Annotated in this window: 52 protein-coding genes and 1 other RNA gene (2 of these 53 cut by a window edge); 14 read left to right on the forward strand and 39 right to left on the reverse strand. The window is 63.5% G+C overall.

Features of this window, described 5'->3' with window-relative positions:
• The 20 genes from ligA to mraZ form a co-directional block, all read right to left on the reverse strand.
• Positions 1 to 1,252 carry the 5' portion of an NAD-dependent DNA ligase LigA gene (gene ligA, locus FJ443_RS15290; RefSeq protein WP_140521206.1) on the reverse strand. It extends 953 nt beyond the left edge of the window, so 1,252 of the gene's 2,205 nt are visible here — the first part of the coding sequence; its start codon is at positions 1,250 to 1,252; its stop codon lies off the left edge, out of view.
• A 210-nt stretch (positions 1,253 to 1,462) separates the two neighbouring features.
• Complete coding sequence (recN, locus tag FJ443_RS15295) at positions 1,463 to 3,136, reverse strand: DNA repair protein RecN (RefSeq protein WP_140516585.1); 1,674 nt, start codon at positions 3,134 to 3,136, stop codon at positions 1,463 to 1,465.
• 13 nt (positions 3,137 to 3,149) lie between these two features.
• Entirely contained in the window at positions 3,150 to 4,019 is an 870-nt protein-coding gene (locus FJ443_RS15300; RefSeq protein ID WP_140495233.1) for an outer membrane protein assembly factor BamD, read from the reverse strand.
• Positions 4,020 to 4,281: 262 nt separating this feature from the next.
• Positions 4,282 to 5,232: a UDP-3-O-acyl-N-acetylglucosamine deacetylase gene (gene lpxC, locus FJ443_RS15305; RefSeq protein WP_140521209.1), complete on the reverse strand. Its 951-nt coding sequence runs from the start codon at positions 5,230 to 5,232 to the stop codon at positions 4,282 to 4,284.
• Positions 5,233 to 5,514: 282 nt separating this feature from the next.
• The gene (gene ftsZ, locus FJ443_RS15310) at positions 5,515 to 7,197 is read right to left on the reverse strand and encodes a cell division protein FtsZ (RefSeq protein ID WP_140580006.1); all 1,683 of its coding nucleotides are present in this window, start codon (positions 7,195 to 7,197) and stop codon (positions 5,515 to 5,517) included.
• A 66-nt stretch (positions 7,198 to 7,263) separates the two neighbouring features.
• A complete protein-coding gene (ftsA, locus tag FJ443_RS15315; protein WP_140495227.1) occupies positions 7,264 to 8,571 on the reverse strand; it encodes a cell division protein FtsA in 1,308 nt (435 codons plus the stop codon).
• Positions 8,568 to 9,509, reverse strand: coding sequence for a cell division protein FtsQ/DivIB (locus FJ443_RS15320; RefSeq protein ID WP_140648706.1), 942 nt, complete (start codon positions 9,507 to 9,509; stop codon positions 8,568 to 8,570). Before FJ443_RS15320 ends, ftsA begins: the two co-directional genes overlap by 4 nt.
• Positions 9,497 to 10,423, reverse strand: coding sequence for a D-alanine--D-alanine ligase (locus FJ443_RS15325; RefSeq protein ID WP_140516593.1), 927 nt, complete (start codon positions 10,421 to 10,423; stop codon positions 9,497 to 9,499). Before FJ443_RS15325 ends, FJ443_RS15320 begins: the two co-directional genes overlap by 13 nt.
• Positions 10,424 to 10,725: 302 nt before the next feature.
• Positions 10,726 to 11,691 (reverse strand): UDP-N-acetylmuramate dehydrogenase, encoded by a 966-nt coding sequence (murB, locus tag FJ443_RS15330; RefSeq protein WP_140664729.1) that lies wholly within the window; start codon positions 11,689 to 11,691, stop codon positions 10,726 to 10,728.
• A complete protein-coding gene (gene murC, locus FJ443_RS15335) occupies positions 11,688 to 13,088 on the reverse strand; it encodes a UDP-N-acetylmuramate--L-alanine ligase (RefSeq protein WP_140495219.1) in 1,401 nt (466 codons plus the stop codon). Before murC ends, murB begins: the two co-directional genes overlap by 4 nt.
• The gene (murG, locus tag FJ443_RS15340; protein ID WP_140664731.1) at positions 13,085 to 14,212 is read right to left on the reverse strand and encodes an undecaprenyldiphospho-muramoylpentapeptide beta-N-acetylglucosaminyltransferase; all 1,128 of its coding nucleotides are present in this window, start codon (positions 14,210 to 14,212) and stop codon (positions 13,085 to 13,087) included. Before murG ends, murC begins: the two co-directional genes overlap by 4 nt.
• A 1-nt stretch (position 14,213) precedes the next feature.
• A complete protein-coding gene (gene ftsW / locus FJ443_RS15345) occupies positions 14,214 to 15,365 on the reverse strand; it encodes a putative lipid II flippase FtsW (RefSeq protein WP_140648704.1) in 1,152 nt (383 codons plus the stop codon).
• Positions 15,365 to 16,765 carry a UDP-N-acetylmuramoyl-L-alanine--D-glutamate ligase gene (gene murD / locus FJ443_RS15350; RefSeq protein WP_140495213.1) on the reverse strand — a complete coding sequence of 467 codons (1,401 nt, stop codon included), beginning with the start codon at positions 16,763 to 16,765 and terminating at the stop codon, positions 15,365 to 15,367. Before murD ends, ftsW begins: the two co-directional genes overlap by 1 nt.
• Positions 16,766 to 16,774: 9 nt before the next feature.
• Positions 16,775 to 17,857: a phospho-N-acetylmuramoyl-pentapeptide-transferase gene (gene mraY / locus FJ443_RS15355; protein WP_140495211.1), complete on the reverse strand. Its 1,083-nt coding sequence runs from the start codon at positions 17,855 to 17,857 to the stop codon at positions 16,775 to 16,777.
• 24 nt (positions 17,858 to 17,881) lie between these two features.
• Positions 17,882 to 19,363: a UDP-N-acetylmuramoylalanyl-D-glutamyl-2,6-diaminopimelate--D-alanyl-D-alanine ligase gene (locus FJ443_RS15360; protein WP_140521214.1), complete on the reverse strand. Its 1,482-nt coding sequence runs from the start codon at positions 19,361 to 19,363 to the stop codon at positions 17,882 to 17,884.
• Positions 19,360 to 20,814 carry a UDP-N-acetylmuramoyl-L-alanyl-D-glutamate--2,6-diaminopimelate ligase gene (locus FJ443_RS15365; RefSeq protein ID WP_140521215.1) on the reverse strand — a complete coding sequence of 485 codons (1,455 nt, stop codon included), beginning with the start codon at positions 20,812 to 20,814 and terminating at the stop codon, positions 19,360 to 19,362. Before FJ443_RS15365 ends, FJ443_RS15360 begins: the two co-directional genes overlap by 4 nt.
• A 54-nt stretch (positions 20,815 to 20,868) precedes the next feature.
• Entirely contained in the window at positions 20,869 to 22,578 is a 1,710-nt protein-coding gene (locus FJ443_RS15370) for a penicillin-binding protein 2 (RefSeq protein ID WP_140495205.1), read from the reverse strand.
• Positions 22,575 to 22,970, reverse strand: coding sequence for a hypothetical protein (locus FJ443_RS15375; RefSeq protein WP_140495202.1), 396 nt, complete (start codon positions 22,968 to 22,970; stop codon positions 22,575 to 22,577). The genes FJ443_RS15370 and FJ443_RS15375 overlap by 4 nt, the downstream gene beginning before the upstream one ends.
• A gap of 4 nt (positions 22,971 to 22,974) precedes the next feature.
• Positions 22,975 to 24,006, reverse strand: coding sequence for a 16S rRNA (cytosine(1402)-N(4))-methyltransferase RsmH (gene rsmH, locus FJ443_RS15380; protein ID WP_140521216.1), 1,032 nt, complete (start codon positions 24,004 to 24,006; stop codon positions 22,975 to 22,977).
• Positions 24,003 to 24,461, reverse strand: coding sequence for a division/cell wall cluster transcriptional repressor MraZ (gene mraZ, locus FJ443_RS15385; RefSeq protein ID WP_140495198.1), 459 nt, complete (start codon positions 24,459 to 24,461; stop codon positions 24,003 to 24,005). The genes rsmH and mraZ overlap by 4 nt, the downstream gene beginning before the upstream one ends.
• 408 nt (positions 24,462 to 24,869) lie before the next feature.
• Between mraZ and FJ443_RS15390 the strand changes: the two genes are divergently transcribed.
• Positions 24,870 to 25,985: a cystathionine gamma-lyase gene (locus FJ443_RS15390; protein ID WP_140516714.1), complete on the forward strand. Its 1,116-nt coding sequence runs from the start codon at positions 24,870 to 24,872 to the stop codon at positions 25,983 to 25,985.
• An 8-nt stretch (positions 25,986 to 25,993) separates the two neighbouring features.
• Here FJ443_RS15390 and FJ443_RS15395 read toward each other — a convergent pair whose 3' ends face one another.
• The 7 genes from FJ443_RS15395 to FJ443_RS15425 form a co-directional block, all read right to left on the reverse strand.
• Positions 25,994 to 26,296, reverse strand: coding sequence for a type II toxin-antitoxin system RelE/ParE family toxin (locus FJ443_RS15395; protein WP_140521217.1), 303 nt, complete (start codon positions 26,294 to 26,296; stop codon positions 25,994 to 25,996).
• Positions 26,293 to 26,568 (reverse strand): type II toxin-antitoxin system ParD family antitoxin, encoded by a 276-nt coding sequence (locus FJ443_RS15400; protein ID WP_140495192.1) that lies wholly within the window; start codon positions 26,566 to 26,568, stop codon positions 26,293 to 26,295. Before FJ443_RS15400 ends, FJ443_RS15395 begins: the two co-directional genes overlap by 4 nt.
• A 172-nt stretch (positions 26,569 to 26,740) precedes the next feature.
• Positions 26,741 to 27,150: RNase P RNA component class A (gene rnpB, locus FJ443_RS15405), an RNA gene on the reverse strand.
• 65 nt (positions 27,151 to 27,215) lie between these two features.
• Entirely contained in the window at positions 27,216 to 27,932 is a 717-nt protein-coding gene (locus FJ443_RS15410; RefSeq protein WP_140516614.1) for a transglycosylase SLT domain-containing protein, read from the reverse strand.
• Between the two features lie 211 nt (positions 27,933 to 28,143).
• Complete coding sequence (locus tag FJ443_RS15415; RefSeq protein ID WP_140664734.1) at positions 28,144 to 28,899, reverse strand: N-acetylmuramoyl-L-alanine amidase; 756 nt, start codon at positions 28,897 to 28,899, stop codon at positions 28,144 to 28,146.
• Positions 28,896 to 29,615, reverse strand: a complete 720-nt coding sequence (locus FJ443_RS15420) for a DnaJ family molecular chaperone (RefSeq protein ID WP_140495186.1) — start codon at positions 29,613 to 29,615, stop codon at positions 28,896 to 28,898. The genes FJ443_RS15415 and FJ443_RS15420 overlap by 4 nt, the downstream gene beginning before the upstream one ends.
• Positions 29,616 to 29,770: 155 nt before the next feature.
• A complete protein-coding gene (locus FJ443_RS15425; RefSeq protein ID WP_140495184.1) occupies positions 29,771 to 29,980 on the reverse strand; it encodes a hypothetical protein in 210 nt (69 codons plus the stop codon).
• Positions 29,981 to 30,215: 235 nt separating this feature from the next.
• Between FJ443_RS15425 and FJ443_RS15430 the strand changes: the two genes are divergently transcribed.
• Both FJ443_RS15430 and FJ443_RS15435 read left to right on the forward strand, forming a co-directional pair.
• Complete coding sequence (locus tag FJ443_RS15430; protein ID WP_246675912.1) at positions 30,216 to 31,463, forward strand: DUF3419 family protein; 1,248 nt, start codon at positions 30,216 to 30,218, stop codon at positions 31,461 to 31,463.
• A complete protein-coding gene (locus tag FJ443_RS15435; protein WP_140557525.1) occupies positions 31,460 to 32,125 on the forward strand; it encodes a class I SAM-dependent methyltransferase in 666 nt (221 codons plus the stop codon). Before FJ443_RS15430 ends, FJ443_RS15435 begins: the two co-directional genes overlap by 4 nt.
• Before the next feature lie 4 nt (positions 32,126 to 32,129).
• Here FJ443_RS15435 and FJ443_RS15440 read toward each other — a convergent pair whose 3' ends face one another.
• Complete coding sequence (locus FJ443_RS15440) at positions 32,130 to 33,509, reverse strand: serine hydrolase (RefSeq protein ID WP_140557523.1); 1,380 nt, start codon at positions 33,507 to 33,509, stop codon at positions 32,130 to 32,132.
• Positions 33,510 to 33,825: 316 nt separating this feature from the next.
• Between FJ443_RS15440 and FJ443_RS15445 the strand changes: the two genes are divergently transcribed.
• Complete coding sequence (locus FJ443_RS15445) at positions 33,826 to 34,620, forward strand: GH25 family lysozyme (protein WP_140664737.1); 795 nt, start codon at positions 33,826 to 33,828, stop codon at positions 34,618 to 34,620.
• Between the two features lie 185 nt (positions 34,621 to 34,805).
• Positions 34,806 to 35,984, forward strand: a complete 1,179-nt coding sequence (locus tag FJ443_RS15450; RefSeq protein WP_140516624.1) for a lytic murein transglycosylase — start codon at positions 34,806 to 34,808, stop codon at positions 35,982 to 35,984.
• Positions 35,985 to 36,064: 80 nt separating this feature from the next.
• Here the strand turns inward: FJ443_RS15450 and FJ443_RS15455 are convergent, their stop codons facing one another.
• Positions 36,065 to 37,285 (reverse strand): alanine racemase, encoded by a 1,221-nt coding sequence (locus FJ443_RS15455; protein ID WP_140516626.1) that lies wholly within the window; start codon positions 37,283 to 37,285, stop codon positions 36,065 to 36,067.
• Positions 37,286 to 37,493: 208 nt separating this feature from the next.
• On the opposite strand from FJ443_RS15455, the gene FJ443_RS15460 reads away from it, so the two are divergent.
• Positions 37,494 to 38,423 (forward strand): DMT family transporter, encoded by a 930-nt coding sequence (locus FJ443_RS15460; protein WP_140521220.1) that lies wholly within the window; start codon positions 37,494 to 37,496, stop codon positions 38,421 to 38,423.
• Between the two features lie 372 nt (positions 38,424 to 38,795).
• Here the strand turns inward: FJ443_RS15460 and metF are convergent, their stop codons facing one another.
• Complete coding sequence (metF, locus tag FJ443_RS15465) at positions 38,796 to 39,713, reverse strand: methylenetetrahydrofolate reductase [NAD(P)H] (protein ID WP_140521221.1); 918 nt, start codon at positions 39,711 to 39,713, stop codon at positions 38,796 to 38,798.
• Positions 39,713 to 40,735 (reverse strand): metalloregulator ArsR/SmtB family transcription factor, encoded by a 1,023-nt coding sequence (locus tag FJ443_RS15470; protein WP_140567399.1) that lies wholly within the window; start codon positions 40,733 to 40,735, stop codon positions 39,713 to 39,715. The genes metF and FJ443_RS15470 overlap by 1 nt, the downstream gene beginning before the upstream one ends.
• Before the next feature lie 179 nt (positions 40,736 to 40,914).
• Between FJ443_RS15470 and tsaA the strand changes: the two genes are divergently transcribed.
• The 4 genes from tsaA (at position 40,915) to FJ443_RS15490 (ending at position 43,813) form a co-directional block, all read left to right on the forward strand.
• Positions 40,915 to 41,436 (forward strand): tRNA (N6-threonylcarbamoyladenosine(37)-N6)-methyltransferase TrmO, encoded by a 522-nt coding sequence (tsaA, locus tag FJ443_RS15475; RefSeq protein ID WP_140664740.1) that lies wholly within the window; start codon positions 40,915 to 40,917, stop codon positions 41,434 to 41,436.
• Positions 41,436 to 41,750, forward strand: coding sequence for a DUF2293 domain-containing protein (locus FJ443_RS15480; RefSeq protein WP_140495859.1), 315 nt, complete (start codon positions 41,436 to 41,438; stop codon positions 41,748 to 41,750). Before tsaA ends, FJ443_RS15480 begins: the two co-directional genes overlap by 1 nt.
• A gap of 131 nt (positions 41,751 to 41,881) precedes the next feature.
• Positions 41,882 to 42,838, forward strand: coding sequence for an aminotransferase class IV (locus tag FJ443_RS15485; RefSeq protein ID WP_140559513.1), 957 nt, complete (start codon positions 41,882 to 41,884; stop codon positions 42,836 to 42,838).
• A 135-nt stretch (positions 42,839 to 42,973) separates the two neighbouring features.
• Positions 42,974 to 43,813 carry an SDR family oxidoreductase gene (locus FJ443_RS15490; RefSeq protein WP_140559512.1) on the forward strand — a complete coding sequence of 280 codons (840 nt, stop codon included), beginning with the start codon at positions 42,974 to 42,976 and terminating at the stop codon, positions 43,811 to 43,813.
• 45 nt (positions 43,814 to 43,858) lie between these two features.
• Here the strand turns inward: FJ443_RS15490 and FJ443_RS15495 are convergent, their stop codons facing one another.
• Positions 43,859 to 44,485, reverse strand: a complete 627-nt coding sequence (locus FJ443_RS15495) for an MOSC domain-containing protein (RefSeq protein WP_140664766.1) — start codon at positions 44,483 to 44,485, stop codon at positions 43,859 to 43,861.
• Between the two features lie 180 nt (positions 44,486 to 44,665).
• Between FJ443_RS15495 and FJ443_RS15500 the strand changes: the two genes are divergently transcribed.
• The gene (locus FJ443_RS15500; RefSeq protein WP_140557515.1) at positions 44,666 to 45,232 is read left to right on the forward strand and encodes an isoprenylcysteine carboxylmethyltransferase family protein; all 567 of its coding nucleotides are present in this window, start codon (positions 44,666 to 44,668) and stop codon (positions 45,230 to 45,232) included.
• A gap of 15 nt (positions 45,233 to 45,247) precedes the next feature.
• On the opposite strand, the gene FJ443_RS15505 is transcribed toward FJ443_RS15500, so the two are convergent.
• The 4 genes from FJ443_RS15505 to FJ443_RS15520 form a co-directional block, all read right to left on the reverse strand.
• Complete coding sequence (locus FJ443_RS15505; RefSeq protein ID WP_140664769.1) at positions 45,248 to 46,369, reverse strand: beta-ketoacyl-ACP synthase III; 1,122 nt, start codon at positions 46,367 to 46,369, stop codon at positions 45,248 to 45,250.
• 220 nt (positions 46,370 to 46,589) lie between these two features.
• A complete protein-coding gene (gene tam, locus FJ443_RS15510; protein ID WP_140559508.1) occupies positions 46,590 to 47,405 on the reverse strand; it encodes a trans-aconitate 2-methyltransferase in 816 nt (271 codons plus the stop codon).
• 82 nt (positions 47,406 to 47,487) lie between these two features.
• Positions 47,488 to 49,137, reverse strand: a complete 1,650-nt coding sequence (gene ettA / locus FJ443_RS15515; RefSeq protein ID WP_140567404.1) for an energy-dependent translational throttle protein EttA — start codon at positions 49,135 to 49,137, stop codon at positions 47,488 to 47,490.
• Positions 49,138 to 49,310: 173 nt separating this feature from the next.
• Positions 49,311 to 50,318 carry a ribonuclease gene (locus FJ443_RS15520; RefSeq protein ID WP_140664772.1) on the reverse strand — a complete coding sequence of 336 codons (1,008 nt, stop codon included), beginning with the start codon at positions 50,316 to 50,318 and terminating at the stop codon, positions 49,311 to 49,313.
• 187 nt (positions 50,319 to 50,505) lie between these two features.
• Between FJ443_RS15520 and FJ443_RS15525 the strand changes: the two genes are divergently transcribed.
• From FJ443_RS15525 to FJ443_RS15535, 3 genes are all read left to right on the forward strand, one after another.
• Positions 50,506 to 51,438: an alpha/beta hydrolase gene (locus tag FJ443_RS15525; RefSeq protein WP_140567407.1), complete on the forward strand. Its 933-nt coding sequence runs from the start codon at positions 50,506 to 50,508 to the stop codon at positions 51,436 to 51,438.
• An 80-nt stretch (positions 51,439 to 51,518) separates the two neighbouring features.
• Entirely contained in the window at positions 51,519 to 52,691 is a 1,173-nt protein-coding gene (locus tag FJ443_RS15530) for a CaiB/BaiF CoA-transferase family protein (protein WP_140664775.1), read from the forward strand.
• Positions 52,688 to 54,337, forward strand: coding sequence for a thiamine pyrophosphate-binding protein (locus FJ443_RS15535; RefSeq protein ID WP_140630881.1), 1,650 nt, complete (start codon positions 52,688 to 52,690; stop codon positions 54,335 to 54,337). Before FJ443_RS15530 ends, FJ443_RS15535 begins: the two co-directional genes overlap by 4 nt.
• Before the next feature lie 87 nt (positions 54,338 to 54,424).
• Here the strand turns inward: FJ443_RS15535 and FJ443_RS15540 are convergent, their stop codons facing one another.
• The 3 genes from FJ443_RS15540 to FJ443_RS15550 form a co-directional block, all read right to left on the reverse strand.
• A complete protein-coding gene (locus FJ443_RS15540; protein WP_140521232.1) occupies positions 54,425 to 54,874 on the reverse strand; it encodes a CHRD domain-containing protein in 450 nt (149 codons plus the stop codon).
• Between the two features lie 184 nt (positions 54,875 to 55,058).
• Complete coding sequence (locus FJ443_RS15545) at positions 55,059 to 56,030, reverse strand: ABC transporter substrate-binding protein (RefSeq protein ID WP_140521233.1); 972 nt, start codon at positions 56,028 to 56,030, stop codon at positions 55,059 to 55,061.
• A 38-nt stretch (positions 56,031 to 56,068) separates the two neighbouring features.
• On the reverse strand, positions 56,069 to 56,360 hold the end of the coding sequence (locus tag FJ443_RS15550; protein WP_140580026.1) for an ABC transporter permease. 863 nt of this gene lie beyond the right edge of the window; the window shows 292 of its 1,155 coding nt (coding positions 864-1,155); its start codon lies off the right edge, out of view; the stop codon is at positions 56,069 to 56,071.

A 56,360-nucleotide genomic window follows, 5' to 3' on the forward strand; every position in this document is an offset into this window, starting at 1 on the left:
GACGCTTGTCGACGACGACACTGACGATCTGCGGGATGACATCCCCTGCCCGCTGGATCACCACGGTGTCGCCGATGCGCACGTCGATGCCGTCGCGGATCGGCTGGCCGTTGCTGTCGAAACCCTTGATATAGTCTTCGTTGTGCAGCGTGACGTTCTCGACCACGACGCCCCCGACTGTCACTGGCGCAAGCCTCGCCACCGGCGCCAGCGTGCCGGTGCGCCCGACCTGGATGTCGATCTTCTGCACGGTCGTCATCGCTTGTTCGGCCGGAAATTTGTGCGCGATGGCCCAGCGCGGTTCGCCGGTGACAAAGCCCCACCGGCGCTGCAACTCCAGCTGGTCGACCTTGTAGACGACGCCGTCGATGTCGTAGCCCAAGGAAGAACGCTGTTCCTCGATGCGGTGATAATGCGCGATCAGTTCGCCGACCGACCTCGCCCGCACCATCAGCGGGCTGACTTTGAAGCCCCATTCCGCGAATTTCTGCACCGAATCGTATTGTGTCGGAGCGGGGTCGGCTGTCGTGTAGCCCCAGGCATAGGCAAAGAATTTGAGGTTCCGGCTGGCGGTGACCGATGGATCCTTCTGGCGCAGCGACCCAGCCGCCGTATTGCGCGGATTGACATAGTCCTGGCCGCCGGCGGCCGCTGAGCGCTGCTTCAGCGCCTCGAATTCGGCATAGGTCATGTAGACCTCGCCGCGTATCTCGATGATTTCGGGCCAGCCCGAGCCTTTCAGCCTGCCGGGAATATCGGCGATGGTCCTCAGATTGGCGGTGATGTCTTCGCCGACAGCGCCATCGCCGCGCGTTGCGCCCTGCACGAACACGCCGTTCTCGTAACGTAGCGAGGCCGACAGGCCGTCGATCTTCGGTTCGGCCGTGAAGGCGATGTCGAGATCCTTGTCGCGGTCGAAGAAGCGCCGGCCGCGTTCGATGAAATCGGCGACGTCCTCGTCGGTATAGGCCTTGGCGAGGCTGAGCATGGGCACGGCATGGCGCACCTTGGCAAAGCCTTCCGCCGGCGCGGCACCGACCCTGCGCGATGGCGAATCCTCGCGCACCAGGGCGGGAAAGCGCTGCTCGATGGCGAAGTTGCGCCGGGTCAGCGCATCATAGGCGGCGTCGGTGATAACAGGCGCGTCCTCGGTATGGTAGCGGCGGTCGTGCTCCGCGATCTCCTGCGCCAGGCGCTTCAGCTCCGCTTCGGCTTCGCTCTCACTGAGTGAATCGACTGGTCTTTCAGACATCGCACGGCTTCCCTGACCAATGCACGCCGCCCAAATATGGTGCGATTTTGGGGCAACGACATGCGCAAAACAATAACCAAGGCGCGGCGCACTTTGGTTGGGCGCCACTATAAATCAGGATTTGGCAGGAGGGAGCCGGCCTGCGAAAAAATCATTCCTGAACAGCAGGATGCAGCCATATCCTGACTCGCCTTCACGGGAACCGAGCTTTCAGGCAGCCGCCGTATTCTCCCGCAGCAATCTCTCGGCGGCCGCGCGCGCTTCGTCGGTGATGGTGGCGCCGGCCAGCATGCGCGCGATCTCTTCCTGGCGCGCCGCCCGGTCCATTTCGGCGATGCCGGTCGCGACCTTGTCGGTGCTGCCGGATTTGGAGATCAGGAAGTGCGTCGCCGCGCGGGCCGCCACCTGCGGCGCATGGGTGACCGAGAGCACCTGCACGCGCCTGGACAATCTTGCCAGCCGCTGGCCGATGGCATCCGCGACGGCGCCGCCCACCCCTGTGTCGATTTCATCGAAGACCAGCGTTGGCGCCGAGCCCCGGTCGGCCAGCGCCACCTTCAGCGCCAGCAGGAAGCGCGAAAGCTCGCCGCCGGAAGCAACCTTCATCATCGGCCCGGGCCGGGTGCCGGGATTGGTGCGCACCCAGAACTCGATCTGGTCGATGCCCTCTTCCATGCGGCTCTCGGCCTCGCTCTTCATCTCGACGATGAAGGCGGCGCGTTCGAGCTTCAGCGCCGGCAGTTCGGCCATCACCGCCTTGGTCAGCCCGACCGCCGCGGCATGGCGAAGCGAGGACAACTGCGCGGCGGCGATATCATAGGCTTCGCGCGCTGCGGCCGCCTGCTTTTCCAGCCCATGAAGGCGCTCCTCGCCGGCATCGAGATCGGCAAGATCGGCAACCATCGTGTCGCGCAATTGCGCCAAATCATCGACGGCAACGCTGTGCTTGCGCGATGCCGCGCGCAGCGAAAACAACCGCTCTTCCGCCTTTTCCAGCCGCTGTGGATCATATTCGGTGGCGCGCAAAGCCGCCTCGACACCCGACTGCGCCGCGTCGAGCGACAGCATCGCCTCATCCAGCGACTTGACCACTTCGTCGAGCAGCCCGGGGGCCTCGCCGGCCTTGCGCTGCAACCGCCTGAGCAGGCTGGCCAGTTGCGGCAAGGGCGAGGATGGACCCGAAAGCACGTCCTGCGCGTCGTGGATTTCGGAGGCGATCTTCTCGGCCCGCATCATGTGGGCGCGCAAGTCGGCAAGCTCAGTCTCCTCACCCGGCTGCGGATCGAGCTTGGTCAGCTCCGTGACCGCTGCGCGCAGGTAGTCCGCTTCGCGCGCCGCCGCCGCCACCTTGGCACGATGGCGCGAGAGCTCCTGCTCGCAGGCGCGCCAGTGCCGCCAGGCCTCGGCCGTCGACCGGACGGCGCCGAGATGGCCGCCGAAGGCGTCGAGCACGTCGCGATGCGCGCCGGGATCGACAAGGGCGCGTTCGTCATGCTGGCCGTGGATCTCGACCAGCGCGCGGCCGACGTCGCGCATCAGCGTCACGCTGGACGGCTGATCGTTGACGAAGACGCGGGTGCGGCCGTCCACAGTCTGCAAGCGGCGCAGGATGATGTCGCCGTCGTCCTCGATGGCATTCTCGGCAAGCAACGCGCGCACCGGATGGTTGCGCGGCACGTCGAACACGGCAATCACCTGGCCCTGTGCCGCGCCGTGGCGCACCAGGGAAGCGTCACCGCGAGCCCCAAGCGCCAAGGACAGAGCGTCGAGCAGGATGGATTTTCCGGCGCCGGTCTCGCCCGTCAGCACCGAGAGACCGGGCTGGAAGTCGATATCCAGCTTCTCGATCAGGACGATATCGCGGATCGACAGCCTGGAAAGCATCGTTACGCCTGCATCAGGCGCCGGTGATCAGTTTCCCGGCCTTGGATATCCACGAGCCGGCATTCTCGCGCGGCGCAAGCCCGTTGCTCTGCAGGAGCTTGTAGGAATCCTTGTACCATGGGCTGTCGGGATAATTGGTGCCGAGAACGGCGGCAGCGGTCTGCGCCTCCGAAGTCAGGCCCATCGCATAATAGCTCTCGGTCAGGCGCGCCAGCGCCTCCTCGACATGCCGGGTGTTGGAATAATTCTCGACCACATTGCGAAAGCGCTTGACCGCGGCGATGTATTCGCGGCGTTCGAGATAATAGCGGCCGATCTGCATCTCCTTGCCGGCGAGTTGGTCGTTGGCGAAGCGGATCTTTTCCTTGGCGTCATCGACATATTCTGAATTAGGCCAGCGCGTCACGAGATCCTGCATGGTCTGCACGGTCTGGCGCGCTTCCTTCTGATCCTGCGTCACGTCCTTGATCTGGCGGTAGTAGCTAAGGCCGATGATGTACTGCGCATAAGCCGCGTCATCCGTTGACGGATACAGCGTCAGATAACGCTTGGCCGACGAGATCGCTTCGTCGTAGCTGCCCTTGCGATAGTCGGCGAACGCGCCCATCACCATCGATTTGCGGGCCCACTCCGAATAAGGATGCTGGCGGTCGACCGCGTCGAACTTCTTGCTCGCCTCGTCGAGGCGTCCGGCATTCAGATTGGCGAGCCCTTGGTTGTAGAGAACGTCGGCCGGCTCGGTCTGATCGACATAGGTCGACAGGTCGATATCTTTTTCCGACGACATGCAAGCAGACAGGAAGAGCGATGGAACAACCACCGAAAGCGCCAGGAAAACGGACCGCTGCGGCGCTTTCAATTGACCGACTCGCTTGAAGAACATGATTGGATTGCGCCCTTTCGGCGTTATTTCAGTGCCTGTTGCATATCGTTTCCCCAAAACTGGTGCCCACTTCCAGGCGACATGCACTGTCGACGGCAGCAGCCATAAACCATAACCGCCTTGCCCGGCAACGCTATGTCTAGGCAATCGAACATTTTTGTGGCGGCCGGGCCGCGCCGGAGCATCCCTGCGATTTCGCCGGCAAATGATGCATTCATGCAACACTAGTGAGCTGCGATGGCATCCGGAAAGTGGCGGTGACTCAGATCATCCAGGGCGCATAGAGAGGCGCGTTGACGGCGCTCATCTCGGCCGCACGGCCGCGCTCGCGGCGGGTCGTTTCGACGATCTCGAATGCGGTACGGTCCGACAGCACGCGCCGCAAGGCGGCCGCATTCAGCCTATGGCCGCCACGATAGGAGCGGAAGCAGCCGATGAAGCGGGCCCCAGCCAGTGCCAGGTCGCCCATGGCGTCCAGCGTCTTATGGCGTACGAACTCGTTGGGGTAGCGCAAGCCGCCCATGTTGATGACGCGGTTGTCGTCACCGATGACCAGCGAATTCTCAAGCGAGGATCCCAGCGCATAGCCGGCGGCCCACAGCCGCTCGACGTCCTTCATGAAGCCGAAGGTGCGGGCGCGCGCGATGTCGCGGCGGAAAATGTCCGCATTGATGTCGGACGCGAACAGCTGCCGGCCGATCGCCGGGCTTTCGAAATCGATCTCGACCTCGAAGCGAGTGCCGTCATAGGGCCTGAACTCAGCCCAGGAGGCGCCGTTCTCGATGCGGACCGGCTTGACGATCCGGATGTAGCGCCGCTTGACCGACAGCGTTTCGATGCCGGCCTGGTCTATGGCCTCGACGAACGCCATGGCGCTGCCGTCGAGGATAGGGACCTCATGGCCGTCGATCTCGATGATGACATTGTCGATGCCGAGCCCGAACAGCGCCGCCATGATGTGCTCGACCGTGGCGATGTGCTCGCCAGAGGGATCACCGAGCATGGTGCACAGGTCGGTTGCGCCGATCTCGGAAAACAGGGCGCGGAACTCGCGACCTTGCCCGTTCTCACTAAAAAGCTGGAAAACAATGCCGGTGTCGGCATCCGCCGGGAGAAAGCTGATGGAAACTTCCTTGCCGCTGTGAACGCCGGTGCCCGTAAGCGACGCGCGCGCCTTCACTGTCGTCTGATAGTCGTGCAAGACAATCCCCATAAGCCCGAAATGCCTAGGTCCGCTTCTCCAGCCCGAGGGCGCGGCTCTCTTGTAAAAATCGGCAGGCCAGGTCACTTCCCCCGAAATCCCGGCAAACCGACGACGGTAGGCAGCGAAGATAATGTCCCATCAGGGATAGTCCAAATCACGGTTTCTTACTCTCTGTAACCGCAACCGACATATGGATAGCCTCTTAAGTGCTTGAATTTGCATTCTTTTAAACGTTAACAGGCAAGCAATTCCTTGCTTGCCTGTTAACAATTGTTACAGCCCGTTAACCGCTCAGTTGGCTTGGCGACGCAGGAACGCCGGAATTTCCAGCTGGTCGTCCTCCTGAGTCGCCCTGGCCTGCGGCGTCAGGCGGCCTTGGTCGTCGAGCTGGCCGCGACGAGGCGCGTAGAGCTGCGCGTCCTGGCTTGCCAGACGGCGCACTTCCGGTGCGGCCTGACGCAGCTTGGGCTCGCGCGGCTGCGCCGGCTGCAGGCGTGCAGGCTCTTCCTCGCGGCGCGTCAGGCCGTTGGTCAGACGCTTCAAGAGCCCCATCGGTCCGCTGTTCTCATGGTCGGCCGGGCGGCTCTTGGCGTCGACCTCGGCCTTCACGACAGGCGGAAAGTCCTCGACGCGCGGCATGCGCTGGGGAGCCATCGCGACCGGCTGCTGGACTTCGCGCAGGATCTCGCGCGGCTGAGGCGCCGGCTGGATCTGCTGGACCACGGGCTGCACCATCGGTTGCGGCTGCGCCGGCGGAGCCTGGAAGATCTTGCTCTGCGGACGGAAATCATCCGCATGGGCAACCGGCGCCGGACGGGCTTGCGCCATCGCCGCGGCGTTTGCTTCGGCCAGTTGGATCGCTTCCGCGACCGGATCGGCGGCGCGCGGCTCGTACGCAGCCTGCTGGACCGGCGCGGGGCGGCTTTCCGCCGCGGCAACGGCCGGTCGGGCGGCCGGCTTCTGCGGCGCGGTGCGGATCGAGATCGGAGCGGCGGCGATTTCGGCCGCCGACTTGTCGATGCCGGTGGCGACAACCGAGACGCGGATGACACCTTCGAGCTCCTCGTCGAAAGTGGCGCCCAGGATGATGTTGGCGTCCTGGTCGACCTCCTCGCGGATGCGGGTCGCCGCTTCGTCGACTTCGAACAGGGTCAGGTCGCGGCCGCCGGTGATCGAGATCAGCAGGCCCTTGGCGCCCTTCATCGAGGTCTCGTCGAGCAGCGGGTTGGCGATCGCGGCTTCCGCGGCCGCCATCGCGCGGCCCTCGCCCGATGCCTCGCCGGTGCCCATCATCGCCTTGCCCATCTCGCGCATCACCGAACGAACGTCGGCGAAGTCGAGATTGATCAGGCCTTCCTTGACCATCAGGTCGGTGATGCAGGCTACACCCGAATAGAGCACCTGGTCAGCCATGGCGAACGCGTCGGCGAAGGTGGTCTTGTCATTGGCCAGCCGGAACAGGTTCTGGTTAGGGATGACGATCAGCGTGTCGACGCATTTCTGCAGCTCCTCGATGCCGAAATCCGCCGTCTTCATGCGGCGCTGGCCTTCGAAATGGAACGGCTTGGTGACGACGCCGACAGTGAGGATGCCCTTCTCGCGGGCGGCGCGCGCCACGACCGGCGCCGCTCCCGTGCCCGTGCCGCCGCCCATGCCCGCGGTGACGAAGCACATATGGGTGTTGGACAGGTGATCGATGATCTCGTCGATGCATTCTTCCGCTGCCGCGCGGCCGACTTCCGGCTGGGATCCGGCGCCCAGCCCCTCGGTGACATGCGCGCCGAGCTGGATCAGCCGGTCGGCTTTCGACATGGTCAGCGCCTGCGCGTCGGTGTTGGCGACAACGAACTCGACGCCGCGCAGACCGGCGGTGATCATGTTGTTGACGGCGTTGCCGCCGCCGCCGCCGACGCCGAACACGGTGATGCGTGGCTTAAGCTCGGTGATGTCCGGCTTTTGCAGATTGATGGTCATTGTCTCCGTCCTTTGCCTTTCCTGCCGCTTCGCCGCCGCGGCCACTTATGGGGCTGTCCCCGTCAATTAGAAACTGTCTCTCAACCACTGACTCATGCGATGCAGTTTTCCGCCCGTTCCGGTCATCCTGAGACCGGAAATTCCTTTCGCCGGATGGCTCTCGAAGCTCGCCATCTGCGGATAGATCAACAAGCCGACGGCCGCCGAGAAGGCCGGCCCCTTCGCCGCTTCGGGCAGGCCCGCCACGCCAAGCGGGCGGCCGATGCGCACATTGCGCCCCAGGATGCGGCGCGCCGCTTCCGGCAGGCCGGCAAGCTGGCTGGCGCCGCCGGTCAGCACCACGCGCTTGCCCACCGCATTGCCGTAGCCGGACTTGTTCAGCCGGTCGCGCAAAAGCTCGAGCGTCTCGTCGATGCGGGCGCGCACGATACGCGTCATGACGGAGCGCGGAATCTGGAGCGGCACTTCGCCCTCGTCGCCGATCGGCTGGATCGAGACCAGGTCGCGGTCATCGGCGCTGCCGGGCAACGCCGAACCGTGCATCACCTTCAGCCGTTCGGCGGCATCGAGCGAGGTGGACAGTCCCTTGGCCATGTCCAGCGTGACGTGGTTGCCGCCGATGGCGATGGCGTCGCCATGGACGAACTTGCCTTCCGAAAACACCGAGATCGTCGTCGTGCCGCCGCCCATATCGATGCAGGCGGCGCCCAGTTCCAGCTCGTCGTCGACCAATGCCGCCAGCCCGCTGGCATAGGGCGTCGCCACCATGCGCTCGACCGAAAGATGCGAGCGGTTGATGGAGAGCTCCAGGTTGCGCATCGGAGCGGCGTCGCCGGTCAGCACATGCATGTCGACGCCAAGCGTGTCGCCGACCATGCCGCGCGGATCGCGCACGCCGCGCTCAGCGTCGAGCGAGAAGCCGACGGGGAGCGAATGGACCACCTCGCGCTCGGTCTTCAGCGCCTGCTTGGCGCCGGCACCGAGCACCCGCTTGATGTCGGCCTCGTCGGCCTCATGGCCGCCGAGATTGATGGTTGCCGAGAAAGCTTCGCTCTTCAGCCGGCCGGCGGTCATGTTCACGATCAGCGAATCGACCGTCAGCCCGGCCATGCGCTCGGCGGCGTCGACGGAGAGACGAATGGCGTGTTCGGCACGGTCGAGATCAATGACGACGCCCGATTTGACGCCCTGCGACTTCTGGTGTCCGATGCCGATCACCTGGATGCGGTGCGAGCGTCCGCGCAGCAGCTTGCCGTCATCGCATGGCTTCAGCTTCGCCACCATGCAGCAGACCTTGTTCGAACCGACATCCAGTACCGTCAAGGTGCCGGAGCGGCGCGACGAGGCATCGCTTGAACCGCCAAGCCAGCTCATATCTTCGTCTCCGGCTTGCGCTTCAGCGCCTTTGGTTTCTCGTTGAGCGCGGCTTCGCGCTGGGTCACCGCCTCCGGCGTCAGTTGCACGACCAGCCGGTCGGACAGCCGCATGTCGACGGCTGCGATGTCGCGCGACAACAGCCCCTTGTCATGGTCCATGCCGACGAGTTCGGCGAGTGCCTGATCCTCGCCATCCTCGGGAAGCTTGACAGTGATGCCGTTGTCGAGCTTCAGGTCCCAGCGCCGATCGCCGACACGGACATAGCCCCTGATGCGGGTCGCGAGATCCGGGTATTTTTCGATCTTCGCCAGGAATTCCGGCGCCTTGGCCGGCGCGCCGGCTCCGATCAGCAATGGCAGCAGCACCTGCTTGCCACCCGAGAACGGTGCGATAACGGCACCGTCTTTTTCGATAACGGAGAGATCGCTGCCCTGCTGCCAAAGCGCGAACGCCTGACGCTCCTCGACGCGCACCTCCAACGTGTGCGGATAGACCTTGCGCACCGCGGCGACCTCGATCCAGGGCAAGGTGGCGATGCGTTCCCGCGCCGCCTCGGCATCGAAGCCGATCAGCGACGTCCAGCCGTCGAGCTCGAGCCTGTCGAGAATATCGATCTCGGACGTCTGGCGATTGCCGACCACCTTGACCTGGTCGACGGCAAAGCCGGTCCGGGCGGTGATGCTCTGGACGATGCCGTCGGCATGACCGCCGAGATAGGCGCCATAGGCGCCGCTCGAAGCAATGAGCACTGCCGACATGATCGCGGCGGAGAAGCGCGGCGCCTGGAATTCGCCCTCGCCCAGACGCGCCAGGATACGCACCGGGCGGCGAAGCACGCGCGGCAGCACGAAATGGTCGAACGACAATGGCAGGCTGAACAGCGCCGGCCCGGCCGCGCCCTTCCCCTTGCCCTGCCCCCACTTCAACGCAGACACGAAGCGTCCTCCACCATCCAACTCAACAGATCGCCGAACGAATGCCCTGCCTGGGCGGCGATTTCAGGCACCAGAGACGTCGGCGTCATGCCCGGCTGAGTATTGACCTCGAGCCATACAACCTCGCCATTTTCGGAATGACGATCGTCATAACGGAAGTCCGACCGGGAAACGCCCCGACAGCCGACAGCTTGGTGAGCCTTGAGCGCCAGTGTCTGTATTTTTTGGTAAATATTCGGTGAAACTTTTGCGGGGCATTCGTGTTTTGATCCGCCCGCGACATATTTTGAATCGTAATCATAGAACGAATGGCCCGTCGGGATGATTTCGCAGACGCCAAGCGCCACGTCGCCCATGACGGCACAGGTCAGCTCGCGCCCATGGATGTAGCGCTCGACCATGACGGCATCGCCATATTTCCACTCGGACGAGCCGATGACCTGCGGCGGATGCGACTGCCCCTCATGCACGATCACGACGCCGAAGCTTGACCCCTCATTGACCGGCTTCACCACATAAGGCGGCTTCATCGGATGGTTGTTCTGAATGGCGAAGCGATTGGCGACCTTCGATTCGGCGACGGGAACGCCGGCCAATTTCACGACTTTCTTCGACTGCTCCTTGTTCATCGCAAGCGCCGAGGCGAGCACGCCGGAATGGGTGTAGGGAATGCCGAGATATTCGAGAATGCCCTGAATGGTGCCGTCCTCGCCAAAAGGACCATGCAGCGCATTGAAGGCGACATCGGGCCTGAGATCGGCAAGCACGGAGCCGACGTCGCGCCCAACGTCGACGCGCGTGACTTGATAGCCTTCCGTCTCAAGCACATCGGCACAGGCCTTCCCCGAAGACAGGGACACGGGCCGCTCGGACGAGAAACCACCCAGCAGGACGGCCACATGCTTGTTTTTCATTCCCCGTCATCCCCTCTCACGGCGGATCAAAAACCAAGATTTCCGCAACATTGAGTCCGAGTCTCCCGGCAGGTTGCCCCCCCAGACGGAAAACGCGGGAAACGCGTCGAACGACTCAAATCAGGAAACGCTTTGGAGCAGAGAATCAGAGAGTTGATTCACTGGCAAGTGCTTATGATTCCGAGAGATTCACTTTCTGAGAAAATGGAGGCGAAAACCGTGCTGTTGAGTCTTTGGAGCAACGGTCGCGCGGTCATTCCTGACCCGTTGAAGTTCATGCATCACATGAACTTCAACGATGGCTAGAGCAGCTGCCCAAGAAACTCCTGCACGGCGTGTCCGGGGCGGAAGTCCCCGATGCGCTTGATCTCCCAGTGCAGTCGGATGCCGGAATGTTCGAGCACCCGCGTGCGCACTGTTTCGCCGAGATATTCGAGTTCGTAGCCGGTCGCTGTCCCGGTGTTGATCATGAAATTGCAGTGCATGGGCGACATCTGCGCGCCGCCGATCAGCAGGCCGCGGCACCCTGCCTTGTCGATCTCTTTCCAGGCTGAGGTGCCTTCAGGATTCTTGAAGGTCGAGCCACCGGTCTTCTCGCGGATCGGCTGCACCGTCTCGCGATGGTTCTGCACCGCGTCCATCGCCGCCTTGATCACTGCCTTGTCCTCGGCAAAGCCCTCGAAAATCGCCGAGGTGAAGATCAGCCCGGACGGTGCCGACGAGTGCCGGTAGGCATAGCCCATATCGGCATTGCTCAGCGTCTGGACGTTGCCTTTGCGGTCGAGCGCACGCACCTCGACGACGCGCTCGCGCGTCTCGACGCCATTGGCGCCGGCGTTCATCCTCAGCGCCCCGCCGATGGCGCCCGGTATGCCGTGGTAGAAATGGAAGCCGCCGATGCCGGCTTCCAGCGCCGCCGCGGCGATGCGCTTGTCGGGCGTGGCCGCGCCAGCTTTGATCGATATCGGCGAAACAATTTCGGTTTCACCGAACCCCTTGGCCGACAGCCTTATGACGAAACCCGGAATACCCCCATCGCGCACAAGCAAGTTCGAGCCGACGCCGACTATGGTCAGCGGTATCTCTTCGGGAACCGCTTTCAGGAAAGCAGCGAGATCCGCCTCGTCCGCTGGCTGAAAGAGCGCCTCGGCCAGTCCTCCGGCGCGGAACCAGGTGATCTTGTCCATCTCGGCATTCGGCGTGATGCGGCCGCGCAGGCCGGCAAGCCGGCCGCCAAGTCTGTCGATCAGCGCCTGGCCCTGCATCATGAGACGGCCAGCTCCTTGGGCAGCGCATAGGCCCATTGCGTGATGTTGCCGGCGCCGAGGAAGACGACGAAGTCGCCGGGCCTGGCCAGATCACGGACAACAGGCGCTATTGCTTCCGGACCCTCGATGTAGCGCGCGTCGCGATGGCCCCCGGCGCGGATGCGCGACACCAGCGCATCCGAGGTCACGCCTTCGATCGGCTCCTCGCCGGCGGCGTAGACCGGCGCCACCATCACCGTGTCGGCGTCGTTGAAGCAGGCGGAGAACTCATTGAACAGATCATGTAGCCGGGTAAAACGGTGCGGCTGGGCAATGGCGATGACGCGGCCCTTGGTGGCGCTGCGCGCGGCTTTCAGCACCGCAGCGATCTCGACCGGATGGTGGCCGTAATCGTCGAACACTTCGACGCCATTCCAGGAGCCGGTTTGGGTGAAGCGACGCTTGACGCCGGCGAAGGACGACAGGCCTTTCTTGATCGCCTCGGCCGACAGGCCGAGCTCATGCGCCACCGCGATCGCCGCCGTCGCATTGGAAACGTTGTGGCGGCCGGGCATCGGCAGGCGCAGATCCGATATCGTCGTCTGGCCGCGTCCCTTGCGGTCGCGGATCACCACGTCGAATTCCGAGGTCGCGCCGGCCATGCGATGGTTGGTGAAGCGCACGTCGGCCTGCGCGTTCTCGCCATAGGTGATGACGCGGCGATCCTCGATTCGGCCGACCAGCGCCTGCACCTCCGGGTGGTCGGTGCACATGACGCCGAAGCCGTAGAACGGCACGTTCTCGACGAACTGGCGGAAGGCTTCGCGCACCTTCTCGAAACTGCCGTAGTGATCGAGATGTTCGGGATCTATATTGGTGACGACGGCGATATCGGCCGGCAGCTTGAGGAAGGTCCCGTCGCTCTCGTCGGCTTCGACCACCATCCACTCGCCGTCCCCCATGCGCGCATTGGTGCCATAGGCGTTGATGATGCCGCCATTGATGACGGTCGGGTCGAGCCCGCCGGCTTCGAGCAGCGTCGCTACCATCGAGGTCGTCGTCGTCTTGCCGTGCGTGCCGCCGATCGCCACTGCCTGGCGGAAGCGCATCAGTTCGGCCAGCATTTCGGCGCGGCGCACGATCGGCAGCAATTTCTCCCGTGCCGCCTTCAGTTCGGGGTTGGATTTCTTGATAGCCGTCGAGACAACCACCACTTCGGCATCGCCGAGGTTTTCTTCCCTGTGGCCGACAAAGCACTCGATCCCCTTGTCGCGCAGCCGCTGCACGTTGGCGCTGTCGGCCTGGTCGGACCCCTGCACCTTGTAGCCGAGATTGTGCAGCACTTCGGCGATGCCGCTCATGCCGATGCCGCCAATGCCGATGAAATGCACGAGGCCTATGGTCTGCGGCATCTTCATGCGTGCGTTCCCTTCTTAAAATCCGAAATGGTTTTGCGGGACGCAATAGCCTCTGTGAGATCGGCGAGCAACCGTGCGGCATCCGGTTTGCCGACCGACTTCGCCGCGGCAGCCATTGCCGTGAGCCGTTCGGGCTCGGCCATCAGGGCGCCGATCAACGCCGCGATGCGCTCGGGCGAAAGTGAGGATTGCGGCTCCACCTCGCCACCGCCGGCGGCCGCAAGAGCGGCTGCGTTCGCGGCCTGGTCGTGATCGAGCGCATAGGGATAGGGCACCAGCAGCGCCGGTCGCCCGATGACGGCGATTTCCGAGACGGTCGACGCGCCGGAGCGCGACATCACCAGCTGTGCGGCCGCTATGCGCGCCGCCATATCGCTGAAGAAGGGCGAGACCTCGACACCGACGCCAAGCGCTGCATAGGCCGCCTTCACCCGCCCGACATCATCGGCCCGAGCCTGCTGCGTGATCACCAGCCGCTTGCGCAGGGCGTCGGGGAGCAAGGCGACGGCCGCCGGCACCGCATCGGAGAAGAACTGCGCGCCTTGGCTGCCGCCGAACACCAGCAGGCGGAAGGGATCGTTCCCGGCCGAGGCGGCGTAGGCGGTCTTTGCGGCTTCGAGCACCTGTGGGCGGACCGGATTGCCTGTCGTCACCGTCTTGGCGCCGACGGCGCTTTCGTCTTGCGGCAGGAAGCCACCGGCAATCGCATCGACGCGGCTGGCCAGCGCCCGGTTGGCGCGTCCCATCACAGCGTTCTGCTCGTGGATCAGCGTCGGTACCTTGCGCCGCGTCGCGGCGTAGAGCGGCGGCAAGGTCGGATATCCGCCAAAGCCGACCACGGTATCGGGCTTGATCCTGCCGATGATGGCGGACGCCTGGCGCACGCCGCGCCAGATTTTCCAGAAAGCACCAAGCAGGGCAACAGGATTTTTCGAGCCCAGCGTCGCGGACTGGATTGGGTGGATGGCGGCGGCCGGGAAGTGGCCGGCAAAGCGCTCAGCACGGTCGTCGGTCGCCAGATGCACCGTCCAGCCACGCGCGTTCAACTCATGCGCCAGCGCCTCGGCCGGAAACAGATGTCCGCCGGTTCCGCCCGCCGAGAGAAGGATAACACCTCTGGCCATGTCACCCCGCCGGCATGGCGCGCTGCGGCAAGGTAAAGCCAACCTGCTTGCGCTTTTCCGGCCGCTTGCGCGTCAGCGCCAGCACCATTCCCATCGAGATGGCGATGGCAATCTGCGAAGAGCCGCCATAGGAGATGAACGGCAGCGTCATGCCCTTGGCAGGCACCAGTTGCAGGTTGACGCACATGTTGATGACTGCCTGCAGGCCAAACACGGTGACGAGGCCGCCGACCGCATAGCGGGTGAAATCGTCATGCTCCTTCAGCGCCGTGTTGAGGCCGCGCAGCACGATGAAGGCGAAGATGGACATGATGAAGAAACACATGATCAGTCCGAATTCCTCGCCCGCGACCGAAAAGACGAAGTCGGCATGGCTGTCGGGGATGACCCGCTTGACGGTGCCCTCGCCCGGTCCGACGCCGAACCAGCCGCCATTGATCAATGCGTCGCGGCCCATATCGACCTGGAACGTGTCGCCTTCGCCAGTGAGGAACTTGTCGATACGCAGGGCGACGTGCGGAAACACCGTATAGGCGGCAAAGACGCCACCGACGCCGGCCGCTCCGAGCACGACAATCCACAGCCATGGCAGCCCCGCCATGAAGAACATGATGCCCCAGGTGCCGGTCGTCAGCATGGTCTGGCCGAGGTCCGGCTGCGCCACCAGCAGCGACACGACCAGCACCAAGAGCAACATGGCGAAGAGATTGCCCGGAATGTCGGGCTGGCGCTTGTGTTCGGCGAACAGCCAAGCGCACATAATGACAAAGGCGGGTTTCAAAAACTCCGAGGGCTGGATCGACAGGCCGGCAAGCGACACCCAGCGCCGCGCGCCTTTCACCTCGACGCCGATGTAGAGCACCGCCACCATCAGCACCAGCATCAGGCACAGCATGATCAGCGCCATGCGCCGGATCTCTCTGGAATCGAGGAAGGACACCGCCAGCATCACGCCGAGCGCCGGCACGGTGAAGATGATCTGCCTGGTCGCGAAGTGAAAACTATCGAGGCCGATGCGTTCGGCGACCGCGGGGCTTGCGGCGAAGGACAAGACTATGCCCAGTCCCATCAGCGACAGGAACGCCGCCAGGAACCAGCGATCGATGGTCCACCACCAGGTCGCAACCGGGCTTTTGTCGAGACGGCTCTGCATTATCGTGCCCCTCCGATGGGTTTGACGCCCTCGATAGCATTCGCAGCTTGCCTGAAGGCTTCGCCGCGGACCTCGAAATTCTTGAACTGGTCGAAACTGGCGCAGGCCGGCGACAACAGCACCACCGCCTCGCCGCCATCGTCCTTGGCCGCATCATGCGCGGCATGCTCGACCGCGGCTGCAAGCGTGCCCGATATCTCATACGGCACCGCCTCGCCCAGCGTCGCCGAAAAGGCCGGCGCTGCCTCGCCGATCAGATAGGCCTTGGCGATACGCGGGAAGAAGCCGCGCAGCGGCTCGATGCCGCCTTCCTTGGGCAGGCCGCCGGCGATCCAGTAGATGCGTGAAAAGCTCGACAGCGCGGGTGCCGCCGCATCGGCGTTGGTCGCCTTGGAATCGTTGACGAACAGCACGTGGTCCTTGCGGCCGACCTGCTCCATGCGATGCGCCAGGCCCGGAAAGCTTTCCAGTCCGGACTGGATCTCGCCGAGGTCGAGCCCGACCTTGAGGCAGGCGGCCACCGCGGCAAGCGCGTTTTGCGCATTGTGCTGCCCGCGCAGCGAGCCGATGCCTTCGAGGAAGGCGACCCGGCTGTAGCGGCCATGCACCGCTTCCATCAAATTGGTGCCATCGGCGAAATAGCCGTCGGTCAGCGGCAGCCGCTTCGAAATGCGGATGACGTGCCGCCCCGCCCGCTCCAGCCGTTCGGCAATCTGCGCACACCAGGAATCGTCGATGCCGACGATCGCGGTCTCGCTGCCGGCAACCAGCCGCTCCTTGATCGAAGCGTAATGCTGCATGGTGCCGTGACGGTCGAGGTGATCCGGCGTCAAATTGAGCAGGATGCCGGCCGTCGGATTGATCGATGGTGCGAGGTCGATCTGGTAGGACGAGCATTCGACGACATAGTGCCGGTCGGGTTGCGGCGGATCGAGTGTCATCACGGCGCGGCCGATATTGCCGCCCATCTGCGTATCGCGGCCGGAAGCCTTCAATATATGCGCCGTCAGCGCCGTGGTCGTCGACTTGCCGTTGGTGCCGGTGATGGCGATGAACGGGGCGGCTGGCGCGCCGAGCGTCCGCTCGCGGCAGAAAAGCTCGACGTCGCCGATGATCTCGACACCCGAACCGCGCGCCAGTTCCACCGTCCAGTGCGGTTTGGGATGCGTCAGCGGCACGCCGGGCGACAGCACGAAAGCGGAGAACGTCGCCCAGTCGGCTGTGTGCAGGTCGCCGGTTGCAATCCCGGCGGCTGCCGCCTTGGCGACACTGTCGGGATTGTCGTCCCAGGCCAGAACCTCAGCCCCGCCCTCGATCAGCGCGTGCGCGGTCGCGATCCCCGAGCCGCCGAGCCCGAAGAGCGAAACACGCTTGCCTGCGAAGGATGCGGCGGGAATCACGGGGCGCGCCTATCTGAGCTTGAGGGTGGAAAGGCCGACCAGCGCCAGGATGACGGCGATGATCCAGAAGCGGATCACCACCTGGCTTTCGGTCCAGCCGAGCTTTTCGAAGTGGTGATGGATCGGCGCCATTAGGAACACACGCTTGCCGGTCATCTTGAAGTAGCCGACCTGGATGATGACGGACAGGATCTCGACCACGAACAGCCCGCCGACGATGACCAGCACGATCTCGTGCTTGGTGGCGACCGCGACGGTGCCGATCAGCCCGCCCATGGCCAGCGAGCCGGTGTCGCCCATGAAGATCGCCGCCGGCGGCGCGTTGAACCAGAGGAAGCCGAGGCCGGCGCCGATGACAGCACCAAGCACAACAGCCAGTTCGCCGGTGCCGGGCACGAAATGGATCTGCAGATATTCGGCGAACACCGCATTGCCGGAGAGATAGGCGATGACGCCGAAGGACGCCGCCGCGATCATGATCGGCACGATCGCCAGGCCATCCAGACCGTCGGTGAGATTCACCGCATTGCCCGCTCCCACGATGACGAAGCAGGAGAACGGAACGAAGAACCAGCCGAGATTGATCAGGAATTCCTTGGCGAAGGGGAATGTCAGCGACGAGGAGAACGGCGCCTGGCCATTATGCATGATCGCCCAGGCGGCGATGCCGGCGATGACGAATTCGAGCGCCAGCCGCGCCTTGCCGGAAAAGCCGAGATGCGACTGCTTCGTCACCTTCAGATAGTCGTCGTAGAAACCTATCGAGCCGAAGCCCAGCGTCACCAACAGCACCACCCAGACATAGATGCTCGACAGGTTCGCCCACAGCAACGATGAGCCGATGATGCCGGACAGGATCATCAGTCCGCCCATGGTCGGCGTGCCGGCCTTCTTGAAATGGGTCTGTGGCCCGTCGGCGCGGATCGGTTGGCCCTTGCCCTGGCGCAACCTGAGCGAATTGATGATGGTCGGCCCGAAGATGAAGACGATCAGCGCCGAGGTGATCAGCGCCCCGCCGGTACGGAAGGTGATGTAGCGGAAGACATTGAAGACCGAGATCTTGTCCGCGAAATCGACGAGCAGTGTGAACATGCGCTTTTCGTCCCCGACTTGACCCTAGGTCTGTTTGCCGATTGTCGTTTCAGCCGGGAACTTGCCCAGCAACGCATCGACCAGCTTTGCAAAGCCGATGCCCTTCGACGATTTGATCATCACCACGTCGCCTGGCCTCAGCGCGGCAAGCAGCACCGGCTTCAATTCTTCGGCGCCGGCGCGGTATTCCGTCCTGATCTCGCCCGGCAGCGCTTCCGCCAGCGCCCGCATCTCCGGCCCGCCGAGAAAGACGGTCTGCGTGCCGGTGCCGACGATGAGACCGGCAAGTGCAGCATGCAGCTTGGCCGAATACTCGCCTAGCTCCAGCATATCGCCCAGCACGGCGATGCGGCGGCCTTCGCCCGTCACCGGCGTCGCGTTGAGCAGCGCCATGGCGGCCGCCATCGAGGCGGGGTTGGCGTTGTAGCTTTCGTCGATCAGCGTGATCGGTCCACCGGGGTGGCTTGAAGTCGGGCCGCCGGGATGGCTCGAAGTCGAGCCTCCGGGATGACGCAGCACATAGCGTTTGCCGCGGCCGCGCTCGGCCGAGAGATCGGCCAGCGCCGGGGCAACCTTGTCGAGATCGGCGCCGACCAGACGGGCCGCGCCGAGGACCGCCAGAATGTTCTGCACCATGTGGCGGCCGGGCGCGCCGATGCGAGCCGTCACCTCGTGACCGCCGATCCTGGCGGCAATGTCGGAATGATCGGCATGGACCTCGCATTTGACCAGTCTGAAGGTTGAGCGCGCGTGCTCGCCGAACCCATAGACATGCTCGACGCCGGCGGCGTGCGCCATCTTGTCGAGAAGCTTGAAACGCGCGTCGTCGCGGTTGAGGATCGCCGCGCCGCCAGGTTCCAGCCCTTCGAAAATTTCGGCCTTCGCCTTGGCGATCTCGTCCAGATTGCGGAAGAAGCCGAGATGCGCCGCCGCGATCATGGTGACGATGGCGACATGCGGCCTTACCATCTTGACCAGCGGCCTGATCTCGTCGGGATGGTTCATGCCGATCTCGAACACGGCATAGTCGCAATCGGCCGGCATGCGCGCCAAGGTGAGCGGCACGCCCCAATGGTTGTTGAACGACTGCGCCGAGGCATGCACCTTGCCGACCGCCGACAGCACGTGGCGCAGCGCTTCCTTGGTGGTCGTCTTGCCCGCCGAACCGGTCACCGCGATGATCTTGGCCTGGGAACGGTCCCGCGATGCGACACCGAGCTTTTCCAGCGCCACCAGCACGTCCTCGACGACGATCATCGGCGCCGTCAGCCGGCCAAGCGACGGCAGCTTGCCTTCGGCCACGACCAGCACCCCGGCTCCGGCCTTGATGGCGGCGGTCGCGAAATCATGGCCGTCCATCGCCTCGCCCTTGATGGCGAAGAAGGCGTCGCCCGGCTGAAGGCTGCGGCTGTCGATCGAAATGCCCGATACGCCGTCCGGCATCGGTCCGATCGGTCGTCCGTCCATGGCGGCGACCAGCGTCTCGGATGTCCACAGCAAATTCATGCGGCACGCTCCAGCAGCGCGGCACGGACTTCTTCGTGGTCGGAGAAATGCAGGGTCTCGGTGCCGATCGTCTGGCCTTCCTCATGACCCTTGCCGGCCACGATCAGCGTGTCCCCGGCATGCAACATGGCAACGGCCTCGTGGATCGCCGCGCGCCGGTCACCGATCTCGATCGCGCCGGGAGCGGCGGCAAGGATCGCGGCCCGGATCGTCTCCGGCACTTCCGAGCGCGGATTGTCGTCGGTGACGATGACGACGTCGGCGAGCCGCGTCGCGATCTCGCCCATGATCGTCCGCTTGCCGCGATCGCGGTCGCCGCCGCAGCCGAACACGACGATGACCCGGCCGGTAGTGAACGGGCGCACCGAGGCAAGCACGTTTTCCAGCGCGTCCGGCTTATGCGCATAATCGACATAGACCGGCGCGCCGTTTGCAGTCGTCCCGACAAGGTCGAGCCGGCCGGGTGCGCCCTTGAGTTTCTCCAATGCCTTCAAGGCCTTGGCGACTGGCGTTCCCGTGGAGATGGCAAGCCCGGCCGAAACCAGCGCGTTGGCTATCTGGAAATCGCCGGCCAGCGGCAGGTCGATCTCGTAGAGCATCCCGTCGGCCTCGACCTCGGCACGTTGGCGGTGGCGCTCATGCTCGACCCGCTTCAGCGTCAGGAAATCGCCGTGGCGGCCGACCGTCAGCACGCCGAGCCTTGCGGCCTTCGCCGCCTGGATGGTTGGCGCCGACCACGGATCGTCGGCGAAGATCACGGCCGGCGCGCCCTTCGGCAGCAGCGCATCAAACAGACGCAGCTTGGCCCGGTGATAGTCCTCGACCGTCGGATGGTAGTCCATGTGGTCGCGGCCGAGATTGGTGAAGCCGCCGGCGGCCAGCCTGACGCCGTCGAGACGGCGCTGGTCGAGACCATGGCTGGAGGCCTCCATGGAGGCATGGGTGACGCCGGCGTCCGCCAGTTCAAGCAACAGCTGATGCAAGGCGACGGGATCTGGCGTCGTCAGCGAGCCATAATCGTTGCGGCCCGGCGCCACCACGCCGGTGGTGCCGATCGAGGCCGCGGCAAAGCCGGCCTGCTCCCAGATCTGCCTGACGAAAGCGGCGACCGAGGTCTTGCCGCTGGTGCCGGTGACGGCCACCATCGTCTGCGGCTGTTTGCCGAAATAACGGGCCGCGCTCAGGGCCAGCGCCAGGCGCGGGTCATCGACGGCCAACACTGGAACCGGCAGTCCCCCAAGGGCGCTGTCCTTGCCCGCGACGATGGCGGCAGCCCCTCGTGCGGCGGCGTCCGCGGCATAGGCGGCGCCATCCGCCTTGCTTCCAGCGAGCGCGAAAAAGACGACGCCGGGTTTTACCTGGCGGGAATCCGAAGAGATGCCGGTAACCTCCAGATCGGCGGAAGCTGTTCCTTCGACTGGCAGGATACCGGTTAGATTTTTGAGCTTCATCGAGTTCCGTTCACCGCAACAAAATAGCGCGCAGTTGCCGGCGCGCCCTAAGAATCATTGATAGGAAACCAGCGTTGCACCATTTTCATGGCTGAAATCTGGCTTCACGCCAAGCATGGCCGCGGAACGCCTGATGATATTGCCGGCCATGACCCCGGCATTCGCGGCCGCGACGTCCGTCATGCCCGGCTTTTCCGGGTGCGGAGCATCGGCAATCGTAAACACGAGATATTGCGGATCGTCCATCGGGAATGCGGCGACGAACGTATTGAAATTCAACTCCTTCGAGTAGCGGCCATTGATGACCTTCTCGGCTGTTCCGGTCTTGCCGCCAACGCGGTAGCCGGGGACCCTGGCATTTCTGGCCGAGCCCTTCTCGGCGTTGAGCATGTAGAGATAACGCATGCCCTCGACCGTTTTGTCGGCTACCACTTTCTTGGCCGCCGCCATCGCGTCCTGCTGGCTGCGGACCAGGAATGTCGGCTCCATCAGATATCCGCCATTGATCAGCGCCGCGCAGCCGACAGCCGCCTGCAACGGCGTCGTCGACACGCCATGACCGAAGGCGATGGTGAACGAGTTGACCTGTTTCCAGACCTTCGGCTCAGTCGGACGGGCAACTTCCGGCAGTTCGGTCTGCATCTTGTCCAAGATGCCAAGACGATGCAGGAATTCGCGGTGCGCCTCGATGCCGACCAGTTCGGCCTCCCTGGCCGATCCGATGTTGGATGAATAGAGGAACACCTCCGGCAACGACAGCACGCGGTTCTTGCCGTGGAAATCGTGAATGGCCTGATGGCCGACCCGGATTGGATGCGAAGCGTCGAAGCGGCTCGCCATCGTCGCCTTGCCGGAATCGAGCGCCATGGCCGATGTGAAGCTCTTGAAGGTCGAGCCCATCTCATAGAGCCCCGCCGACATCCGGTTCAGCCGGTCCTTGTCTTGTGCATTGTAGGGATTGTTCGGATCAAAATCCGGCACCGAGGCCATGGCCACCACTTCGCCGGTCTTGACGTTGAGCACGACGGCGCCCGCGCCCATGGCGCGATAGCGCTCCAGGCCGGCGGCAATCTCGTCGCGCACCACATGCTGGACGCGCAGATCGATCGAGAGCTTCACCGGCTTGAGATCCTTCGCCACCGCCAGGCCCGACGCCTGCAGATCGCTCAGGCCCTGCTCGTCGATATATTTCTCCATGCCGGAGATGCCTTGATTGTCGATATTGGTCAGGCCGACAATGTAGGACGAGGTTTCACCACTGGGGTAGAAACGGCGCTTCTCGGTGCGGAAGCCGAAACCGGGAATGCCGAGCTGCATGATGTCGGCCTGCTGCTTGGGCGTCAGCTGCCGCTGCAGCCAGACGAAGCCGGCGCCGCTCTTCAGCTTATGGTAGGTCTGCTCGTAATCGATCTCCGGCAGCACCGTCGACAGCTTTTCGATCGCCTCGTCGGCGTCGACGATGCGGCGCGGCTCTGCAAACAGCGATGCCGTCTTGATGTCCGTCGCCAGCACCTCGCCGTTGCGGTCGACAATGTCGGGTCGCGAGGCCGTCACCCGGCTCTGCGGGCCGCCCGACATGTCGGGGGTCTGGAAGCCGAGATAGACAAGCCGCCCGGAAATGATCGAGAAGATACCGAAGAACACCGCCATCGTCATGACGATGCGCGCCTTGCCCTTGCCTCCGGTCGCCTTGCGGGCGCCATCGACCACGATTGAACCGTCTTCGCTGGCCCTGGGGCGACGTTTCAGCAGTTTGCCGATCATTGGGCGATGCCTCCGGTCACGATGGGATCCTTGCCGTCCGAGGGTGTGTTGCCGGAATTGTCTGCCATGCCGCCTTGGCGCCCGTTCAGGATGTCCTGGATGTCGAGGGTTTTGGCTGGCAGGTCGCCGAGGCCGACGATCTGGTGCGCGCTGACCGGCTCCAGTTCAAGCTGCGACTTGTAGAGCTCGGCGAGCTTCTGTAGCCGCGATGGCTGGGTGAGCAGGCTCCAGTCGGCCTTGAGCAGGTCGATCGTGTCCTCCTCGTAGCGTATCTCAGCATGGATTTTCTGCACTGCAGCCAATTGGTCCTCGGCCTCGCGCTTGGTTTTGTAGGTCAGGGCCGCCGCCGAGACCATGACGGCGATGAGGACGATGTCGCTGGAACGAAACACGTGCTTACCTCTCCCCCGGCCGCTCGATGCCGGGAAGTTTTGGGCCGGGAAGTTTTGGAAGGCCGAAAATCGAAAAATCGACGGCACGCGCCGGCGCATCGGTGCGGATGGCGGCGCGCAGCCTTGCCGAGCGGGCGCGCGGGTTGGCCGCAGTCTCGGCATCACCCGGCGTCACGCCGCCGCCGGACTTGCTGAAGGTGGCACTGCGTGCCCGTGCCTCCGGCATGTGGCGCGAGCCGCTCGCGGCGTCGGAGCGATCGGCAATGAAGCGCTTGACGATGCGGTCCTCCAGCGAATGGAATGTCACCACGGCAAGTCGTCCGCCCGGCTTCAGCGCCCGCTCGGCGGCGAACAGCGCCTTGGCCAACTCACCGAGCTCGTCATTGACGAAGATGCGCAGCGCCTGAAAGACGCGGGTGGCGGGATGGATCTTGTCCTTCGGCGCCCGGCCGATATGCGTCTCGATGGCGTCGGCAAGCTCCAGCGTGCGCTCGAACGGACGCTTTTCGCGACGCGCTTCGATCATGCGCGCGATGCGCCCGGCGTGGCGCTCCTCCCCGAGGAAGCCGAAGATGCGGGCAAGATCGCCCGGCTTGAAGTTGTTGACGACATCTGCGGCGCTGAGGCCCGCCTGCGCCATGCGCATGTCGAGAGGCCCATCGACGCGGAACGAAAACCCGCGCTCCGCCTGGTCGAGCTGCATCGAGGAAACGCCGATGTCGAGCACGACGCCGTCGGCACTTTCGACATGCTGGTCCAGCATCGAGAATGGCGCCTGCACCAATCGCAGGCGGCCGCCTGATTGAGCTTCGAGATTGCGACCAGCCGCTATGGCATCCGGATCGCGATCAATGGCAACCACGGACGCGCCGGCCGCCAAGATGGCCTTGGTGTAGCCGCCGGCGCCGAACGTGCCGTCGACGACGACGTCCCCTTCCGCTGGCGAGAGCGCCTGCAACACTTCGGCAAGGAGGACCGGAATGTGGCGGGCCGGTCCGCCAACGGCGTTGATATCATCGCCGTGGCCCACCGTCATTCCGGTCGCTCCCCAGGCTTCGTCCCCTGCCGAAGCTGCAAAAGCCGGGCCCGCGCCTGCGCTCCGTAGGCCGCAAGCCGTCCCGGCTCCCAGATCTGAAAGAAATTGCCGCGCCCGACAAAGGCTACTTCCGCCGAAAGGCCGGCATGTTCGCGGATGAAGTCGCTGATCGTGATGCGACCATCCTGGTCCAGCTTCAGGAATGTTCCGTCGCCATGGCAGAAGAACGACATGTCGTCCGCCGTCTGCTGGAACGGATCCTCGAGCGCGATGCGCTGCTCGTAGCGGTCGAGCAGGTCGGGCCCGCCGACATCCATGGCCGGCAGATCCAGGCAACGCAGCGCGTAGAGATCCGAATAGCCGCGTTTCTGAACGACGGCGCGAAAATGCGCAGGAACGGACACCCGCCCCTTCGCATCGATCCTGCTCACCGTGTTCGACAGAAATCGGTCCATCACACGTCACGGCCGCTTGCGCCGCCGCACCCCTCTTCGTCGTGTTGCACGCGCCACCGCTACGCGTTCCCTGCCCTGAACCCGCCTCCGTGACAGGGGCGAAAACCGGCAAACGCGCAGCCGCCGCGGCTGCCCGATTGGCGTACGCTTCACTCTGACGCGGAACGAAGGCTTTGGTATCGATATGGGATATCATGGGGTGTTATGGGCGTCAACGGGAACAGGCTTCACAACATGCAGTCGCGACCGATGGAAGCGGCTTTGAAAACACGTCTCGTCTTTATGGATCATTAAGCCTAACGAAGCGTTTAGAGCCGCTTGGCCCAACCGGACGCGCCTTGTCGCGAGCTGTTGCCGGGCATAGCGTCTCACCACACGTCCAGGGTCACCAAGAGGGTTGGAATGTCGATGTCTGAAACAGCACGGTCGCGCGCCGCGGCTCTTGCCCACCTCCGTCGCAACGCACTTGCCGTCGGCGATTCCATCCCCCTGCCACTCACCATGGCTGCCATCTTTCACGCGCCTGGCGACGCCACCGGTTTCAACCAGTATGGCCGTTTCAGCAATCCGACCTGGGATGCGGTAGAGCATATGCTGGCGCATCTGGAAGACGCGCCCTGCGTCGCCTTTCCTTCCGGAATGGCGGCGATTTCGGCGGCATTTTTCGCTGTCCTCAAGACCGGCGACCGCATTCTTCTGCCTTCGGATGGCTATCACACGACAAGGGCACTGGCCGAACGCTTCTTGAAACCACTCGGCATCGCCTACGATGTGAGGCCAACCTCGACCTTCCTCGATGGCGGTTTCGAAGGCTATCGTCTCGCTTTCGTAGAGACGCCCGCTAATCCGGGGCTGGACATATGCGATATCGCGGCGGTGGCCGCGGCCGCACACAAAGCGGGCGCACTGCTTGTCGTTGATAATACGACCATGACGCCTTTCGGCCAGCGCCCGCTCGACCATGGCGCGGATATTGTCATCGCCGCGGACACTAAGGCGCCCAACGGCCACTCCGACGTGCTGTTCGGCCACGTCGCGAGCCGCAACGCCGACATCATCGCCGCGGTGACGGATTGGCGCGAAACGTCCGGCGGCATTCCAGGGCCGTTCGAAGCGTGGCTTGTGCATCGTGGCCTCGAAACGCTCGATGTGCGCTTCGACCGCATGTGCTCCTCGGCGGAAGTGATCGCGCGGCGCCTGCAAGGTCACCCGGCGATCACGGGCCTGCGCTATCCCGGCCTGGAAGGCGATCCTTCGCACAATCTTGCCCGTGCCCAGATGGAACGCTTCGGCTTCCTTGTTTCCTTCGAACTCGCTTCGGAGCAGAAGGCCGAGGATTTCATCAACAACTGCGAATTGATGCAGGCCGCGACATCCTTCGGCGGCGTCCACACCTCCGCTGAGCGGCGTTCGAAACGAGGCGATGCGGTTCCAGCCGGCTTCGTCCGCCTCTCAGTCGGCTGCGAACCAGTTGAAGAGCTTTGGGCGGCGATCGAGGCGTCGCTGGACAGGATCGGCGACTGACCCGACGATTACGAACCGAGGTCATTGGCTTCGACATTGCGATGGCCGTGCAGCACGCGAAGGATTTCGATCACATCGTCCCTAACTCGATACAGAGTGAGATAATTGCCGACGACCAGATGGCGAACACCCGGTGCGATATCGTCTCGTGGCGCGCCTGAGAAAGGATAGGTAGCCAGTTGCTGCCACCGCGCCTCGATGCGGTCGAGCAGCCGGTCGGCTGCGGCCTCGCTGTCGCTCGCAATATGCAGCCAGATCATGATCAGATCGTCTTCGGCGCGCGCGTTCCGGACGATGGGGAGCAAATTCATCCTGCGTCGTCAGATCGCAGGCGTCTCCGCGCCTCGGCCTTGATTTCGTCCATCGATTCAAATCGTCCCGGTCCGCTGTCGATCCCTTCCTGAACTAACCTCCGCAACTCCTCGACCGTATAGCCGAAGAGGTCGCGCCGATCCTTCCATTGCCGGAGCGCATCGCGGATCACCTCGCTAGCCGAAGCATATTCACCAGCGGCGACCACATCGTCGACCGCCGCCGCCAGTTCCGGCGAGAGGGTGATGCTGCGTTTGTCGACCTGTCCCATGATAAGATTCCCAAATGCTATTGGTTGCCTATGGTACGATTTAATCGTACCAGCTTCAAGCAACGGGGGATATCACTTGGCTGGCGAACGGCCTGCCAGCTTGAATCAACAGGCGCGCCCGAGGGCGCAACCTGTTGATCGCAAACTCATCTTTTCGATATCGCGACGAAAAACTGCCAGCTGGCCTATAAGCCGGGTTCTGTATGGCCCTCGCCCCTTGCGGCGCGAGAACGTGGCGGCCATTCATCTTGGGCGCATATTGCCATGCGCCTCACGCAACCTACCCGGACGGTGAGCCGGAAACAGCCCTCGAGGGTTTCCCCTCGCACCGCCCCTATTCGGTCTTGCTCCCGGTGGGGTTTACCGTGCCGCTCCTGTTGCCAGTCGCGCGGTGGGCTCTTACTCCACCCTTTCACCCTTGCCCCGACCCGGCAAAGCCAAGTCGTGGCGGTTTGCTTTCTGTGGCACTTTCCCTGGGGTCGCCCCCGCCGGCCATTAGCCGGCACCGTGTCTCCATGGAGCCCGGACTTTCCTCACCCGCGGCCTTTCGGCTTTTGCTGGTGCGGCCGCCCGGCCAGCTGGCCAGGCGTATAAAGGGGTTCACGCCACAAAACGCAACCAAAAAAGCCGGTTACGACCGGTTCTTGTCACGCCGGCGATCCGACAGCCGCCAGTTGCACCTTGACCTTGCTGCAATAGGCGGCCGAAACCGGGTTCATTCGGGTGGCGCCGTGGCCGGCATTGTATTTCAGGATCGTGCCGCACGTCGTGCCGCCGCCGAGATCCCGCGCCATGGCAAGATACTTCATGCCGTATTTGATGTTGGTGTCCGGATTGAAAAGCCCATTGGCCGAGCCGCTATAGCCCATCATCCGCGCCGTCGCCGGCTTGATCTGCATCAAGCCGATTTCGCCGGCGCCGCCGACGAGGTTCGGCCGATAGTTGCTCTCGATCTTGATAACGGCATGAGCGAGCGACGCCGGCACGCCATAGCTCGCGGCATAGCGCGCCACGATGGCCGAATACTGATCGCCACTGGCCACCGCTGCCGTCGAGGCTGCTGCGTCCTTGATCCCGATCGATGCCGTCGTCGTTTTGTCGACGGCCTTGCGGCCTCGTCTGGTCTTCTGTCTCGTGCTCGGCTTCTTGGCCTTGGTCCAGCTCGCCTTCTCCACTTTCGCGGAAGACCGCTTCGCCGCCTTCACGTCCTTGCTGCTTTTGGCCGAAATGGCCTTGCCCTTGGCGGTCGCTGCGACGAGCCCCTGATCGGCCCGTGGGCTCAGCGGCGCGGCGCTCGCCGCCCCGAAGGCAAAAGTCATTACGCCGGCAGCAAGAGCTGCCGTTACAACGGTCAATTTCTGCATGTGATCCTGTTCTGTCTGAACGCGCGAAGATTTCCGCGCGGCATTGCTTGATTAATGTCGGATCATCCGGGGGGTTAGACATCCGACAAGCTGTACGGATCGCCCTTTGAAGCCCGAATTGCGCGCAATGAAGGCGGGGCAAGTCACTTTAAGTGACAGTTTGTAACTTAATGTCGGAAAAGCATTACTTGGACGGCATCCTGACCCAGGGTCAAGTTGGGTGGGAAGCGAGCAGCCGTTGAAGCGTGCGCATCGTCGATCCGTCCGCCACTCCATCGATCCGGCGTGGCCGGAAATGACGCTGGAAAGCCTCGACCACGACCCGCGTCTGCTGGTCGAAAACACCCGTTATTTCGACTCCATAGCCGTAGAGCGCCAGCATCGATTGCAGCGCCTCGACATCGGCGCCAGCGTCGCCGGTCTTCAGCACGGCGCCCCGCCTGATCGGTGCTGCCGGCACGAGATGGCCTACGCCGCCCTCGAACAGGGCCCGCCAAGGAAACTTCTCGCCCGGATCGATCTTGCGCCCCGGCGCCACGTCGGAGTGCGCCAGCACCCGCGGGGGGGCAATCGCATGCCGGCGGGCTATTCCGGCGCACAGGCCGATCACCGCATCGATCTGCCGCTTGGGAAAATCGGGATAACCCAGTGAATGTCCCGGATTGACGATCTCGATGCCGACGGAACAGGAGTTGATGTCGGTGCGTCCGAACCACGAACTCTTCCCAGCATGCCAGGCGCGGTCGCTTTCCCGGACCATCTGCACGATATGGCCGTTCTCATGCACCAGATAGTGCGAGGAGACTTCGCTGGCCGGGTCGCACAGCCACGCCTCGGCCCCGGCGCCTGTCGGCATGCCGGTATAGTGCAGCACGATCATCTCGGGCTTCAGCGTCTCGCGCCGTGGCCCGAAATTCGGCGATACCCTGACCTCGGCGCTCGGCTCGTCGGGCAGGAAGCCGCTCATGCGTGCCGCAGGCCCCGCTCGATCATCTCATAGGCGGTGTTGATCGCCGCGAGCCTCGTCGTCGCGATCTTGATGAATTCCTGCGGCAGGCCACGCGCGATCAGCCGGTCCGGATGATTGTCGGAAACCAGCTTGCGGTAGCGTTTCCTGACCTCCTCGAACGGCTTGCCGCGCTCGATGCCGAGCACGACATAGGGGTCGGCCGCACCAAGATTGACGTGCCTGGCAAGGATCGCCTCGTAGTGCACCTCGTCTATGCGGAAGATTTCGGCGATGCGGTGCAGGAACTGGCCTTCACGCTCATGGATCAGCCCGTCGGCCTTGGCAATGTGGAACAGGCCGTCGAGTATATCCTCCAGCATCATGCAGTTCGAATGGCCGGAGCCACAAAGCTGCGCCATGCGCTCGGCATAGGTCTCGAAGCCGGCAACGTCACGTTTGGCCAGATCGTAGAGTCGCGCCACGTTGCGCGTCTCCTTTGGCGGCACCTCGAATATTTCCTGGAAGGCGCGTATCTCATCCTGGGTGACGACCCCGTCGGCCTTGGCCATCTTGGCCGAGAGCGCAATCATCGCCACCGAGAAAGCGACGCGACGGCGCAAATCCGCATCGCCGGAAAAAACGGTGCGTACAGCCTCGACCACGTCGGCGACGCCCGACGAGGCTGAGGACGAAATCCGCGTGATGAAGTCGCCGAGGCGGTCCCAAATCGACATGGCCGCTTCTTAGAGCCAACCGGTCCCCGCTATCAAGCCAATAACGGCCGGCATCATACCTCCGACGACAATCGATCTCGTGTCGGAACCACTACCCGCCTGGGCGAAGGGCCGGCAAGACGCCGGCCCTTCGCCAGAACACAGGTACTAATGGACTACTGCGCGGGCGCAGGAGCGGGCGTTGCCGGAGCCGGCTCGGCAGGCTTGGTCGAATTATCCGCGGGCGCCGCAGGTTTCATTGGCTGCTCGGCCGGCGGATTGGTGCTCTGGGTGGTGGTGTTATCCGTCCCCGTGCCGCTGTCGCTGCATGCAGCGACGCCGAGCAGCGCAAGCGCGGACACCGACGCAAGAATGAGTTTTTTCATGATATCTCTCCTTCAACACACGCTCACGTTGCAGTGAACGGTCGAGAAGGAAATGCATCACTCAGCCATGGGTTTCGTAACGATGCGTTTCCGCATGTAACATCGCTCGCATCCTCCCCTTGCGCCTCCCCGGGGGTGAAACAGCTTTGCGCTCCCCTGTGCGGATCGCTGTCATCCACCTGTCATAGCCGGGCGTTACCCGCTTGCGGCAAAGCAAATGGGGAATCACCTTGCCATGACGGACGTTTCCGCAGATCTGATCTTTCGCCGTGGCAAGGAAGTTGGAAAAGCCGTCTACCAGAACCGCCCCCTGTCGAAGGCAGGAATTTCCGAACGGCTGTTCGCCTTCCTGTTTTCGGGCCTGGTCTATCCGCAGATCTGGGAAGATCCCGATGTCGACATGGACGCAATGCAGCTTGGCGAAGGCCACCGCGTCGTCACTATTGCCTCCGGCGGTTGCAATATCCTGGCCTATCTCACCCGGTCGCCGGCCAGGATCGACGCCGTCGATCTCAATGCCGCTCACATAGCCCTGAACCGCATGAAGCTGGAGGCGGTGCGCCACCTGCCTTCGCAGGGCGACCTGTTTCGCTTCTTCGGTGCCGCCGGCAACGACCACAATTCTCAGGCTTACGACCGCTTCATCGCGCCGCATCTCGATCCGGTCAGCCGCCACTATTGGGAGCGCCGCAACTGGCGCGGCATCAGGCGCATCGCCGTCTTCGACCGCAATTTCTACCAGACCGGCCTGCTTGGCCTGTTCATCGCCATGGGCCACCGCACGGCTAAATTCTTCGGCGTCGACCCCGCCGGCATCATGCAGGCCAGGAACATTGGCGAGCAGCGCCGCTTCTTCCACCAGGAGCTGGCCCCGGTGTTCGAAAAGCCGCTTTTGAAATGGGCGACCTCGCGCAAGGCCTCGCTGTTCGGCCTCGGCATCCCGCCGGCGCAATATGACTCTCTCATCACGTCCGGCGACGGCACCATGGCCAGTGTGCTGAAAGCCCGGCTGGAAAAGCTCGCCTGCGATTTTCCATTGAAAAACAACTATTTCGCTTGGCAAGCCTTTGCCAGGCGCTACCCCCAACCCGGCGAAGCCGCCCTGCCCGCCTATCTTGAAAGGCAGAACTATGAGGCCATTCGCGGCAATGTAGACCGCGTCGCCATTCATCATGCCAATCTGATCGAATTCCTGGCAGGCAAGGACGCGGGTTCCGTCGACCGTTTCATCCTGCTCGACGCGCAGGACTGGATGACCGACGACCAGCTCAATGCGCTGTGGTCGGAAATCACCCGCACCGCCTCCGCCGGCGCGCGTGTCATCTTCCGCACTGCGGCCGAGCCAAGTCTGCTGCCGGGCCGCGTCTCCGCTTCCCTGCTCGACCAGTGGAGCTACGAGAGCCATGCCTCGCGCGAATTCTCCACCCGCGACCGCTCGGCAATCTATGGCGGCTTTCATCTGTACGTGAAGCGCGCCTCATGAGCACTACCGAGCTGCCGGCCAATCACGCCGAACTGATGGACGGTGTCTACCGCTGGCAGCGTCACATCTACGACCTGACCCGCAAATATTATCTGCTCGGCCGCGACCGGCTGATATCAGGGCTGGACGTTCCGCCGGGCGGCACGGTGCTGGAGCTCGGCTGCGGCACCGGGCGAAACATCATCCTCGCCGCCCGCAGCTTTCCCGGCGCGCGCTTCTATGGCCTCGACATTTCGGCAGAGATGCTGGAGACCGCGGGCACCGCGATTGCCCGCGAAGGCCTGTCCGATCGCGTCATGCTGGCAAGGGGCGACGCCACGGAGTTCGACGTAAAGGCGCTGTTCGGCCGCGACAGCTTCGACCGTGTCTTCGTCTCCTATTCATTGTCGATGATCCCAGGCTGGGAAAAGACGGTCTCCGCCGCGCTGGCAACGCTCGCTCCGGGCGGTTCCCTGCACATCGTCGACTTCGGCCAGCAGGAAGGCCTGCCGGACTGGTTTCGGACCCTGCTTCGCGGCTGGCTCAGAAAATTCCACGTCACGCCCCGTGAAATGTTGCGCGAGGTGCTGGAATCGGAATCGCGAAAAATCGGCGCAACCTTCCGTTTCCGCACACTTTATCGCGGCTACGCCTGGCTGGCGGTGGTCCGGCCGAGCAGCTGATTGGCTAGCGCAGCGCCTTCACCAATGCCCCGACCATGGTCTGCGGCCTGTAGCCCAGCTTGGCCGGCGTCAGGCCGAGCCGCACCACCACTAATTGCTCGGATGGAATGATGGCGACGGTCTGCCCATCATGCCCCTCCATCCAATAGGTGTCCTTGGGCAGGCCCGCCGCCACGCCGGCACCGGGGTTTTCCTCGTCGCCCGGCGCCTCGATCCACAATTGCCCCTTGCTGTAGACTTTCGAGGCCGACGCAGGTTCGCGCATCCAGTCGACGAAACCGGCCGGCAGTATCTGGTTGCCGTTCCAGACCCCGCCCTGCAGCAGGAACTGGCCGAAGCGGGCCCAGTCATGGGCGGTGGCGTAGAGATAGGATGAGCCGACGAACGTGCCCTGTTCGTCGGTCTCGAGCACGGCGCTGTGCATGCCCAGCGGCTCGAACAGCGCGGTGCGCGGCCACGTCAACGCCTTGGCCTTGTCGCCGACCGCATCCTGCCAGAGCCGCGACAGCATCACCGCCGTTCCGCTCGAATAGGAGAACACCTTGCCCACCTCGCCCGTGAGCGGCTTGGCTTCGGCAAAGCCCGCCATGTCGGGTTCGAGATAGAGCATGCGCGTCACGTCGGCGACGTCGCCATAGTCTTCGTTGAATTCCAGCCCGCTCGACATCGCCATCATGTCGGCAAGGCTGATCGCGGCGCGGCCATCGGCCTTCCACGGCGCGAAAAGGCCCTGGTTGGTCATCGCCATCTTGCCGTTCTTGACCAGCGTGCCGACTATGGCGGCATTGACCGTCTTGGTCATCGACCAGCCGAGCAACGGCGTTCGGGCGGAAAAGCCCTCGCCATAGCGTTCCGCCACGACGCGGCCGTTCTTGACCACCACCACGGCGCGCATGCCGGCGCCGGTCATGGCGGCATCGTCGACGATCTTCGCCACCTCCGAGTTCTGCGAGGCTTCGACCCGCTCGCCTTCCGGCCACAGCGCATCCTGTCTTGCCGCCGAGGGTTCGACATGGATCGCCGTGCGCCGCGCCTTGCCGACATCGCCATCCGGAACCGAGGCGCAGCCCAGCCCGTCGCGAGAAACCGCGATGCTCTTGCCGAGGAAGCCAAGCAGGCCGGCGGAAACTGTGCCCCGGTTCTTGTCGACCGAGACCCGCATCAGCTTGAGCAAGGGATGACCGGGCGCCTGCACATCGACGGCAAGCACCTCGTTGGCATCGCGCCCGGCGACGAAAACGTTGGAGCAGACGATCTTTGCCGAATAGCCCGAGCCGACCCGGATCAGTTCGGGCGGCGCGAAATAGAGCCACCCAAACAGCGCCACGACCGCCAGCACCACCAGGCCGAGCAGCCGTTTGACGATCTTGGCAATGATCCGCATCTTTCCCGCCCCCGAATCCAGGCTCGATCCATGTCATCGATTTGCCGCCATTGCTTCCGCAAAATCATGGGCCTTGTCGAGCGTCGTCAACCAGATATCAACCATGATCGGCGATCACAGGTGCATGTCGCCCAACAGCGCGCCGCGTTTTTGGGATCACGGCAGGAAACAAAATCAAAGCGCGCCGAAAAAATGCGCGTTTTGGCGATATACCGGGCGATGCTGTGGGGCGATCGTCCGGCGGGGGCCAGACCAAGCGCCGGCCATCAGTGCACAGACCCATCAGCAACCGGCTGCAACCGGCTCGGGAGTTGCAATGCGCCGTCTCGCGGCCCTTTTCATGCTGACGCTGCTGGGCGCATGCTCGACCGTGGAGGATCTGTCGCCACTGTCGCCATCCAGCACCCCTTCGGTTGCGGTGCGCGCGCCCCGCTTCGCCGATTCCAAGCCGCATGAATGGGACAGCGGCGCGCCCTGGAATTACGCAGTTCACGGCACCGACGTCTCAAAATACCAGACCTCGGTCGACTGGCCGACCGCCAAGGCCAGCGGTATTTCCTTCGCTTTCATCAAGGCGACGGAGGGCGGCGACCGTTTCGATGATTATTTCAACGAGCATTGGGCGCGCACCAAAGCCGCCGGCGTTCCTCGTGCCGCCTATCATTTCTTCTATTTCTGCACTCCGGCGGCGGTACAGGCGCGCTGGTTCATCCGCAACGTCCCCGTCGACCGTTCGGCCATGCCGCCGGTGCTGGACATGGAATGGAACCCGAAATCGCCGACCTGCAGGCTGCGCCCCGACCCGGCCACCGTGCGCGCGGAGATGACCACCTTCCTCGAAATCGTCGAGCGGCATTACGGCAAGAAGCCGATCATCTACACGTCGGTAGACTTCTTTGAAGACAACGAGCTGTCGACCTTCCGCGGTTATCCCTACTGGCTACGCTCCGTCGCCGGCCACCCGCGTCAGAAATATGGCAGCCACCCCTTCACCTTCTGGCAGTATACGGGAACCGGCATCGTTCCCGGCATGATCGGCAAGTCCGATATAAACGTCTTCAACGGCAGCCAAGCCGCCTGGAACAAATGGTTGAGGCAGAACACCCGTTGACACCGTGTCAACGGCAGCCAGGCCGCCCGGAGGAAGGGTTGCTGCAGAACACCCGTTGACACCGGGCCTGCCGCCTGCTTTCGACACGGCCGGCGGCCAAGAGTGCAACCGCCGGTATTCCGGGGCGACGCGCATCCAGATGGACAGCAAGGCCGCCCGGAATCCTGAATGTCGAAAGGAAGTCTATGCGACTGCGTCCCCAAGCCCTCGCGGTGCTGTTCCTGTGCGCCACGGCCTTGCCGGCGATGGCGCAGGAATGTGGCGGCGACTTCGAAACCTGGAAGCAGGGCGTGGCAGCGGAAGCCAAGGCGGCGGGTGTCGGCCCTGTCGGCCTCGAAGCGCTCGAGGATGCCAGCTTCGACGAGAGGGCCCTGGCGCGCGACCGTGCGCAGGGCGTCTTCACCCAGACCTTCATCGAGTTCTCCAACCGGATGATCTCGGCCTACCGGCTGAAGCAGGGCGCGGCGAACATGAAGAAATATGCCGATATCTTCGCCCGCGCCGACCAGCAGTTCGGCGTCCAGGCGCCGGTCATCACCGCTTTCTGGGCGCTGGAGACCGATTTCGGCGCCGTGCAGGGCGATTTCCATACGCTCAGCGCGCTGGTGACGCTTTCCCATGACTGCCGCCGCCCGCAGCTGTTCCGGCAGCAGTTGGTGCCACTGCTGGAATTGATCGACCATGGCGTGCTGCCGGCCGACGTCAACGGCGCCTGGGCTGGAGAGATCGGCCAGACGCAGATCCTGCCTTCGGATTATCTTGCCCGTGGCGTCGACGGCGACGGCGACGGCAAGATCGACCTGCGGGGCAGCGTGCCGGACGTGATCATGACGACGGCCAACAAGGTGCTGTCGCGCGGCTGGAAACGCGACGAGCCCTGGATCCAGGAAGTGCGCGTGCCCGACGAGATGCCATGGGAACAGACCGGGCGCACAAACAAATTGCCGCTGACACAGTGGACGCAGTGGGGTGTTACCAATCCCGACGGCTCGCCGCTGGTCGACAAGGGCCTGAAGGCCGGGCTGGCGCTGCCCATGGGCCGCAAGGGGCCGGCCTTCCTCACTTACGAAAATTTCGACGTCTATCTCGAATGGAACCAGTCCTTCACCTACGCGCTGACCGCGGCCAATCTTGCCGCGCGGCTTGCCGGCGCGCCACCGATCGACCCGCGCAATCCTGAACCAGGCCTCAACAACGAGCAGATGAAGGCTTTGCAGACCAAACTGGAGGCCAAGGGCTATGATGTTGGCACGGTCGACGGGATCCTGGGCACCAACACCCGCGAAGCGATCCGCAAGGAGCAGACGCGGCTGGGATTGCCCGTGGACGGCTGGCCGACGCCGGAGCTTTTAGCGAAGCTGTGAGTAGTAAGTAGTGACGGAGCCATTTCCCTACTCCCTACTCCCTACTCCCTACTCCCTACTCCCTACTCCCTACTCCCTACTTAATCCGCCATCGTCTCCAGACTCGCCAATCCCACCGGCGCGTCGCCTTCGTCGAAGGACGTCGCCACCTCGACGAAAGTGTCGGGATAGAAGCCGTTGAAACGGGTTCTCAGCGACAGCGAATAGGCGCCGATATGGCCGATCTCGATCCAGTCGCCGGTGTCGACGGTTTCCGGCAGCCAGAACGGCCGCGACAATATGTCGACGGAATCGCAGGTCGCGCCGCAGACCTTGAACGGCACGATGGTTTTCTCGTCGCCATTGCGCGTGCGGATCGCCGGATCGGGAATGAAGCGCGCCGGCAGCGTGATCTTGCCGGTCCATGAATCCGACAGCGACGCCCAGATGCCGTCATTGATGTAGAGCCGCTTGCCCTTGCGCAAAAGCACCCGCACGATCAGCGACAGGCAGCGCGCCACGATCACCCGGCCGGGCTCGGCCACCAGCGGCATCTGGTCGAACTGGTATTCCTTGAGGTCTCCAGAAAGCCGCGACATGATCTGGCCGAGCGACGGCATCGCGACTTGCTTGCGGTTGGGATCATGCCCGTATTCGGCCGGAAAACCGCCGCCGACATCGAGACCGGCCAGGTCGAAGGTCAGCCGGTTGCGCACCCAATCGGCGGAAGCCAATGCCCTTTCGTAGGTGTCGGGGTCCTCGATCTGGCTGCCGACATGGAAGCACAGGCCGACCTTGTAGCCGGTACGGTTCAGCCGCTCGGCGAGCTCGACCGCATAGGCAGGCCCGGCGCCGAACTTCTTCGACAGCTCGTAAGCCGCATGGCCCTTGGTCTGCACTCGAACGAACACGCTGATTGCGCCCGGGTCAATGTCGAGTGCCCTGACCACCCGCGTCAGTTTGGTGATCTCGTCCTCGTGGTCGAGCGCAATGACGCGGATGCCGTATTTCTCCAGCGCCAGCTTGATGTCCGACTGCGCCTTGACGGGATGCATGTAGAGCATCTCGGCATCGGCCGAGACCGCGCGCACGGCGGCGAACTCGCCGGGCGAGGCCACGTCGAAGGCGGAGACACCGGCCTCGACCAGCGTCTTCAGCACGATCTGCTCGCCATTGGTCTTGACCGCATAGGCCGTCTTGCCGGGGAACATGCCCATGAACTGCAAGGCATCGGCCTTCAGCACCTGCGGGCGGAAGCAGTAGACCGGATCGTCCGGGCGAAGCGCCAGTGCCGCCTCGCGGGCATTCTCGAATCGCTGCATGGACGAATCCTTGACCTAGCCTGCGCACAATTAATCCAAGCTAGCGACCAATGAAAACAATTCTGTGTCTCGTGCGCCTGACGGCAGGGCGCTAGGCTTTGTCAGGGGAGACAGGCCATCGGGCAGGTTTCGGGTGGTTCTTGCCTGCGAACCCGATATGGCTTCTGTCTGGCTGCTTGCATTCGGCCGTCCGGGGAGGACGCATCACATGGCAATAGCCGCGACATCAGCACCGCGCCGACCGATGGCGCTCAAGGACTGGGCGCAGCTTCTGCTGCTCGGCGCGATCTGGGGCGGCTCCTTTTTCTTCGCCCGCATTGCCGTGGCGGAGCTTAACCCGCTGGTGCTGGTATTGTTTCGCGTCGCCATCGCGGCACTCGCTTTACAGCTCTATCTCTTCCTGCGCGGCCCATCCTTCCGCCTTGCCCTTCCTCATGCCGGCCTGTTCTTCCTGCTCGCGGTCACCAACAACGTCGTACCTTTTTCGCTGATCTTCGCCGGCCAGACCGAGCTTGGCGCCGGCGTCGCCTCGGTGCTCAATGCGACCACGCCGTTCTGGACGCTGATCCTCGCCAACGCCCTGACATCGGACGAGAAGCTCTCCTGGAACAAGCTGGCCGGCATTGCGCTTGGCGTCGCCGGCACGGCTGTGATGATCGGCCCCGGCCTGGTTGCCGGCCTCGGCGGCCCGGTCTGGGCCAAATTCGCGCTGATCGGGGCATCGTTGTCCTACGGCGTCGCACTGATGGTCGCCCGCCGCTTCAAGGGCGTGCCCTCGCCGGTCATTGCCACCGGGCAGCTGACCGCCTCGACCGTCATCATGATCCCGGTCGTGCTGCTTGCGCACGGTCCCGCCGGCCTGCTCTCGGCCTCGGCGCCGGTCTGGGCGGCGGTGCTGGCGCTCGCGCTGCTGTCCACCGCCTTCGCCTATATCCTCTATTTCAATCTCGTCGCCTCGGCCGGCGCCACCAACGCCTCCCTGGTGACGCTGATCGTGCCGGTGAGTGCCATGCTGCTCGGTTTCCTGTTCCTCGGCGAGCGGCTGGAATTGTTCGAAATCGGCGGCATGATGCTGATCGGTTTCGGCCTGGTGACGATAGACGGGCGCCTGTTCATCCGCAGGGTAGCGCTGCCATGACATGCCAACGACACGAAGCCGCCATAATTTATTCACAGGTTCGTATCTGATTTTTGCCTAGAAGTTTCAACGCCTAACGGCGAAAACGAGGTCGCAAACTCCACAATCGCGTCGCAATGCAGCACATTTTCCGCTTGCCTGTGGCACAAATGACCCTAGACTCCGGCCATAGCTCTTTAAGAGGAGGCTATGTCATGGGACTTACGAGGCCAATCAACGCATTGATGATCTGTGCTGCGTTTGCATTCATCGGCGCCCTCATTATAGGCGTTCTTCCCTGAACCCGCCAAAAACGGGGAAGACCAGCACCCAATAATCAACCAGTTTGAAAGGCCGGGTTTTTACCCGGCCTTTCTGCATCTCAAGCCCGGTTCAGGCGGCTGCGGAGCCAGCCACTTCCGCCTCATGCGAGCGGATGCCGATCATGTGGCAGACGGCAAAGACGAGGTCGGCCCGGTTCATCGTATAGAAGTGGAAATCGCCCACGCCCCGCTCGACCAGATCCAGCACCTGCTCGGCCGCCACCGCCGACGCGACCAACGCATGCGTCTGCGGATCATTCTGCAGGCCGTCGAAACGTTCGGCCAGCCATGCCGGCACCAGCGCGCCGCAACGTGCCGAGAAATTGGCGACCTGGGTGAAATTGTGCACCGGCAGGATGCCCGGCACGATCGGAATGTAGATGCCGGCTCGACGCGCGCGCTCGACATAGCGCTCGTAGAGATCGTTGTCGAAGAAGAACTGGGTGATCGCCCGCGTCGCGCCATTATCGACCTTGCGCTTCAGCATGTCGATGTCGGTGGCGAAGTCGGGGCTTTCCGGATGCTTTTCCGGATAGGCCGAGACCGAGATGTCGAAATCGCCGGCGCTCTTCAGCGCACCGACCAGCTCGGCGCCATTGGCATAGCCGTCCGGGTGCGGACGATAGGCGGTGCCGACGCCCGCGGCCGGATCACCGCGCAGAGCGACGAACCGCTTCACACCCATCTCGGCGAATTCCTGGATCACCGCATCGACCTGAGGGCGCGGGGCGTCGACGCAGGTCATGTGCGCTGCCGGCGTCAGGCTGGTCTCCTTCAGGATGCGGCCTACGGTGCGTGCCGTGCGCTCCCGAGTCGAACCGCCGGCGCCATAGGTCACCGAGACGAATTTCGGCTTCAGCGGTTCCAGTCGGGTGACCGTGTCCCACAGCCTCGCTTCCATCTCGTCGGACTTTGGCGGGAAGAATTCGAAGGAAACCCTGACCTTGTCGCCAATGTCGGGGCGGCGGGAAAAGCGGAACTGGTTCATCAGGCGATTTCCCCTATCGAACTCACTTTGGTCTGCTGGCTGTCATTGGCAGGATCGGCGATCAGCAGGCGCCGGTCGCGGCCAAGCCAGAGCTTGACCGTGAGCCTGGCCTCGGTGCCGCCGCGCGGCTCGAACTCCTGGGCATCTTCGAGATCAAGGCCCGCTTCGGAGAACCACTCGCCGATCTGCCGGTCGGAAAAGCCGAGGCGCATATGCGCGTGCTCGTCGCGCAGGAATTCCAGGGTATGCGGCGCGAAATCGACGATCACCAGCCGTCCGGAAGGGCGCAGCAGCCGCGCCGCCTCATGGACGGCGCGCGCAGGATCGTCGAGATAATGCAGCACCTGATGGATGGTGACGAGATCGAAGGCGTCGCGCTCGACCGGCGGCGAGAAGATGTCGCCCTGCCGCACCTGAGCATTGGAGACGCCGGCCTTGTCGAGGTTGGCGCGCGCGACGGTCAGCATCTCGCGCGACATGTCGATGCCGATGCCGCGCCGGTAGAGCGGCGAGAATATCTCCAAGAGGCGTCCGGTGCCGGTGCCGAGATCGAGCATCGACTGGAACGGCCGCTTGCCGACGAGCTTCATGAGCGCTGCCTCGACCGCACGGTCAGGCACGTGCAGGGAGCGGATATGGTCCCAGCTTGCCGCGTTCTGCGAAAAATACTCCGCCGCGCGGTCCTGCCGCTTGCGCTTGACCGAGGCCAGCCGCTCGAGATCGCGCTCGACCTGCGGATCGGCGCCGCGAATGCCGGCGACCAGCCGCAGCACGAAGTCGCGCGCGGAATCCGTATCCGACAGCCGGAAGAAAGCCCACGACCCCTCCTGGTAACGGCCGATCAGCCCGGCCTCCAGGAGCAGCTTCAGGTGCCGCGACACGCGCGGCTGCGACTGGCCGAGAATCTCGGTAAGATCGGACACGGTGAGATCACCGCGCGACAGCAGCGCCAGTATGCGCAAGCGGCTCGATTCGGCCGCCGCCTTCAATGTGTCCACCATGGTGTCGAGCGCGACATGCATAAGCGTATTCTCTTTGAAAAAGATATAAACATATGTTTATGTCGATTTTCACAGCCTTGCAAGCGCTATGTCGCTTCCGGACAAGAAAATGCCGCAGGCGTGATTTCTCGGTGCATGTCGCGCCTAAAAATGTGTAGCGGTTTCAGGGCAAGACATGCGTCAACAAAAAGATGGATAAAATGACCGGGCGGCGTGAGATGTTTGAGGTGCGGGAGGGTGAAAAAAGGCTCGAGATCGATCCGGCGCTGATGCCGGCGGATGGTGGCGTCGTCTTCATCGGCCGTATCGCCTCGCCATGGACCACGCGCGAAACCTGCCCCAAAAACATGCGCGCGGCGCGCGAGACCCGACAGCCGGCAGCACTGACGATCGACCCACCCTACCGCGCCGGCCTGCAAGGGCTGGAGCGCGCCAGCCATCTCGTCATCCTGTCGTGGCTCCACCAGGCGCCGCGGACTCTGATCGTGCAGAAACCGCGCCATGCGGCTGAAGCAAAAGGTGTATTCGGTCTGCGCTCCCCTGCCCGACCGAACCCGATCGGCCTGCATGTGGCGAAACTGGTTGCGCTCGACCTCGCCACCGGGCGCATCGAGATCGACGCCATCGACGTGCTCGACGGCACCCCGGTGGTCGACATAAAACCCTATTTCGCATCGACCGATGCCTTTGCCGAGGCGACCATCGAAGGGCGCGACGAATGATGAAGGCGCCGACCGGCCGCCGCCGCGCCGTCGCCAAGGCGTTGACCGCGCTTCTGCCGCTGGCGCCCTATGCCGATATGGAGAAGATCCGAGCGGATGCCGGCTCCGTCCACATGAAGACCTTGCCGCCGACCATTGCCGTGTGGCTGGCGACGGTTGCCCATATCCGCCACGCCCATACCGACTACGAAAAGCTGCTCGCCGAAGGTTATGACCGCGACTCGGCGCGTTTCTTCGTCATCGAGCAGACCAATGTCGTGCTTACCCGCTGGCGCGCCACCCGCCTGCTCGACGCCGACGACGAGGATGATTGAAGCTGTTGCCGGTCCGGCACGGCGCTCGGTAGCATGGCTGGCAGCTTTTCACTTCGAGGACGAACGACGCCGGATGACTGGCTCTATGCCCTCTGCCTGACACCGATAGCCTGTGATGCAAGGAGGTGCCGATGAGCCAGACCGCACAGGATACACGGCCGCTGCCTGTGGTGAGCGACCGCCACGTCGACCCGCATGCTTATCCCGACGGCATCGCCTTCCTCGACGGCCAGTACCTGCCGATGTCGCAGGCCAAGATCTCGGTGCTGGATTGGGGATTCCTGCATTCCGATGCCACTTACGACACGGTGCATGTCTGGAACGGCTGCTTCTTCCGGCTTGACCTGCATCTCGACCGCTTCTTCGGCGGACTGGAGAAATTGCGCATGACGATCCCGTTCGACCGCGATGGCGTGACGGAGATCCTGCACAATTGCGTGGCACTGTCGGGACACAGCGCCGCCTATGTCGAAATGCTGTGCACGCGCGGCGCTTCCCCTACTTTCAGCCGCGATCCGCGCCAGGCGATCAACCGCTTCATGGCGTTTGCCGTGCCGTTCGGCTCGGTCGCCAATCCCGAGCAGTTACAGCGCGGCCTCAATGTCGCCATCAGCGACAAGGTGCGCATTCCGCCGGCCTCGATCGACCCGGCGATCAAGAACTACCACTGGCTCGACCTGGTGCGCGGCCTTTACGATGCCTATGACCGCGGCGCCGAGACAGCGCTCATTCTCGACTTCAACGGCAATGTCGCCGAAGGTCCGGGCTTCAACGTCTTCTGTATCAAGGACAACAAGCTCTCGACGCCGGCGATCGGCGTGCTACCCGGCATAACCCGCCGCACTGTCTTCGATCTCTGTGCGCTGGAAGGCCTCTTCGCCACCCCGGCGGACGTCAGTGTCGCGGCATTGCGCGAGGCCGACGAGGTCTTCATCACCTCTACCGCCGGCGGCATCATGCCGGTCACGATGATCGACGGCAGCCCAGTCGCGGACGGCAGGCCCGGCGCGATTACCGGCCGACTGATGGCGCTCTATTGGGACAAGCATAAGGATCCGGCCTGGTCGAGCGCTGTACGCTACCCCTGACCGGTCGCCGCTCCCGTCCAAATAATTCCGCCACCGCCTCTGGAAAGTCGCGGGACGCACCGTATATGGCACAAAGCGGAGAGGCCTCCACTTATCTCTGAAAAAATTCCAGCTTGCACGGGCAAGGACTTCATCATGACAAACAAGGTTTGGTTCATCACCGGATCGTCGAAAGGTTTTGGCCGGGTCTGGGCCGAGGCCGCGCTCGCTCGCGGCGACCGCGTCGCGGCAACCGCCCGCGATGCCGGCACACTCGCCGCTCTCGTCGAGAAATATGGCGACAACATCGCCGCGATAGAGCTCGACGTCACCGACAAGAAAGCCGTCGATGCCGCAATCACCGGGGCGCACAAGCGCTTTGGCCGGCTCGACGTCGTCGTCAACAATGCCGGCTATGGCCATTTCGGCGCCATCGAGGAGGTCAGCGAGCAGGAAGCCCGCGACCAGATCGAAACCAATGTGTTCGGCGCGCTGTGGGTCACCCAGGCCGCCTTGCCGATCATGCGTGCGCAGCGCTCCGGCCACATCATCCAGATCTCTTCGATCGGCGGCGTCAATGCCTTCGCCTCGCTTGGCCTCTACCACGCCTCGAAATGGGCGCTGGAAGCTTTCAGCCAGTCGCTGAGCCTCGAGGTCGCCGAGTTCGGCATCCATGTCACGCTGGTCGAGCCCGGCGGCTTCTCCACCGACTGGGCCGGTCCGTCTGCAAAGGTCTCGAAAGCGCTTGACGCCTATGCGCCCGTCCGCGCCGCCATGGCGGAGCGCCGCAGTCGCGCCGTGGCCGGCGATCCCGAGGCCACCGGACCGGCGATGCTGGCCATCGTCGACGCGGCCGAGCCGCCTCTCAGGGTATTCTTTGGCGACGGCGGGCTGCCGATGATCAAGCAGGAATACGCCAACCGCATCGCCACCTGGGAAAAGTGGGACCATGTTTCGGTCATGGCGCAAGGCGCCAACAAGAACCGCAAGGCCTAGTCCGGGTCGCTCAGCCACGCCGTTTCGAGCGGCGTGGCTACCTCGTCAGGCGCGATAAATCCACTGCTCGGGCACCCGCACGGAGATTTCCTCGCCGGACCTGACGATTCCGGGCTTCTCGACCCAGCCTACAAGGCCCCGCAGCCGCTTGGCCACTTTCGGAAAGAGCAGCGCGGTGGCGTCATGGTCCGCCGCCCGGACATGCTCGGAGATCGAGTGTCCGGCGACGCGGCATGGCTTGTTCTGGGCATCGATCTTGACCGTCACGCCGCCCTTGAAGAACAGCAGCGAGCCGGATGGCAGCATCGAAAGATGCGGTATCCCTTCGATCAGCAAATTGGCGCCGATCCACTCAGGCTTGATCTCCTTGAGGCCCATGCGTTCGGCGACCAGCGCGAGTTCGTCCGCCGACACCAGCGACAATTGTCTCTCGTTGCGCATCTCGGTGCCGCGCTGATACCAGGGTTCGCGCCCGCCGGAGCGTCGCGTTATCCCGGCATGAAAATCGCCCGCTATGCCGTCGAAGCCCAACTGCAATTCCTCGACCGCCTTGGTTTCGAAATGGTCGAACGGAGCGGCATAGAGCGCCGCCGCTCTTGCCGCCAGCTTGCGGCCCGGCACGATGTCGACCGTCAGGTCCGCCGGAAAAAGGTCGAGGTTGGTTTCCTGCATCAGTCTCGTCTAGAGGCCCTCCGCAATGCGGTCCAGTCGAAAGCGCTGATGATCCGATCACGCCGTTTGATGCCGATCACGACTTTCTTACCGGAAACGCCGTTGCCGTCCTCAGCGCGCCGCATTGCCGCCGCGCCGCGGGCATAGACGATGGCGCCAGATCGGGAGGAGGTTCGGGTCATGCAGGTGGGACACGCCGTTGCCGCGCTCTGGTTGTTCTGGCTGGTATCGTGGATCCTTGCCGCATCATGGGCCGATCCCGTGCGCAAGCGGGCGGATTTCAGGGCGGAGGCGCGATATCGGGTTCTCTGGCTCGCCGGTACCGTCCTGCTGTTCGTGCCGGCGCACGGCTATGTGGGTCGGCTTCGGCTCTGGACGCCGACGCTCACCCAAGCCTGGATTTGCGTCGCCCTGATCGCCATCGGCATCGCCTGTGCATGGTGGGCCCGCCTGCATCTCGGCCGGCTGTGGTCCAGCACGGTAACGGCCAAGGCCGATCATCGCATCATCGACACCGGCCCCTACGCGCTTGTCCGTCATCCGATCTATACCGGCCTGCTGCTTTCGGTCCTCGCCACCATGGCCGTCAAGGGCACGGTATGGGGCGTCGCGGGCGCCGCCCTGCTGCTTGTCGGGATCGTCATCAAGGCGAGGCTGGAGGAAAGTTTCCTGCGCGGCGAGCTTGGGCCCGCCTATGACGATTACGCGCGCCGCGTGCCGATGCTCGTTCCTTTTTCCCCGGCCTGAAGCGGCAAGCGCGTCCTACAGCATCCGCAGCAGCGCGCCGCCGATCGAATACCCCGCGCCGAAAGCGCAGATCAGCCCGAAGTCGCCCGCCTTCATGTCGGCATGGTTCTCCGACAACGCGACGATGGCGCCGGCGCCCGCCGTGTTGCCGAGACGCTCCAGCACCATGGGCGCGCGGTCATGATCGACCTCGTGGCCGAATGAGAGTTTCAGGATCATGGCGTTCATGCGCGCATTGGCCTGGTGCAGCCAGAAGCGTCGCACCGCCTGCGGCGTCAGGCCGTGCTCGGCCAGGAACTCCACGATGAATTTGTGCCCAGCGACGGTGACTTCCTTGAACACCTTGTTGCCGACCTGCTTGATCAGATTGCCCTCCAGATCGATCCTGTAGGGATCGTCCTGTGCGGTGCGGGTGTGGTAGCCGAGATTGGTGCGGATGTTGTTCGACATCTGCGTCCAGATGCGCGTGTCGAGCACTTCGAAACGTCCCGGCCGTTTCTCGCCGAGTGCCAGCCCTTCGACCACCATCGACACAGAGGCGTCGCCGAAGATGAAATGCGTCTGCCGGTCGCGGAAATTGAGATGGCCGGTGATGATCTCCGGCGTCGTCACCAGAATGCGCTTGTGCGCGCCCGCACGCACGAGATTGACCGCCATGTGCAGTGCCGCCGCGGCGGATGAGCAGCCGAGCCCCATGTCGAAGCCCGCCCCCTTGGTGCCCAGGGCCTGCTGCATCTCGATGGCGATCGCCGGATAGGGCCGCTGGTGGTGCGAGGCCGAGCAGATCACCAAATCGATATCGGACGGCTTCAGCCCGGCATGATCGAGGGCCTTGCGGGCCGAAGCTATGCCGAACTCGGCCTCCAGCGACAGCGCATCGTCCGGCCGCGCCGGAATGCGCGGTGCCATACGGGTCGGGTCGAGTATGCCTTCGCGCTCGATCACATGACGGCTGCGCACGCCCGAGGCGTGGACGATGAAGTCGCTGTCCGATTTCTGCAGCAGCGGCTGGTCCGTGCCCGACCGGCGCGCGTTTTCCGTGTCGACCCAGTTGTTGAAACTGGCGACCAGTTCCTCATTGCTGATCTCTGGCTCGGGGATTTCGACGCCGATACCGCTGATGATGACGCGATGCATGTCCAGTCCGTCCCATCCGCAGGCGTTCAGGGGCTTTGATGTGGGCGTAAGGGAGGCCCGGCGCAACCCTTGTCGCATTGAGCCGGTTTATGCCAGCTTAAACCGGTTCCCACGTCCCTCACCATGCGCACAGTTTGGTGTTAGTCTGTGAGTTGTTCCAGCATGCACCGTCGTCGCGGCTGCACACGAACTGCCCCGGCTCCTCATCGACGTTGGTCGTTCAAGCCCGCTTGGCGACAATGAAAATGCGCGGGAAACGCAACAGCACCTTGCCATTTGCGGTCTTGTTATAGGCCTTGGCGATCCTGGCCGTGTAGCTTTCGAGGAACAGCATCTTCTCGTCCGCATCGAGCGGGTCGACAAAAGGCTTCAAGCCCGTCGACTTCACCCATTCCACGATCGCCCCGGCGTCGGCCAGCGGATGGTTATAGACCGTGTGCCAGATGTCGAGCCGGTCCGAGAGTGGCGACAACAGATCATAATAGAACGACACCGGCGGCAGCGGCGCGCGCGCCGCCCCTTTCAGCTTGGCTGCGAACGGCATTTCGGCGGCGGTCTCGCGCATCAGCCTGTGGGAATCCTCGCCCATATTGTCTGGCATCTGCACGGCGAGCGCGCCGCCGGGCGCAAGAAACCCCATCAGCCGCTGGAAGACATCAGGATGTTCCGGCAGCCACTGGAACACGGCATTGGCGAAGATCACATCGACCGGTTGAGCCGGCGCCCATGTCGAGGCATCGGCAAGGTCGAAGCTGACATTGGGCAGGCGTGCCCTAGCCTTCTCGATCATGTCGGGAGACGTGTCGAAGCCGCTCACCTGTGCATCCGGCCAGCGCGCGACCAGAAGCTCCGTCGAATTGCCCGGCCCGCAGCCTATGTCGACAACCCTGCGGGGGAAGTCGACCGGCACCTGCGCCACCAAGTCGCGCGCAGGACGCGTGCGCTCGTCCTCGAACTTCAAATATTGGGCGGCGGACCAATCGGGCTTTGCTGGGCTGTTCAACGGTAAGACCTCGCGGCGGTTGCCACCTTCCATGACCGGCGCGACAAGCCGGCTATCCCAATTGGATGACGATCCCGTCGTCGCCGACCCGGAACCGCCACTGCAATAACGGCCCTTACCGCGTCAGCCTCTTATGCGTCATGCGGTGCGGGGCCGCCGCCTCCGCGCCCAGGCGGCGAACCTTGTCCTTCTCATACTCCTCGAAATTGCCTTCGAACCATTCGACATGCGCGTCGCCCTCGAAGGCGAGCATGTGGGTCGCCATGCGATCGAGGAACATGCGGTCGTGGCTGATGATGACAGCGCAGCCGGCATAGGCTTCCAGCGCGTCTTCGAGCGCGCTCAGCGTCTCGGTGTCGAGGTCGTTGGTCGGTTCGTCGAGCAAAAGCACATTGCCGCCGCCTTTGAGCATCTTGGCCAGATGCACTCGGTTGCGTTGGCCGCCCGAAAGGTTGCCGACCTTCTGCTGCTGATCGCCGCCACGGAAGTTGAAGGACGAGCAATAGGCGCGGCTGTTGACCTCGTGCTTGCCAAGCTTGATGACTTCGGCGCCACCGGAGATTTCTTCCCACACCGTCTTGTTCGGGTCCAGCGCGTCACGGCTCTGGTCGACATAGCCGAGCTTGACCGTCTCGCCGATGCGGATCGACCCCGCATCAGGCTTTTCCTGGCCAGTGAAGGTCTTGAACAGCGTCGTCTTGCCAGCGCCGTTCGGGCCGATGACGCCGACAATGCCGCCCGGCGGCAGCCTGAACGACAGGTCCTCGATCAAAAGCTCATCGCCGAAGCCCTTGGTGAGCCCTTCAACCTCGATGACGACATTGCCGAGGCGCTCGCCCGACGGAATGACGATCTGCGTGTCGGTCGGCTTGCGATTCTGCGACTGCTCGACCAGTTCCTCATAGGCCTTGATACGGGCCTTGGACTTGGTCTGGCGCGCCTTCGGCGAGGATTGGATCCACTCGCGCTCGCGCCAGATCGACTTCTGGCGGGCGTCGTCCTCGCGGCCTTCCTGGATCAGGCGTTTGGCCTTGGCGTCGAGATATTTGGTGTAGTTGCCCTCGTAAGGGATGCCACGGCCGCGATCGAGCTCGAGAATCCATCCCGTGACATTGTCGAGGAAGTAGCGGTCGTGGGTGATGATCAGCACCGAGCCCGGATAGTCGCGCAGGTGCTTTTCCAGCCACGCCGTGGTCTCGGCGTCGAGATGGTTGGTCGGCTCGTCGAGCAAAAGCAGGTCGGGCTGTTCCAGGAGCAGCCGGCACAGCGCCACGCGGCGGCGCTCGCCGCCCGACAGATTGGTCACCTCGGAATCGGCCGGCGGGCACTGCAGCGCGTCCATCGCCATCTCGACCTGCTGCTCGAGGTCCCAAAGGTTGAGCCGATCCATCTCGTCCTGGAGCTTGGCCGACTCGTCTGCCGTCTCGTCGGAATAGTTCATCATCAATTCGTTGTAGCGCTCGATGATGGCGGTCTTCCTGCCGACGCCGTCCATGACGTTTTCACGCACGGTCTTGCTGTTGTCGAGCTGCGGCTCCTGCGCCAGGTAGCCGACCGTGGCGCCTTCGGCCAGCCACGCCTCGCCCTGGAACTCCTTGTCGAGCCCGGCCATGATGCGCAGGATGGTCGACTTACCCGAACCGTTAGGACCGAGAATGCCGATCTTGGCGTCCGGGTAGAAGGACAGATGAACGTTATCGAGCACCTTCTTGGTGCCGTAGGCCTTTGACAGGCCTGACATGTGATAGATGAACTGGCGTGCCACGCGCGCTTTCCCTGAAAAACTGACTGATTTGTCGATCTGAATGGAGGTTGGCCGCTATGTAGGCGATGCGGAGCCGAACGGCAATCGCTTTCGCCGCATCGAACCGATCACAGGCCGCACAACAACGGGCGTTGGCGCCCCGGCCTGCCTGCCGGCTGGAATGAGCTCAGGACCTACTGGAACCCGATTGCGTCGACGGTTCCGGTCGGGCAACCGGCCTTGTTGGTCGGCACCGAGGCCAGCAGCAGGTCCTTGAGCGAGCTGTTTGGGCCGATCGGACCGGCAAGGCCAAGCGTCAACTCTCCGATCAGCCGCCGGCCGCTCGACGGATCGATGACACAGGAGACGCGCACGCGATCGCCGGCGCCGGCGCCAAAGGCCTGGTCGAAGGCGCCGCGGATCTGGTCCGCCGTCAGCTTGCCGCCGATGTTCTTGGCGAAGAGATCGCGCACCGCTGAGCCGTTCACCGCGCGCATCAGGCCGAGTGCGTCGGAAAAATACTCCTGCTGGTTCTTGCCGTAGCAGGTGCCGTGCTTGATCCATTCATGCCGCTCCAACTGCGAAGCGGTGCCCGGCATAACCTTGTCGAGTTCCGCGCGCGTGCCGGCGTCCAAATTGACAGGCGGAAGATCCTTCCAGTGCGCCGGACTGTCGTTGGCCTTGTCGCTGGCCGGTACCTGGCAATAGAAGTTCCCGTTCGGCTGCGGCCACAGGCCGTGCAAGGTGAAGTTGCTGGCATCGAATTCATTCGGGTTTTGTGCCTTGCATTCGCTCTTGCTGGACTTGGTCTCGCAAAAAGCCGGCTGCCAGCTCAGCGCGAAGACATATTCGGGTTTTCCCGACGCCGCCGGCTTGCCCTGCCCGCCGGGGGTCGCCGGCAGCGTTGCTGCGCTGCTGCCGGAGAGATGTCCGCAACTGACCTTCACCCAGCGCCGATCCGGATCTGCGCCCGGCACCAGAATGAGATAGTGCGTCGGCGCATCCTTGTTGCCCGCCAGCAGTTGATAGCTCTGTCCGGCATCAGTCGAGACATTGCCGGGACTCTTGCCGTTCTTGATGGCTTGCGTCGCCGGACAGGAGGCGTCGGCAACGAAGGTGCCACTCATCCTGACGTCGGCATGGGCCGCACCCGTTAACGATGCCGCCAACATGGCCAATCCGAAAACAACAGCAATGCGCATGGGGAATCCCTGGATGAAAAAGGTGGGCGACAGACTGAAGCTGTCTCCATGTCAGAATTGCGATATTCCACCGGCCAGATGCAAGAAACATCATCGCGAGAAATCCGGAATGGCGGATTGACGCTGAACCGGCCCCGGCGCAAACAAGGCCGGCGCCACCGAGGCGGGCCAGGGTGGAAATCACTGAATGTCATTCAGCCAGCAGCGCATGGTCCGTTCGCCGACCGGCGCCGACCTCAATCTTCTGGTCCGGCAGGCCGACGGCCATCCGCGCGCCGTCATCCAGATCAATCACGGGCTGGCAGAGCATGCGGCGCGCTATGATCGTTTTGCCGAATTCCTGGGCGCGCGCGGCTTTAGTGTCTATGTTCACGATCATCGCGGCCATGGCACAACGAAGGCACCCGACGCACCGCTGGGCAGGTTCGCGCATGAGGACGGCCCCGCCAAGGTCATCGCCGATGTCGGCGCCATCCATGATCTCATCGCCGGGGAGCAGCCGGGCCTGCCCGTCATCCTGTTCGGCCATTCGATGGGCGCGTCCGTGGCGCTGAACTTTCTCCTGGCCCATTCGAACCGCGTTCACGCCGCCGCCATCTGGAATGGCAATTTTTCAGCTGGCCTGCTCGGGCAGGTGGCGCTCGGCATCCTTGCATGGGAAAGGATGCGGCTCGGCTCGGACGTCCCATCGCGCCTGCTGCCGAAGCTCACCTTCCAGGCCTGGGGCAAGGCGGTGCCCAACCACCGGACCTTGTTCGACTGGCTGTCACGCGACGGGGCCGAGGTCGACAAATACATCGCCGACCCGCTATGCGGCTGGGACGCCTCGGTGTCGATGTGGCGCGATGTCGTCCAGATGGCGCTCAATGGCGGCAGGGACGCCGGTTTCGTCGGCGTTCGGCGCGACCTGTCCGTCAGCGTCGTGGGGGGCGAAAAAGACCCTGCCTCGGATTATGGCAAGGGGATCATCCAGCTTGCCGGACGCATGCGCAAAATGGGCTTTTCGAATCTCGTTTCAAAGGTTTACAGCGAGACCCGCCACGAAAGCTTGAACGAGGTGAATCGCGACATCGTCATGGACGATTTCGCAGCGTGGGCCGAAACCGCCTTGAAGCGATGAAGCGTTGGCCCATCGCAAGAGCCGTGACAGCGGCAATCTCTGTTGATAGAGGCTTCGGTTCCGACCAATTCTGGTGATCTATGGCTGAGCCCCCGCTGAAAGGCGTCCGCGTCGTCGAACTCGCCCGCATCCTTGCCGGGCCCTGGGCCGGGCAGTTGCTTGCCGATCTCGGCGCCGACGTCATCAAGGTCGAAAGCCCTGACGGCGGCGACGACACCCGCAAATGGGGCCCGCCCTTCGTCATGGGCAAGGATGGCGAGAACCTGTCGGCCGCCTATTACCATTCCTGCAATCGCGGCAAGCGCTCCATCGCCATTGATTTTTCGACACCGGAGGGCGCCGAAACCGTGCGCCGGCTGGTGGCAACGTCTGACGTGCTGATCGAAAACTTCAAGCTTGGCGGCTTGAAGAAATACGGGCTCGACCATGAGAGCCTGCGCAAGATCAATCCGCGCCTCGTTTATTGCTCGATCACCGGCTTCGGCCAGGACGGTCCTTACGCGCCGCGCGCCGGCTACGACTTCATCATCCAGGGCATGGCCGGCATGATGTCGATCACCGGCGAGGCGGGACGCGAGCCGCAGAAGGCCGGCGTCGCCATCTCGGACATCTTCACTGGCCTCTATTCCGTCATCGCCATCCAGGCGGCACTTCGCCACGCCGAAAAAACCGGCGAAGGCCAGCACATCGACATGGCATTGTTCGACACCCAGATCTCGGCGCTCGGCAATCAGAACCTCAACTATCTCGTCTCCGGCAAGTCGCCTGTGCAGATGGGCAACGCGCATATGAACATCGCGCCCTACGAGGTGCTGCCGGTCCGGGACGGTCACATCATCCTGGCGGTCGGCAATGACGGCCAGTTCGCCAGGTTCTGCGCGGTGGTCGGGCTGGACGAATTGCCCGGCAATCCCGATTTCGCCACCAATCCGGCCCGCGTCGCCAACCGGGCGGCGCTACGCGAGCGGATCGTCGAGGCGCTGAAGACCAAGGATCGCGACCCGCTGCTGGCCAAGCTGGAAGCGGCCAGCGTGCCGGCGAGCCCGATCAACACGATCGGACAGATGTTCGCCGACCCGCAGGCGATCGCGCGCGGCATGCGGCTCGATCTCGACGACGGCCATGGCAATCTTCTGCCCTCGGTTCGCGCACCGATGATCATGTCCGAAACACCGCTCGTCTATGAGCGCCCCTCGCCCCGCCTGGGCGAACATACTGACGAAATCCTTGCCGAACTGGAGAGAGCAAAATGAAAACCGGCGGACAATTGATCGTCGACGCGCTCGAGGCCAACGGCACCGACCGTATCTTCTGCGTGCCAGGCGAATCCTACCTCGCGGTGCTCGACGCGCTGCACGATTCGGCGATCCGCACCATCGTCTGCCGCCAGGAGGGTGGCGCCGCCATGATGGCCGACTGCCAAGGCCGCCTGACCGGCAAACCCGGTATCTGCTTCGTCACCCGCGGCCCCGGCGCCACCAATGCCTCCGCCGGCATCCATATCGCCATGCAGGATTCAGTTCCCGTGATCCTGTTCATCGGCCAGGTCGCCAGCCACGCCAAGCAGCGCGAGGCCTTCCAGGAAGTGGACTATGTCAGGTTCTTTGGCGACATCGCAAAATGGGTGGTAGAGATCGACGATGCGTCGCGTATTCCCGAATTCGTCACCCGCGCCTTTGCCGTGGCGACCTCCGGACGCCCAGGTCCCGTCGTCATCTCGCTGCCGGAAGACATGCTGACCAGTGTCGTCGATGCACCGGCCGCGATCGCCTACACCCCGGTCGAGACCAGCCCCGCCGAAGCCGAACTCGACCGGCTCGAGGCGCTGCTCAATGCCGCCAAACGACCGATCGCGATCCTGGGCGGCACACGTTGGGATTTCCAGGCTGTTCAGGAAATCACCCGCATCGCCGAGGCGTGGTCGCTACCGGTCGGCTGCTCCTTCCGCCGCCAGATGCTGTTCGATCATCTGCACCCGAACTATGCCGGCGATGTCGGCATCGGCATCAACCCGAAGCTGGCGACAGCAATCAAGCAGGCCGATCTGGTGCTGCTGATCGGCGGCCGCATGGGCGAGATGCCGTCCTCGGACTATACGCTGCTGAAGAGCCCCTACCCTGACCAGACGCTGGTCCATGTCCACCCCGATGCCGGCGAACTAGGCCGCGTCTACCGTCCAACACTTGCGATCAACGCCTCGCCCGCCGCCTTCGTGCGCGCCTTCGCCAACCGGAAGGGACCGGCATCGCCGGGCTGGGCGGCGGAGACGGCAAAGCTCCATGCCGCTTATCTCGACTGGTCGACCCCACCGGAAAGCGGTCCGGGCGCCGTCCAGATGGGGCTGATCATGACCTATCTCGAAACGGTGCTGCCCGACGATGCCATCCTGACCAACGGCGCCGGCAACTACGCCACGTGGGTGCACCGCTTCCATCGCTTCCGCCGCTTTGCCACACAGGGCGCGCCGACCTCAGGCTCGATGGGTTACGGAACGCCGGCGGCGGTAGCGGCCAAGGCGCTTTATCCGGATCGCACCGTAGTCGCTTTCGCCGGCGACGGCTGCTTCCTGATGAACGGGCAGGAATTCGCCACCGCCGTGCAATACGGGTTGCCGATCATCGTCATCGTCGTCAATAATGGCATCTACGGCACCATCCGCATGCACCAGGAGCGTGAATACCCCGGGCGGGTGGTGGCCACGGACCTCAAGAATCCGGACTTCGCCGCCCTGGCGCGTGCCTATGGTGGCCATGGCGAAACGGTGGAGAAAACCGCCGACTTCGCCCCTGCCTTCGAGCGTGCTCGCGCCAGCGGCAAGCCGGCAATCGTCGAGATCCGGCTCGATCCGGAGGCAATCACCCCGACCCGAACGATGACGCAGATAAGAGACAAGGCCTGAAAGTCGGTTTCCGGCAGGAGAAAGGGCGGCGCTGTCCCGCAAAGCTTTCGCAAGCAAATACGGGCGCGCGCCCCGAGCGACGTCGCGTTACATCGCCGCCGCCGCCTTTTCGATCTGACCGCGGATCTCGCCGTCCTTGTTGGCCGCGGTGTGTATGTTGACGTAATATTTGCCGGCCTCCAGATCGGTCACCTGCGTATCGGTCAATGTCGCCGATCCCTTGATCGGGCTCTTGAGTTTTTTGAACGGGATTACGGGGTCCGCATTTTCCCCCTTCGCGGCCGGGCCATGAATATGTGCGGCCGTCGCCGGCCCGCTGAGGCCGGAGTATTTGACGTTCCAACTGAGTTTCTTCTTGGCGGTGTCAAAGGTGAATGTGGCGGTTCCCTTGCCCTTGGTAGTGACGGGTGGGCTCTGCTGGCTGCCATCGAGCGTCGCCTTGAACTTCATCATGTCGGCCAGGGCCGGCGACGCGAACAGGAAAGCGGTCGAAATGGCCAGCGCCGAAAGCGTCGGCAAGACGGTCTGTGTGCGCATGAAGAACCTCCGATTGGCTGTAGCATCCGCCGTGGCTCCCCGCACGCGCATGCCTCCGACGCAACGCTCGGCCGCCCCAATGTATCCAGGCACACGCTTTTGTGATTTGGCCGCATGAAAAAGGGGCGGTCGCCCGCCCCTCCAACATCGTCCATCAAGCCCCGTCACGAGGCCGCTTTGAGGCCTACTTGATCGCCTTGTCGGTGATCGCGGTGGTATAGGCGCCCTTCGGCTCCTTGGTGATGATCTTCTGGTCGAGCAACGCCTTGGCGGTACGCTCATAGGTCGCTGGGTCGAGCTTGCCGTCGGCATTGTCGATGAGCTTGGCGACTTCGCTCATCATACGCTTCTGGTGGTTCTCGTCCTGGCCGCCACCGTCCATGACGATCTCGGCCGCTTCGTCATTGTTGTCGACGGCGTATTTCCAACCCTTCATCGAGGCGCGCACGAAACGCACCATCTTGTCCTCGAAGGCCGGATCCTTGAGCTTATCCTCCGAGGCATAAAGCCCGTCCTCGAGCAGGTCGTTGCCCATCGCCGAGTAGTTGAACACGGTGAGCTGCTCCGGCTTGTAGCCGGCGTCGATCAGCTGCCAAAATTCATTGTAGGTCATGACCGAGATGCAATCCGCCTGCTTCTGAATCAGCGGCTGCACGTCAAAGCTCTGCTTGAGAACGGTGACACCATCCGGGCCGCCATCGGTCTTGAGGCCAAGCTTGTTCATCCAGGCGTAGAACGGATATTCGTTGCCGAAGAACCAGACGCCGAGCGTGTGGCCCTTGAAGTCGGCTTCGGTCTTGATCGGGCCGTCTTTCGGGCAGACCAGTTCCATGCCGGCCTTCTTGAACGGCTGGGCGATGTTGACCAGCGGCACGCCCTTTTCGCGGGCTGCCAGCGCGCCGCCCATCCAGTCGACGATGACATCGGCGCCGCCGCCGGCGATCACCTGCTCGGGCGCAATGTCGGGACCGCCCGGCTTGATGTCGACGTCGAGACCCTCGGCCTCGTAGAAGCCCTTCGCCTTGGCGACGTAATAACCGGCAAACTGGGCCTGCGTGACCCATTTCAGCTGCAACGTCACCTTGTCGGCAGCCATTGCCTGGAACGCGGCCAGCGACATCGCGCCGGCCAGTACAGGAATAATCAGTCTTTTCATTTTTTTCCCTCTGGAGTTAGTGCCCAAACCCACCGCCCCTATCCACCACGGACAGAGGGATGCCAAAACGTGACGGCTCTTTCGACAAGAGCGACCACCCCATAAAAGACCGAACCCGCAAGGGCTGCAACTGCGATTTCGGCCCAGACCATGTCGATGTTCATCCGTCCGACTTCGGTCGAGATGCGGAAGCCCATGCCGACGACGGGCGTGCCGAAGAACTCGGCGACGATGGCGCCGATCAGCGCCAGCGTCGAGTTGATCTTCAGCGCGTTGAAGATGAAGGGAGCGGCGGCCGGCAGCCTGAGCTTGATAAGCGTCGGCCAGTAG

The organism is Mesorhizobium sp. B2-6-1, from assembly GCF_006440475.1.
Classification (GTDB): Bacteria; Pseudomonadota; Alphaproteobacteria; order Rhizobiales; family Rhizobiaceae; genus Mesorhizobium.

What these genes read in the sequence shown, in the direction of transcription:
- recN (WP_140516585.1), bottom strand. Translation starts at nt 3,136, where the DNA reads ATGCTTTCCAGGCTGTCGATCCGCGATATCGTCCTGATCGAGAAGCTG.
- FJ443_RS15300 (WP_140495233.1), bottom strand. Translation starts at nt 4,019, where the DNA reads ATGTTCTTCAAGCGAGTCGGTCAATTGAAAGCGCCGCAGCGGTCCGTT.
- lpxC (WP_140521209.1), bottom strand. Translation starts at nt 5,232, where the DNA reads ATGGGGATTGTCTTGCACGACTATCAGACGACAGTGAAGGCGCGCGCG.
- ftsZ (WP_140580006.1), bottom strand. Translation starts at nt 7,197, where the DNA reads ATGACCATCAATCTGCAAAAGCCGGACATCACCGAGCTTAAGCCACGC.
- ftsA (WP_140495227.1), bottom strand. Translation starts at nt 8,571, where the DNA reads ATGAGCTGGCTTGGCGGTTCAAGCGATGCCTCGTCGCGCCGCTCCGGC.
- FJ443_RS15325 (WP_140516593.1), bottom strand. Translation starts at nt 10,423, where the DNA reads ATGAAAAACAAGCATGTGGCCGTCCTGCTGGGTGGTTTCTCGTCCGAG.
- murB (WP_140664729.1), bottom strand. Translation starts at nt 11,691, where the DNA reads ATGATGCAGGGCCAGGCGCTGATCGACAGACTTGGCGGCCGGCTTGCC.
- murC (WP_140495219.1), bottom strand. Translation starts at nt 13,088, where the DNA reads ATGAAGATGCCGCAGACCATAGGCCTCGTGCATTTCATCGGCATTGGC.
- murG (WP_140664731.1), bottom strand. Translation starts at nt 14,212, where the DNA reads ATGGCCAGAGGTGTTATCCTTCTCTCGGCGGGCGGAACCGGCGGACAT.
- ftsW (WP_140648704.1), bottom strand. Translation starts at nt 15,365, where the DNA reads ATGCAGAGCCGTCTCGACAAAAGCCCGGTTGCGACCTGGTGGTGGACC.
- mraY (WP_140495211.1), bottom strand. Translation starts at nt 17,857, where the DNA reads ATGTTCACACTGCTCGTCGATTTCGCGGACAAGATCTCGGTCTTCAAT.
- FJ443_RS15360 (WP_140521214.1), bottom strand. Translation starts at nt 19,363, where the DNA reads ATGAATTTGCTGTGGACATCCGAGACGCTGGTCGCCGCCATGGACGGA.
- FJ443_RS15365 (WP_140521215.1), bottom strand. Translation starts at nt 20,814, where the DNA reads ATGAAGCTCAAAAATCTAACCGGTATCCTGCCAGTCGAAGGAACAGCT.
- FJ443_RS15370 (WP_140495205.1), bottom strand. Translation starts at nt 22,578, where the DNA reads ATGATCGGCAAACTGCTGAAACGTCGCCCCAGGGCCAGCGAAGACGGT.
- rsmH (WP_140521216.1), bottom strand. Translation starts at nt 24,006, where the DNA reads ATGACGGTGGGCCACGGCGATGATATCAACGCCGTTGGCGGACCGGCC.
- mraZ (WP_140495198.1), bottom strand. Translation starts at nt 24,461, where the DNA reads ATGGACCGATTTCTGTCGAACACGGTGAGCAGGATCGATGCGAAGGGG.
- FJ443_RS15390 (WP_140516714.1), top strand. Translation starts at nt 24,870, where the DNA reads ATGTCTGAAACAGCACGGTCGCGCGCCGCGGCTCTTGCCCACCTCCGT.
- FJ443_RS15395 (WP_140521217.1), bottom strand. Translation starts at nt 26,296, where the DNA reads ATGAATTTGCTCCCCATCGTCCGGAACGCGCGCGCCGAAGACGATCTG.
- FJ443_RS15400 (WP_140495192.1), bottom strand. Translation starts at nt 26,568, where the DNA reads ATGGGACAGGTCGACAAACGCAGCATCACCCTCTCGCCGGAACTGGCG.
- FJ443_RS15410 (WP_140516614.1), bottom strand. Translation starts at nt 27,932, where the DNA reads ATGCAGAAATTGACCGTTGTAACGGCAGCTCTTGCTGCCGGCGTAATG.
- FJ443_RS15415 (WP_140664734.1), bottom strand. Translation starts at nt 28,899, where the DNA reads ATGAGCGGCTTCCTGCCCGACGAGCCGAGCGCCGAGGTCAGGGTATCG.
- FJ443_RS15420 (WP_140495186.1), bottom strand. Translation starts at nt 29,615, where the DNA reads ATGTCGATTTGGGACCGCCTCGGCGACTTCATCACGCGGATTTCGTCC.
- FJ443_RS15425 (WP_140495184.1), bottom strand. Translation starts at nt 29,980, where the DNA reads ATGAAAAAACTCATTCTTGCGTCGGTGTCCGCGCTTGCGCTGCTCGGC.
- FJ443_RS15430 (WP_246675912.1), top strand. Translation starts at nt 30,216, where the DNA reads ATGACGGACGTTTCCGCAGATCTGATCTTTCGCCGTGGCAAGGAAGTT.
- FJ443_RS15435 (WP_140557525.1), top strand. Translation starts at nt 31,460, where the DNA reads ATGAGCACTACCGAGCTGCCGGCCAATCACGCCGAACTGATGGACGGT.
- FJ443_RS15440 (WP_140557523.1), bottom strand. Translation starts at nt 33,509, where the DNA reads ATGCGGATCATTGCCAAGATCGTCAAACGGCTGCTCGGCCTGGTGGTG.
- FJ443_RS15445 (WP_140664737.1), top strand. Translation starts at nt 33,826, where the DNA reads ATGCGCCGTCTCGCGGCCCTTTTCATGCTGACGCTGCTGGGCGCATGC.
- FJ443_RS15450 (WP_140516624.1), top strand. Translation starts at nt 34,806, where the DNA reads ATGCGACTGCGTCCCCAAGCCCTCGCGGTGCTGTTCCTGTGCGCCACG.
- FJ443_RS15455 (WP_140516626.1), bottom strand. Translation starts at nt 37,285, where the DNA reads ATGCAGCGATTCGAGAATGCCCGCGAGGCGGCACTGGCGCTTCGCCCG.
- FJ443_RS15460 (WP_140521220.1), top strand. Translation starts at nt 37,494, where the DNA reads ATGGCAATAGCCGCGACATCAGCACCGCGCCGACCGATGGCGCTCAAG.
- metF (WP_140521221.1), bottom strand. Translation starts at nt 39,713, where the DNA reads ATGAACCAGTTCCGCTTTTCCCGCCGCCCCGACATTGGCGACAAGGTC.
- FJ443_RS15470 (WP_140567399.1), bottom strand. Translation starts at nt 40,735, where the DNA reads ATGCATGTCGCGCTCGACACCATGGTGGACACATTGAAGGCGGCGGCC.
- tsaA (WP_140664740.1), top strand. Translation starts at nt 40,915, where the DNA reads ATGACCGGGCGGCGTGAGATGTTTGAGGTGCGGGAGGGTGAAAAAAGG.
- FJ443_RS15480 (WP_140495859.1), top strand. Translation starts at nt 41,436, where the DNA reads ATGAAGGCGCCGACCGGCCGCCGCCGCGCCGTCGCCAAGGCGTTGACC.
- FJ443_RS15485 (WP_140559513.1), top strand. Translation starts at nt 41,882, where the DNA reads ATGAGCCAGACCGCACAGGATACACGGCCGCTGCCTGTGGTGAGCGAC.
- FJ443_RS15490 (WP_140559512.1), top strand. Translation starts at nt 42,974, where the DNA reads ATGACAAACAAGGTTTGGTTCATCACCGGATCGTCGAAAGGTTTTGGC.
- FJ443_RS15495 (WP_140664766.1), bottom strand. Translation starts at nt 44,485, where the DNA reads ATGCAGGAAACCAACCTCGACCTTTTTCCGGCGGACCTGACGGTCGAC.
- FJ443_RS15500 (WP_140557515.1), top strand. Translation starts at nt 44,666, where the DNA reads ATGCAGGTGGGACACGCCGTTGCCGCGCTCTGGTTGTTCTGGCTGGTA.
- FJ443_RS15505 (WP_140664769.1), bottom strand. Translation starts at nt 46,369, where the DNA reads ATGCATCGCGTCATCATCAGCGGTATCGGCGTCGAAATCCCCGAGCCA.
- tam (WP_140559508.1), bottom strand. Translation starts at nt 47,405, where the DNA reads ATGGAAGGTGGCAACCGCCGCGAGGTCTTACCGTTGAACAGCCCAGCA.
- FJ443_RS15520 (WP_140664772.1), bottom strand. Translation starts at nt 50,318, where the DNA reads ATGCGCATTGCTGTTGTTTTCGGATTGGCCATGTTGGCGGCATCGTTA.
- FJ443_RS15525 (WP_140567407.1), top strand. Translation starts at nt 50,506, where the DNA reads ATGTCATTCAGCCAGCAGCGCATGGTCCGTTCGCCGACCGGCGCCGAC.
- FJ443_RS15530 (WP_140664775.1), top strand. Translation starts at nt 51,519, where the DNA reads ATGGCTGAGCCCCCGCTGAAAGGCGTCCGCGTCGTCGAACTCGCCCGC.
- FJ443_RS15535 (WP_140630881.1), top strand. Translation starts at nt 52,688, where the DNA reads ATGAAAACCGGCGGACAATTGATCGTCGACGCGCTCGAGGCCAACGGC.
- FJ443_RS15540 (WP_140521232.1), bottom strand. Translation starts at nt 54,874, where the DNA reads ATGCGCACACAGACCGTCTTGCCGACGCTTTCGGCGCTGGCCATTTCG.
- FJ443_RS15545 (WP_140521233.1), bottom strand. Translation starts at nt 56,030, where the DNA reads ATGAAAAGACTGATTATTCCTGTACTGGCCGGCGCGATGTCGCTGGCC.